Annotated in this window: 46 protein-coding genes (1 of these 46 cut by a window edge); 24 read left to right on the forward strand and 22 right to left on the reverse strand. The window is 52.5% G+C overall.

What is annotated here, in order from left to right:
• Together KJY73_RS12450 and KJY73_RS12455 are read right to left on the reverse strand one after the other, a co-directional pair.
• A protein-coding gene (locus KJY73_RS12450) for a hypothetical protein (RefSeq protein ID WP_214344054.1) crosses the window boundary here: on the reverse strand, nucleotides 1-1101 show its 5' portion. Its footprint begins 294 nt before the window's first position; only the first 1101 of its 1395 coding nucleotides appear in the window; its start codon is at nucleotides 1099-1101; its stop codon lies off the left edge, out of view.
• Between the two features lie 17 nt (nucleotides 1102-1118).
• Nucleotides 1119-2264, reverse strand: coding sequence for an iron-containing alcohol dehydrogenase (locus KJY73_RS12455; protein WP_214344055.1), 1146 nt, complete (start codon nucleotides 2262-2264; stop codon nucleotides 1119-1121).
• A 412-nt stretch (nucleotides 2265-2676) separates the two neighbouring features.
• On the opposite strand from KJY73_RS12455, the gene KJY73_RS12460 reads away from it, so the two are divergent.
• Nucleotides 2677-3372 carry an HAD family hydrolase gene (locus tag KJY73_RS12460; protein ID WP_214344056.1) on the forward strand — a complete coding sequence of 232 codons (696 nt, stop codon included), beginning with the start codon at nucleotides 2677-2679 and terminating at the stop codon, nucleotides 3370-3372.
• A 24-nt stretch (nucleotides 3373-3396) separates the two neighbouring features.
• Here the strand turns inward: KJY73_RS12460 and KJY73_RS12465 are convergent, their stop codons facing one another.
• Together KJY73_RS12465 and KJY73_RS12470 are read right to left on the reverse strand one after the other, a co-directional pair.
• Nucleotides 3397-4707, reverse strand: coding sequence for a DUF5690 family protein (locus KJY73_RS12465; RefSeq protein ID WP_214344057.1), 1311 nt, complete (start codon nucleotides 4705-4707; stop codon nucleotides 3397-3399).
• A gap of 204 nt (nucleotides 4708-4911) precedes the next feature.
• Nucleotides 4912-7437, reverse strand: a complete 2526-nt coding sequence (locus KJY73_RS12470; RefSeq protein ID WP_214344058.1) for a choice-of-anchor D domain-containing protein — start codon at nucleotides 7435-7437, stop codon at nucleotides 4912-4914.
• A gap of 186 nt (nucleotides 7438-7623) precedes the next feature.
• Here KJY73_RS12470 and pdxR point away from each other — a divergent pair, with 186 nt between their 5' ends.
• From pdxR to gabT, 7 genes are all read left to right on the forward strand, one after another.
• Nucleotides 7624-9435: a MocR-like pyridoxine biosynthesis transcription factor PdxR gene (gene pdxR / locus KJY73_RS12475; RefSeq protein WP_214344059.1), complete on the forward strand. Its 1812-nt coding sequence runs from the start codon at nucleotides 7624-7626 to the stop codon at nucleotides 9433-9435.
• Nucleotides 9436-9543: 108 nt separating this feature from the next.
• A complete protein-coding gene (locus KJY73_RS12480; RefSeq protein ID WP_214344060.1) occupies nucleotides 9544-10425 on the forward strand; it encodes a carbon-nitrogen hydrolase family protein in 882 nt (293 codons plus the stop codon).
• Between the two features lie 98 nt (nucleotides 10426-10523).
• On the forward strand, nucleotides 10524-13013 hold the full coding sequence (locus KJY73_RS12485; protein ID WP_214344061.1) for a TonB-dependent receptor: 2490 nt from the start codon (nucleotides 10524-10526) through the stop codon (nucleotides 13011-13013).
• Between the two features lie 74 nt (nucleotides 13014-13087).
• Nucleotides 13088-14452, forward strand: a complete 1365-nt coding sequence (locus KJY73_RS12490) for a tetratricopeptide repeat-containing sulfotransferase family protein (protein WP_214344062.1) — start codon at nucleotides 13088-13090, stop codon at nucleotides 14450-14452.
• Nucleotides 14453-14463: 11 nt separating this feature from the next.
• Nucleotides 14464-15636, forward strand: coding sequence for an MFS transporter (locus tag KJY73_RS12495; protein ID WP_214344063.1), 1173 nt, complete (start codon nucleotides 14464-14466; stop codon nucleotides 15634-15636).
• A 19-nt stretch (nucleotides 15637-15655) separates the two neighbouring features.
• The gene (locus KJY73_RS12500) at nucleotides 15656-17107 is read left to right on the forward strand and encodes an NAD-dependent succinate-semialdehyde dehydrogenase (RefSeq protein ID WP_214344064.1); all 1452 of its coding nucleotides are present in this window, start codon (nucleotides 15656-15658) and stop codon (nucleotides 17105-17107) included.
• Nucleotides 17097-18380: a 4-aminobutyrate--2-oxoglutarate transaminase gene (gabT, locus tag KJY73_RS12505; protein WP_408611378.1), complete on the forward strand. Its 1284-nt coding sequence runs from the start codon at nucleotides 17097-17099 to the stop codon at nucleotides 18378-18380. Before KJY73_RS12500 ends, gabT begins: the two co-directional genes overlap by 11 nt.
• Nucleotides 18381-19377: 997 nt before the next feature.
• On the opposite strand, the gene KJY73_RS12510 is transcribed toward gabT, so the two are convergent.
• The 4 genes from KJY73_RS12510 to KJY73_RS12525 all read right to left on the reverse strand — a co-directional run bounded on the left by KJY73_RS12510 (nucleotide 19378) and on the right by KJY73_RS12525 (nucleotide 23228).
• The gene (locus KJY73_RS12510) at nucleotides 19378-19701 is read right to left on the reverse strand and encodes a low molecular weight protein tyrosine phosphatase family protein (protein WP_214344065.1); all 324 of its coding nucleotides are present in this window, start codon (nucleotides 19699-19701) and stop codon (nucleotides 19378-19380) included.
• 602 nt (nucleotides 19702-20303) lie between these two features.
• A complete protein-coding gene (locus tag KJY73_RS12515; protein ID WP_214344066.1) occupies nucleotides 20304-20822 on the reverse strand; it encodes a hypothetical protein in 519 nt (172 codons plus the stop codon).
• A 255-nt stretch (nucleotides 20823-21077) separates the two neighbouring features.
• Nucleotides 21078-21542, reverse strand: a complete 465-nt coding sequence (locus tag KJY73_RS12520; RefSeq protein WP_214344067.1) for a DUF4262 domain-containing protein — start codon at nucleotides 21540-21542, stop codon at nucleotides 21078-21080.
• A gap of 78 nt (nucleotides 21543-21620) precedes the next feature.
• Nucleotides 21621-23228 (reverse strand): P-loop ATPase, Sll1717 family, encoded by a 1608-nt coding sequence (locus tag KJY73_RS12525; protein WP_214344068.1) that lies wholly within the window; start codon nucleotides 23226-23228, stop codon nucleotides 21621-21623.
• A gap of 985 nt (nucleotides 23229-24213) precedes the next feature.
• On the opposite strand from KJY73_RS12525, the gene KJY73_RS12530 reads away from it, so the two are divergent.
• Genes KJY73_RS12530 through KJY73_RS12540 form a run of 3 tightly spaced genes read left to right on the forward strand, consistent with a single transcriptional unit; the run spans nucleotide 24214 to nucleotide 27104 of the window.
• The gene (locus KJY73_RS12530) at nucleotides 24214-25368 is read left to right on the forward strand and encodes a P1 family peptidase (protein WP_214344069.1); all 1155 of its coding nucleotides are present in this window, start codon (nucleotides 24214-24216) and stop codon (nucleotides 25366-25368) included.
• Nucleotides 25369-25401: 33 nt separating this feature from the next.
• Nucleotides 25402-25839: a helix-turn-helix domain-containing protein gene (locus tag KJY73_RS12535; protein ID WP_232848589.1), complete on the forward strand. Its 438-nt coding sequence runs from the start codon at nucleotides 25402-25404 to the stop codon at nucleotides 25837-25839.
• Nucleotides 25836-27104, forward strand: a complete 1269-nt coding sequence (locus KJY73_RS12540; RefSeq protein ID WP_214344070.1) for a type II toxin-antitoxin system HipA family toxin — start codon at nucleotides 25836-25838, stop codon at nucleotides 27102-27104. The genes KJY73_RS12535 and KJY73_RS12540 overlap by 4 nt, the downstream gene beginning before the upstream one ends.
• Nucleotides 27105-27882: 778 nt before the next feature.
• Here KJY73_RS12540 and KJY73_RS12545 read toward each other — a convergent pair.
• The 5 genes from KJY73_RS12545 to KJY73_RS12565 all read right to left on the reverse strand — a co-directional run bounded on the left by KJY73_RS12545 (nucleotide 27883) and on the right by KJY73_RS12565 (nucleotide 36110).
• The gene (locus tag KJY73_RS12545) at nucleotides 27883-28914 is read right to left on the reverse strand and encodes a FecR family protein (protein WP_214344071.1); all 1032 of its coding nucleotides are present in this window, start codon (nucleotides 28912-28914) and stop codon (nucleotides 27883-27885) included.
• The gene (locus KJY73_RS12550; protein WP_214344072.1) at nucleotides 28901-29470 is read right to left on the reverse strand and encodes an RNA polymerase sigma factor; all 570 of its coding nucleotides are present in this window, start codon (nucleotides 29468-29470) and stop codon (nucleotides 28901-28903) included. Before KJY73_RS12550 ends, KJY73_RS12545 begins: the two co-directional genes overlap by 14 nt.
• The gene (locus tag KJY73_RS12555; protein ID WP_214344073.1) at nucleotides 29445-30752 is read right to left on the reverse strand and encodes an aminotransferase class V-fold PLP-dependent enzyme; all 1308 of its coding nucleotides are present in this window, start codon (nucleotides 30750-30752) and stop codon (nucleotides 29445-29447) included. Before KJY73_RS12555 ends, KJY73_RS12550 begins: the two co-directional genes overlap by 26 nt.
• Nucleotides 30753-30878: 126 nt before the next feature.
• Nucleotides 30879-33296 (reverse strand): TonB-dependent receptor plug domain-containing protein, encoded by a 2418-nt coding sequence (locus KJY73_RS12560; protein WP_214344074.1) that lies wholly within the window; start codon nucleotides 33294-33296, stop codon nucleotides 30879-30881.
• A gap of 165 nt (nucleotides 33297-33461) precedes the next feature.
• On the reverse strand, nucleotides 33462-36110 hold the full coding sequence (locus tag KJY73_RS12565) for a TonB-dependent receptor plug domain-containing protein (RefSeq protein WP_214344075.1): 2649 nt from the start codon (nucleotides 36108-36110) through the stop codon (nucleotides 33462-33464).
• Nucleotides 36111-36430: 320 nt separating this feature from the next.
• Between KJY73_RS12565 and KJY73_RS12570 the strand changes: the two genes are divergently transcribed.
• The 4 genes from KJY73_RS12570 (at nucleotide 36431) to KJY73_RS12585 (ending at nucleotide 38456) form a co-directional block, all read left to right on the forward strand.
• A complete protein-coding gene (locus KJY73_RS12570; protein WP_214344076.1) occupies nucleotides 36431-36991 on the forward strand; it encodes a BON domain-containing protein in 561 nt (186 codons plus the stop codon).
• 435 nt (nucleotides 36992-37426) lie between these two features.
• Entirely contained in the window at nucleotides 37427-37753 is a 327-nt protein-coding gene (locus tag KJY73_RS12575) for a DUF883 domain-containing protein (RefSeq protein WP_214344077.1), read from the forward strand.
• Between the two features lie 9 nt (nucleotides 37754-37762).
• The gene (locus KJY73_RS12580) at nucleotides 37763-38212 is read left to right on the forward strand and encodes a hypothetical protein (RefSeq protein ID WP_214344078.1); all 450 of its coding nucleotides are present in this window, start codon (nucleotides 37763-37765) and stop codon (nucleotides 38210-38212) included.
• Nucleotides 38181-38456 carry a hypothetical protein gene (locus KJY73_RS12585; RefSeq protein WP_214344079.1) on the forward strand — a complete coding sequence of 92 codons (276 nt, stop codon included), beginning with the start codon at nucleotides 38181-38183 and terminating at the stop codon, nucleotides 38454-38456. The genes KJY73_RS12580 and KJY73_RS12585 overlap by 32 nt, the downstream gene beginning before the upstream one ends.
• Before the next feature lie 25 nt (nucleotides 38457-38481).
• Here KJY73_RS12585 and KJY73_RS12590 read toward each other — a convergent pair whose 3' ends face one another.
• The 5 genes from KJY73_RS12590 to KJY73_RS12610 all read right to left on the reverse strand — a co-directional run bounded on the left by KJY73_RS12590 (nucleotide 38482) and on the right by KJY73_RS12610 (nucleotide 44010).
• Entirely contained in the window at nucleotides 38482-40428 is a 1947-nt protein-coding gene (locus KJY73_RS12590; protein WP_332874198.1) for a response regulator, read from the reverse strand.
• On the reverse strand, nucleotides 40415-40873 hold the full coding sequence (locus KJY73_RS12595; protein ID WP_214344080.1) for a response regulator: 459 nt from the start codon (nucleotides 40871-40873) through the stop codon (nucleotides 40415-40417). The genes KJY73_RS12590 and KJY73_RS12595 overlap by 14 nt, the downstream gene beginning before the upstream one ends.
• A gap of 2 nt (nucleotides 40874-40875) precedes the next feature.
• On the reverse strand, nucleotides 40876-42339 hold the full coding sequence (locus tag KJY73_RS12600; RefSeq protein WP_214344081.1) for a sensor histidine kinase: 1464 nt from the start codon (nucleotides 42337-42339) through the stop codon (nucleotides 40876-40878).
• An 8-nt stretch (nucleotides 42340-42347) separates the two neighbouring features.
• Nucleotides 42348-42593, reverse strand: a complete 246-nt coding sequence (locus tag KJY73_RS12605; RefSeq protein ID WP_214344082.1) for a histidine kinase — start codon at nucleotides 42591-42593, stop codon at nucleotides 42348-42350.
• 79 nt (nucleotides 42594-42672) lie between these two features.
• Nucleotides 42673-44010: a sigma-54-dependent transcriptional regulator gene (locus tag KJY73_RS12610; RefSeq protein ID WP_214344083.1), complete on the reverse strand. Its 1338-nt coding sequence runs from the start codon at nucleotides 44008-44010 to the stop codon at nucleotides 42673-42675.
• A 377-nt stretch (nucleotides 44011-44387) separates the two neighbouring features.
• Between KJY73_RS12610 and KJY73_RS12615 the strand changes: the two genes are divergently transcribed.
• The 3 genes from KJY73_RS12615 (at nucleotide 44388) to cueR (ending at nucleotide 47818) form a co-directional block, all read left to right on the forward strand.
• On the forward strand, nucleotides 44388-44822 hold the full coding sequence (locus KJY73_RS12615) for a ferritin-like domain-containing protein (RefSeq protein ID WP_232848590.1): 435 nt from the start codon (nucleotides 44388-44390) through the stop codon (nucleotides 44820-44822).
• Nucleotides 44823-45039: 217 nt separating this feature from the next.
• Nucleotides 45040-47412, forward strand: coding sequence for a heavy metal translocating P-type ATPase (locus KJY73_RS12620; RefSeq protein ID WP_214344085.1), 2373 nt, complete (start codon nucleotides 45040-45042; stop codon nucleotides 47410-47412).
• A complete protein-coding gene (gene cueR / locus KJY73_RS12625) occupies nucleotides 47405-47818 on the forward strand; it encodes a Cu(I)-responsive transcriptional regulator (RefSeq protein ID WP_214344086.1) in 414 nt (137 codons plus the stop codon). Before KJY73_RS12620 ends, cueR begins: the two co-directional genes overlap by 8 nt.
• Nucleotides 47819-47906: 88 nt before the next feature.
• Here cueR and KJY73_RS12630 read toward each other — a convergent pair whose 3' ends face one another.
• Entirely contained in the window at nucleotides 47907-48839 is a 933-nt protein-coding gene (locus tag KJY73_RS12630; RefSeq protein ID WP_214344087.1) for a peptidyl-alpha-hydroxyglycine alpha-amidating lyase family protein, read from the reverse strand.
• Between the two features lie 95 nt (nucleotides 48840-48934).
• Between KJY73_RS12630 and KJY73_RS12635 the strand changes: the two genes are divergently transcribed.
• Nucleotides 48935-49828 carry a LysR family transcriptional regulator gene (locus KJY73_RS12635; protein WP_214344088.1) on the forward strand — a complete coding sequence of 298 codons (894 nt, stop codon included), beginning with the start codon at nucleotides 48935-48937 and terminating at the stop codon, nucleotides 49826-49828.
• A 63-nt stretch (nucleotides 49829-49891) separates the two neighbouring features.
• Here KJY73_RS12635 and katG read toward each other — a convergent pair whose 3' ends face one another.
• The 3 genes from katG to KJY73_RS12650 form a co-directional block, all read right to left on the reverse strand.
• Nucleotides 49892-52117: a catalase/peroxidase HPI gene (gene katG, locus KJY73_RS12640; RefSeq protein ID WP_214344089.1), complete on the reverse strand. Its 2226-nt coding sequence runs from the start codon at nucleotides 52115-52117 to the stop codon at nucleotides 49892-49894.
• A 211-nt stretch (nucleotides 52118-52328) separates the two neighbouring features.
• A complete protein-coding gene (locus KJY73_RS12645; protein ID WP_332874200.1) occupies nucleotides 52329-52970 on the reverse strand; it encodes a peptidylprolyl isomerase in 642 nt (213 codons plus the stop codon).
• Nucleotides 52971-53011: 41 nt separating this feature from the next.
• Nucleotides 53012-53461 carry a MarR family winged helix-turn-helix transcriptional regulator gene (locus KJY73_RS12650; RefSeq protein WP_214344090.1) on the reverse strand — a complete coding sequence of 150 codons (450 nt, stop codon included), beginning with the start codon at nucleotides 53459-53461 and terminating at the stop codon, nucleotides 53012-53014.
• A 125-nt stretch (nucleotides 53462-53586) separates the two neighbouring features.
• Here KJY73_RS12650 and hppD point away from each other — a divergent pair, with 125 nt between their 5' ends.
• The 5 genes from hppD to KJY73_RS12675 all read left to right on the forward strand — a co-directional run bounded on the left by hppD (nucleotide 53587) and on the right by KJY73_RS12675 (nucleotide 57640).
• Nucleotides 53587-54663, forward strand: coding sequence for a 4-hydroxyphenylpyruvate dioxygenase (gene hppD, locus KJY73_RS12655; RefSeq protein ID WP_214344091.1), 1077 nt, complete (start codon nucleotides 53587-53589; stop codon nucleotides 54661-54663).
• Between the two features lie 18 nt (nucleotides 54664-54681).
• Entirely contained in the window at nucleotides 54682-55230 is a 549-nt protein-coding gene (locus tag KJY73_RS12660; RefSeq protein WP_214344092.1) for a VOC family protein, read from the forward strand.
• On the forward strand, nucleotides 55227-56234 hold the full coding sequence (locus tag KJY73_RS12665; RefSeq protein ID WP_214344093.1) for a fumarylacetoacetate hydrolase family protein: 1008 nt from the start codon (nucleotides 55227-55229) through the stop codon (nucleotides 56232-56234). The genes KJY73_RS12660 and KJY73_RS12665 overlap by 4 nt, the downstream gene beginning before the upstream one ends.
• A 273-nt stretch (nucleotides 56235-56507) precedes the next feature.
• Nucleotides 56508-57137, forward strand: a complete 630-nt coding sequence (locus KJY73_RS12670) for a TrmH family RNA methyltransferase (protein ID WP_214344094.1) — start codon at nucleotides 56508-56510, stop codon at nucleotides 57135-57137.
• Nucleotides 57138-57172: 35 nt separating this feature from the next.
• A complete protein-coding gene (locus tag KJY73_RS12675; RefSeq protein WP_214344095.1) occupies nucleotides 57173-57640 on the forward strand; it encodes a hypothetical protein in 468 nt (155 codons plus the stop codon).
• Nucleotides 57641-57671 lie beyond the last annotated feature (31 nt).

Raw genomic sequence — 57671 nt, forward strand, 5'->3', positions numbered from 1 at the left:
CAACAACAGGCCGGTATTGGTGCCCCAGCGGAAAGAGCCGGAGCCGCCAAAGATACTCTGCATGGCTTGCTTGCCCTGCTTATAGCGCTCAACTGTCACCACATGCATGGCGGCCCATAGTGGGCCACACATCACTACGTCCGGTCCGAATATGCTCATAAACAGGTTGCGACCACCGAAGATCAGATGTGAACGGTTAGGGTTGTAGTCAATTTTCTCGTCCTGACGAACCTCATCCGCTTCTTTCAAAATAGCTTTGGTTTGCAGTACATCGCCGAACACCACGATATAGGTGGCCAGCACGGTAGGCAGTGCGGTCAGGAACATGCTAAGCGGTGGTAAACCTACCCCGAATACCGTGTACTGGTTCCACATCAGGGCAAAATCCGGCTGGGTGAAACCCCACTCCACATTGGGCCAGGGCGCTTCATTGACCAGCGGTGCCACAATGACCGCCAGAATAATGATCGGGAAGACGCCGAGCTTACCTACGGTGGCCCAGATATGACCGCGCTGGCGCAAACGGGCAAAGTGACCGGAGAAAATCAGATAAAAGGCCACCCCCACCGCGATACTGATGGTGATAGGGTAGCTATCAAAGCGACCGCCTTCTTTGAACACCACCGCCACCGCAGCCAGCCCTGCACCAATAATGATGCCGGATTTGATGGCATGAGGGATGAGATGCACAACCCTGGCGGCCATACCGGTTTTACCCAGTAATATCACCAACAGTCCCAGCATCATCTGAAAGGCAATCAGCGCGTGCACTCTGTCGGTGCCGGGATCAAAGGCTTCCACATAAGCCATCAGCAGCGGAATGGCCGGGGTGATCCAACCTGGAATGACCGGGTCACCAAGCAGGTGGTGCAGCAGGTACAACAAGCCGTTTAGCATCACTATGGCCAGCGCGGCCTCGAATGGCATACCCAGAATTTCCGTCATCAGCGGAATGGCGGCCAAGTCCACCGCACACATCAGCAGGCCCTGCAAATAATCCGGCAACTCCAATCGGTAGTGGACAAAAGGCAGGCGGATCTTAAACGGGCCGAAGCCAAAATACGGGGCTTCCTGGCTGACTGAGGGTTGGTTGCTGCTCATGCTTTTACTCATTGTTATTAGTAGGCGGCGCGGTAAATGCGCTCAATATCTGACTCACTCAGGGCGCGCGGGTTATTGCTTAGTAAGCGTGTCACTTTGCTGGCTTCTCTGGCTAACAAGGGAATGTCATTTTCCTGAATCGAGAATTCACGCAAGCGCGCCGGTATTTCGACTTCGCGGCACAAGGTGGTAATGGCATCCACCACGCTTTGGCCGATTTCCTGCTGGCTGCGACCGTGGCTGGGTAAGCCAATTGCGGCAGCGATATCGGTAAAACGCTCCCGGCTGGCCATCAGATTCCATTGCAGCACATGGGGTAACATCACCGCGTTGCTCAGCCCGTGTGACAAGTGGTAGCGCCCGCCAAGTGGATAGGCCAGGGCATGCACCGCCCCTACACCGGCATTACCAAATGCTAAACCTGCCAGCAAACTGCCGGTGGCCATATGTTCCCTGGCCTGGATGTTGTCGCCCCTGGCATAGGCTTTGGGCAGAGCGGGGTAGATCAGTTGCATGGCTTTAATCGCCAGTGCATCAGTCACCGCATTGGCATGCACCGACAAGTAAGACTCAATGGCATGCACCAGCGCATCGATGCCACTAGCCGCCGTTACCGATTTAGGACAGCTTAGGGTCATCTCCGGGGAGACAATGGCCACATCCGGCAGCAAATAATCACTGACGATGCCCTTTTTTAACTGCTCTGCCGGGTCCGACAAAATGGCAATGTTGGTCACCTCTGAGCCGGTACCGGCGGTGGTGGGAATGGCGATAAGCGGAATATGCCGACCTTTCACCTGGTCGGTGCCGAACAGGGAAGCAATATCTCCTTGTTGACTGGCTGCTACTGCCAGCACTTTAGCGCTGTCGATAGCGCTGCCACCGCCCACGGCAATAATGCCGTCAAAGGCATTGGCGTTGAATTCGGCCAGACAGTTTTCGATTACTTCGATTTCCGGCTCCGGGGGAATGTCTTTGTAAACCGCCACGTCTTTGTCGAGCTGGCAGAGAATATGCTCAAGGGCCCCCGATTGATAAACACCGGGGTCGGTGACAACAAAAGGTTTGCGAATGTTAAGTCGCAACAGCTCGTCCTTGAGCGACGCCGTTGCACCCTGGCCGGTAATCAGCCTGCCTGCAGATTTAAAATGGGATACTTGCATTACTCTCAATCAGTCGATGATATTTTTACCGTTGTTTAGCTAAGGCAACAATTGGGCCAGCTTTGTTAAAAACTTGTAACTTCAAATATTTCAGCAGGTTACGTTTTAACAGTAGATTAGCATTTGTTATCTTGATTTTTATTGGAATCAGATTGATTCCATAAGGAATCGGTTGTGTTGCATTATTGAACAACTAACTGGTAGTGCCGGTCATGGGGTTTAGGCAGGCATAGAACGATTAACTAACATTTACCTGATGATTACCTGTGATTACTTCAACTTGTCATATTTGCTTGTTTCAATAGCTGAGAAGTTAATAGGATTGTCCAATCTTAGGGGCGGCCATGGAGGAGCATGGTGACCGCAGGCCGAACGATAATGGCCAATCTAATGCGGTTTACTTGGGGAGTTGATGGCGAAGACCGTAGCATTTGACCTTGATGGCACATTGATTGGCACTGACAGCGCCCAGGCATGGCTGCAGTTCCTGATGAGGGAATCTGTTCCTGAAGCAGACCAGAGCTTTCATACCTGCAGGCAAATCATGCTGGGGTATGAGGCCGGCGTGATGGACATGCAGGCGTATATGCAGGCCTGGATGGCTCCCATCAGAGGGAAAAGGCCGGAACAGTTGCGCCCGCTGCTCGAGGTTTTCGTCGAGCAATGGATTGCCCCCGCCATTTTTACCGACGGCTTGAGGCAGCTAGAGCTGCACCACAAGCAAGGCGATCAGGTGCTGCTGATCTCTGCCAGCCCCACCTTGATTGTTGACCCCATAGCCAGGCTCATGGGCGTTGAACACCTAATAGGTATCGATGTGGCCTTACAGGACGGGGTGCTGACAGATTGCAGCATTTCCCCTTTTAGTTTCCGCGAAGGCAAGGTGGAGAAAATTAAGAAATGGCTGGCGCACCGAAGCCTCAGCGGCCTGGATGTTGCCTACTCAGACTCCATTAACGATGTGCCGATGCTGAGCTTTGCCACCCAAGGGGTTTGCGTCAATCCAGATCCCGGCTTAGCCGCGCTGGCTGCCAATAGAGCCTGGCCTACTTTGGTATGGCAGGCCACTTCAGGGGCTGTTAGACAGCCAAATTCGTCGCCAGGCTGACCTGTCCTCGCGTTTTGCTGATGATTATCCGGCGTTTTGTGTTGCAGGCACCTGCAGGGTGCGAGCCCCTAAGCGACGGTAGAAAAAATACGCCGAGCCAAACATCAGCAAGGTACCCACAATACTGATCAGGTAGGCGCTTTGTTGCAGGAAGTGCAACCAGCTCAGCTCGGGGTCCAGGAAATGCTTAAAGAGTAAAATACCCACTGTGCCCGCATAACCCATGGCATCGGCCAGGTAAATTAAAAAGCCGGCATTGGCTTTGTCATTTACGGCCGACAACAAACGGTCGAACAACAAACAATTGAAAGGCACATAGGCCAGATAGATGCCTGTGGTCAGCATAATCATCCACACATCCCCGGCCAGCCAGCGCGCCTGGTAGAGCAAGGTCGACAGGCCAATAGTGATAGTGCCCAGCACAATAAGCCCGTGGTTGGTCATCAGCGCCGTCAGGTTGTCTTTGACCAGCATCACCAGACTTATCAAACCCAGAATGATAAAGGAGGTCAGCAGGGCGGCTTTGGAAAAGATTCCCGGGGTATCACCAAAGCCCAAGCTGGCCCAAATCTCCGCGGCAAAATTATCACTAAAGTCCCGAATGCCGGTGAGTAACACGTAAGCCAAGATCAACAGCACCAGGCCTGGCATGTACTTATGGAAAAATCGCCAGCGGTCAGCGGATGTCATAGGCGGACGCAGGTTTCTGGCTTGAATATCCTGCTGGTTGGGCGGAGGGATCTGGGCCAGCAGGAATACCGAGATAAACAGCGGCAGGGTAAACAGCATACCTGTTAATGCTGGCATCCAGTATTCACTGATATTGAACTGCAACATCAGCCACTGTCCCACGGTTTTCACCACCCCGGAAGACACAATAAAGCTGATGCTTAACCCGGCGCCCAGTACCTCAGACACTCGCCGTCCTTCCAAAAAGCTGAATACCAGGCCCCAAATCATGCCAAGGGGCAAGCCGTTTAAAAATAAGCTCAGTAGCTTCCATTGCCCTGGTAGCACCGCAAACAGGACGAGCGCCAGTTCAGAGGCCATCACCAGTGCCAGGATAGCAAAGGCCCGTTTGCCGGGAGTCATCTCCGACACCACCTTGATACCGATAAATTTGGACAAGGCGTAACCCAGCACCTGAGACAAAATCAGCGCGGTTTTAAAGTCCACCGCATACTGCCAGCCATCCAGTTCGGTAAAGCTACCTACCGCGAAGGTTTTCCTGAACGCATACATGCAAAAGTACGTCATAAACGCGGCACTGGCCGCATAAACAACAAACCATAGGGTAGAGCAGCGTTGCAGCGCGTTTTGGATTTTCGACGGCATAGTCGTAACCAAAAAAAGGATTACTCCGCACGATACCGGACGAATATGACAGTTTGTTGGTCGCCGCTGACAGCTGATATCTATGGGCAAGGGCAATAGATGCGCCATAAACACCGGCGCGCAGCTCACTGAGCTGGAAGGGGAAATATATAAGGCCGGGCGAGGTGCGCCCGGCGCTGATTTACCGCAAGTGATTATCTCCGGCTAAGGACAGAAGCTGCGGATATTATGGGATTCCAGGGCGGCGGCGGCCCAACCGAATTCATCGTTATCACTGAAGTAATAATAGATGCTGTCGTTGGGCAGCAGCACTATGCTGATCCCGCCATAGCCGGACATAAAGGGCACATAGAGATCGCTGCACCCTGTGTCGGCAGACATGTCTTTGGCCCAGAAGCCGTTTTTGTATTTAAATCCGCTTGTCGGGGTCAGCCCACGGTCATTGCTGTTGCGTTGCAAGGCGGCGTTCAGTTCGTTGCTGTCCAGCATTTGCTGACCGTTCAGCATGCCGTTGTCAATGGACAGAAAACGCGCCAGTTTCACCGTGTCGTCAGCATTGTAACTCAGTCCCCAGCCAGCAAAGGGCTGCGCCACGCTGTCGTAGGTACGGCGGGTCGCCAGGCTCGACTGACCGACATTCAGTGGCTTCCACAATTCGTCACGCAGTATGTCCGCAAAAATATCCGCACTGCTGCCTTGTTGCTGCTTCACCATCGCCTGCATGACAGTACCGGCAATGTAGGTGTCTGAGGTGTGATACACCCAAGTGCTGCCTGGGGTGGCCTTGCGACTGTACTCACCACAGGCGTAACTAATTTTGCTGGCATGGTCTTCGGTCAGGAACAAGTCATTGGTATGGGTTGCTCCCTCGTCACTCATATAACCACTCAGGTTGTAGTTGCCGGTGGCCATATCCACGGCATTTTCCAGGCTGACATCCTGCCAGTTGCCGTTGCTGTTACAGGCGCCGATGAAACCGGCGATGTTTTGGTTCATCACGTTGCCGTATTTCTGTTCCAGGCGCATCATCGCCACACCGGCAAAATTGCTTTTGGCGGTGGAGTAGGACGGAACACGCAGCACCTCGCAATATGGATAGGCGCCCTGACGTGTCTGGCAGCCACCCAGATAATGGGTGCCGTCGATATACAAGCCATATAAGGTCATGTGCTGGCTGCTGATACTGCTGCTGAAATTCGCTACCTGCGTGCCGGGGTAATCAACCGCCAGGTCGCTGATGGGTTTAACCGGAATACGCGCGTTCACTTCGGCCTGATGGGCCAGTTTAATATTTTGTGCGTTAGCCACCGGTGTTGGTGTGTAGGTCGCCCCCAGTAACCCCCACATATCGGCCTTAAAATACAAGCAGGTTTCTGAGGCAATCTGATAGGCCACCTGGGTGATGCTGCCGTCATCTTTAAAGGCAAAGGTCATTACGCCATTGTGCATGCAGTTGGCATTTTTTTGCTGCAAAGAGAAAGGCAGAGCGGCGCGGGTATAGCCGTTATCAGCGTTTTCATTCCAGACCCGGCCCGGTTCCAAAATGTATTCCCATTCAGGATGGCTATTGGCCAGCATGCCACGTTCCACGGGCACCAGATGACTGCCGGTTTGCACAAAATGGTAATCAAATTCGGGCAGATGTTTGCGCGTGGTGTCGCCGCTGCCGGTGTAGCGGAAGCTGTCTTTCACTTCGTTAAATCCGCCGCGGGTGGCCTCGTTGGTAAGTACCAACCTACCTTCAAAGGTGTTGGTCGGTGCCGCCGCATTGGCAGGCAGCGCATAGGCAGAGAAGTTCACCATACTGCCCGGATCTGCCGCACTGCTTAAGGTGGTAAAACTCAGGTCGTTGCGACTGACATTGCCGTTGCCGCTGAGCGGGTCAAAATCGTCCACGCCGCCTGGGTTTTGTGACCCTGTGCCACTGGCCGCCAGGCTAACCACGGGCTGGTCACCGTCATTGCTGTTGATGAGCAACTGATCGCTTACCGCGCCAACCTGCGTCGGCGCAAATTGCACCTGGATCTGACACTGCTGGTTGGCTACCAGCGTGTTTTGCTGGCAATTGTCGGCCAGCACGCTAAAGGGCGACGTTGGATAGCTGATGGTGCCGATTAAGAGATCTGCATTGCCGTTGTTGCTAACCGTCAGCGTGCTGCTGCTGGTACTGTTGAGGGCTACCGACCCAAAGCTCAAACTGCCGCTGACAGCAATATCCGGGGCCGGTGTCAGCCCGCCTGCTGTGCCAGTGACTTGCACTTCATCGCCCCAGCAGTAGTCTCCGAGGTCATCCGCCTGAGAACGAAAACGTATTTGTAAGTTAGGGTTATTCTCCAGCGCCGCGCTGCTGAGACTGGCGGTATGAAAGCTTGCATCGTCCATTCCGTCGGTCAGCTCAATCAGACTGCTCCAGTTTTGCCCGCCGTCACTGGACAGCTCAGCAATACAGCGGTCGTTGTCATTGGCTTCCAGCGCCGTAGCCGCCATGCGCAGTTGTACGGTCACAGCCGAGTAGCCCTGAGTGCTGACCGTATGCCAGGCACTGGCCGTTTGCTTCAGGCGCAGGGCGTAATTGCCAATGGCCTGGGTACCTGATGTCGCCACATTGCCGGCGATGCTCCAACCGCTGGCAGTGTTGCTTTCAAATCCATCGTAAAAAATCACCTCGGCCTGCGTGGATGACATACAGGATGTCATCAGCAAGGCACTCAGAACGTGCGTGGTTTTCATGGTTATCACCTGTTAGTTGGCCGCAATGGTTCGGGTAAGTGCTTTGGATCTTGATGCGTTGTGCCAACGTTAGGTGGTTTTTTAATCGCAGGGTTAGTGCCACATTTACCCTGTCGATGGGACCAGATTGCGTAACAGGGAAATTTGCTTTAGCGTAAAAAATGCGTGTTAACAAAAGGTGAAAATATGGCGGCCGCGATCATTTATTTAGAAAAACACAGTGCGCTCAGCCTGCAATGCCAGCTACGGCAGAAGTTAGTGGAAGCCATATTATCCGGGGTGTTGCCGGCCCGTAAACGCTTGCCTTCCTCGCGCAAACTGGCCGACCAATTGAAGATTTCCCGTAACACCGTGCTGCTGGCTTATCAGCAGTTGATGGACGAAGGCTATCTGGTGAGTCGCGAGCGCAGTGGCATTTTTGTTAACGAACGTATTTTTGATGGCAAGGTTGAGCTGGCTTCGGCCGAAGAGCTCAGCAGCAACAAGCGTAATCGTTGGCAGCATGCTTTTGTGCGAACCGGCCGTAACGACAGTGAATTTAGGGTACCGCTGGATTGGCATCGTTACCCCTATCCCTTTCTGGATAATCTGTTTGATACCAGCTTGTTTCCGGTACATGAATGGCGCGAGGCCAGTCGTCTGGCGCTGGGTGTGCGGGAGGTAAATGAATGGGCGTCTTTTGCCACCGATGCCGACGACCCGCAGTTGCTGGAAGAAATTCGCACTAAGCTGCTACCCAGTCGTGGCATTACCGCCAGTCAGAATCAAATATTGATTGTATCCAGCGAACAACAAGCCTTGTATCTGCTTTGTCATCTGCTGGTAGACAGCAGTAAAACCGTGGCCATTGAAGAGCCCGGCAACCCGGTGTTTCGTCAACTGGTACAAAACCAGCAGGGCCAGGTGCATTATCAGCCGGTGGATGACGCTGGTATGCAGGTGGATGCAGGGCTAGCGGGCTGCGAACTAGTGTATGTGACCCCCAGCCATCAATTACCCACCAACGCCACCATGCCGCTGGAGCGACGCCAGGCTTTGTTGCGCGAAGCGGCGGCACATAATGCCCTGATTATCGAGGATGATGCCTCGCTGGAGCATAACTTTCTTGGCCCACCGCTACCGGCATTACGTGCCATTGACCGTGATGACAGGGTGATCTATTTGTCCAGCCTGTCCAAGGTGCTGTCGCCGGGGTTACGTCTTAGTTATCTGGTGGGGCCGGTGGAGATCATCAATGAAGCGCGGGCCTTGCGGCGGATTTTGTCGGGCTATCCGCCGCGCAATAACCAGCGGGCCATGGCGTATTTTCTGTCCCTTGGGCATTACGATGCCTTTATCCGCAAACTGGATAACACCCTTAAATCCCGCTGGATGGCCCTGCGTGATGCGCTTAACTACAACCTGCATGCCCTGGCAGAAACTGTTCCTGCCCCTGGTGGCACAGCCTACTGGGTGACGGTGCATGACGATATCGATGTGCAGGAACTGGCCGGGCACGCCGCCCGCGAGGGCATTCTGATTGAGCCCATTCACCAGTATTACGGTACCGGGATTGCGCCAAAAAATACCTTCCGGCTGGGGATCACCAGCCTGCCCAAGGAGAAAATCAAGGAAGGTATCCGCATTCTTGCCAAGTTACTGCGCAGCCTGGCCTTGCCTTCAGCCAGCCCGGCGGCGGATATTCCGTTGGCCTATGTGTCAGGGGACAAACTCAGCAGTGCCCTGGCCAACGCCGCGCTGATTAGCTCTACCGTGTATGGCGACCCCTACACCATCGACTTTAATCCCAATGGAGACATGGTGGGGCGCTGCGGCTATCAGGATGAAGACTGTGACACCGGCCGCTGGTGGGTGGAGGGTGACCTTTTATGCCGCCAGTGGCAGGAGTGGGTGTACGGTCAGCGCCAGCAGTTCAGGGTGGTGCTGATCGGCAATCGTATCCAATGGTACAACCTGGATGGCGAGTTGATCGTCAATGGTGTACTGCATGCAAAATAAGCGAATATCGACATTTGGATCCATCAAGGAGGATAAACTGGATCTAGGTGTCTTGGTCACTTACCCCTAGGCTAGCAGAGAACAACAAACACCAAACAAGGATTGCCAATGAGTTATATGGGCATTGCCGGGTTACAGCTGGAACTCGCCGCACAAAACAATGTGGCCCTGATTTGCGCTGAAATCACCCGGGTTAAAAAGCGTTTCCCCTGGGTGGAAATGCTGGTGGTAGGGGAGTTGGCCAGTCATGGTTTTGATATAGGTAAGGCCGAGCCCGCCGGTGGTGATACCGAGCAGAGGTTCTCTGCACTGGCCCGCAAGCTGGGAGTGTGGCTGGTACCAGGCTCATACTACGAGCGCGATGGCGAACATATCTACAATACCGCGCCGGTGATCAATCCGCAGGGTGAGGTTGTCAGCCGCTACCGTAAAATTTACCCCTTTCTGCCCTATGAAAAGGGCGTTTGTCCCGGCGACCGCTTTGTGGTGTTTGATGTGCCACAGGTCGGCCGTTTTGGGGTATCTATCTGTTACGACGGCTGGTTCCCGGAAACCACCCGCAGCCTGATGGCGATGGGGGCGGAAGTGATTATTCACCCCACTTTGACCAACACCAATGACCGTGAACAGGAAATGGTCATGGCGCGCGCCAATGCCGTGATGAATCAGTGTTACTTCGTGGACATCAATGTGGGGCCGCCGCTAGGCAACGGCTGTTCGATTGTTTGCGACTTCGACGGCAACATAGTGCACCAGGCGTCCGGCCAGGCCGAAGTGATTACCTTTGAAGTGGATCTAACCGCCCTCAGGCGCGCCAGGGAACGCGGCTTAATGGGGCTGGGGCAACCCCTCAAAAGCCTGCGCGATAACCCTGTGGTTTTCCCGGCTTATCAGGCAGCGCTGGCCCCATCAGAGGCCCTTAATCAGCTTGGCGCCCTTAAGGTACCCGGCCCGGTGAACGGTGACGCGACTACGCCACAAGATGACTGAATTGGTACCAACATAAGGTGATAACTGGTACTAACGAGGCCCTTTTTTTTCACCTAGCTTAAAAAAGCAACAAGCCAAAACTATAAATTGGGTGACAAATGACACAACTGAACTTCAACAAAAATAAAATCGCCCTGGCCCTGAGTGCCATTGCCAGCCTGTCGGTTGGTTATGCCCAGGCGCAAGACGCGGAACAAGAAAAAGGCGTGATCGAACGGATAGCGGTGACGGCAACCCAACGACAAATGATGCAGGAAGAGCTGCCTTTCAATATTTCTGCGGTACAAGGTGCGGAAATCGAAGGACAGAACATTGTCGAATCCACCGAATTGCTGCGTACCGTGGCCGGTATTTCCCTGATTGATCGTGGCCATCGCAACTCCGGCACCGCTAACAGCATGGTGATCCGCGGGGTGAATGTTGAAGGCAGTGTATCCGGTGCCGATGTGGGGCAATCTACCGTACCCACAGTATCCACCTACGTGGACAGCACGCCTATTTACGCCAACTTCCTGCTCAAAGACATTCAGCGGGTGGAAGTGCTGCGTGGCCCGCAGGGCACCCTGTATGGCTCCGGCGCCTTGGGTGGTACGGTGCGCTATATCATGAACAAACCTGATGCCGCTATACAGGAAGGCAGTGTCGCCGTGGACTGGAGCAAAACCGATGGTTCAGAGGGCGACAACCTGTCTTTTGATGCGGTATTTAACCAGCCTTTGGGAGACGACGCGGCCTTTCGTATTTCCTTCGGGCAGATGGATAACGACGGGGTTATCGACCAGGTTAACCTTTATCAGTTAGACGATAAGGGCATACCGCTGGTGAAAGCCGATGATGGCAGTTGCCAGTCGGTTAGCAGTAACTTAAGTGCCAGCGAACTGGCCTTTAACGGCGCCTGCTATGAGTCGAAAGAGGATGTGGATACGGTCGAGATTTTCTATCTGCGCGCCGGGCTTATCTGGCATCTGAACGACGATATCGAACTGCTGCTGACCCACAATTATCAGGATGACGAAGTGGGCGGACGCCGCGCCGTCACTATTGGTGCCGACTACCTGGGCAACGCCTACGGTGACTATGAAAATGGCTCCACCCTGCTGGAACCAGCCGAGCGGGATGTATCGCTGACCAGTTTGGAAGTGTCTGCGGATTTAGGTTTTGCCACCCTCACCTCCAGCACGTCCCACTATCGCCATAAAGGCAGTGGCTGGCGTGACAACACCAGTATGTGGGTGACAGACCGTAGCAATGGGGTAGGTTTTACCAACTGGTTTAATGCCCTGTACACGGGTAACCCGCGTCCGGCCGCCCATGTGGAAGCCGGGTTTGAAGACAAGGCCCTGATCCAGGAACTACGACTGGTATCCAACGACAACGATGCGGTGGTGGATTGGGTCATCGGTGCTTTCTATATGGATCAGGAGCGCACCACCACCAACTTCAGCCATCTGCGCGGTCTGACCGAATACGGTTTTGCCTGTAATGAAGTAGGGGACAGCTGCCCGTCTAACGGTGCCTGGTGGACGGGTGTGACGCCGGTTAACGATATGGACTTCAGCTATATCCGTAATGAGCAGTTCAAAGACAAAGCACTGTACGGCGAACTGACCTATCACTTCTCAGATGATCTGCGCATTACTGGTGGTTTACGCTGGTTTAAAAATACCCTGAGTAACGAGACCGCCACCTATTTTGCCTATCTGCAACCGGCGGATATTCCCTTTGAGGCTTTTCCCAGCCAGGATGAGGACGACATTCAGACCAAGTTGAATCTGTCTTATGACCTGCGTGACGACACCATGCTGTACGCCACCTACTCAGAAGGTTTCCGTCGCGGCGGCTCCAACGCCATACCTACCAGTGGCCCCTTCCAGGAACTGAATCCTGAGAGCGCCGCCTTGTATGGCAAGGATACGGTGAAAAACTATGAGCTGGGGATTAAGGGTTACCACAAAACCTTCAGCTACTCGGCAGATATTTACAAAGTGGTGTGGGACGACCCGCAGCTGAACACGGCCACCGCCTGGTGGGGCTTCTTTATGGCCCAAAACGGTGACCGGGCCGAAACCCAGGGGATTGAGCTGGAGGCTAACTTTGCCCTCACCGATGCACTGAATATGCGCTTTGGTTATTCCTATACCGACGCGGAACTGAGTGACGATCTGATTCAGCCGCAAACCGGCGGCGTCAGCGCCCTGGCCGGTACCCGTTTGCCTGGCGTGTCTGAGCATGTGGCCTCCATCAACTTCGTGCATCGCATGGCGGTGAGCGCGGATGTGGAAATGGTCAGCCGTTTAAGCGGTTACTATCAGTCAGACTCGGTGAATACCGTGCTGGCAAACAGCCCCATACAGGATGAGTTTGACAGTTTCTCCCTGTGGAATGCCTCAGTGCAGTTCCTCAAAGGCGATTGGTCAGCCATGCTGTACATTAAAAACCTGACCAATGAGGAAGGGGTAACCGGCAGCTATCCTGCCAGTTACTGGGGAACCGACACCGGCGTGTTCGAGAACTATTATGGTAACAACCAGAAAAACTACATTTCCCGCCCCCGTACTGTGGGTGTGAATGTCAGTTACCGGTTCTGAGCGAACAAGCGGTTAATTGGCGATGCGGGCGACAAGCCCGTGTCGCTGGCCATTGTATAGAGCAGTCGTAGGCTATGGATTTACATCAACAACTTAACCGCATTAAAAAGCTACTCGGTAATAACCAGCTTACTCTGGCCACGGCTGAAGCCCTGCGGCTGGCCAGCATTTTGCCCGACCAGGCGCGCTGGCATTCCGAACTGGGCTTGGTATTCAACCAGCTTAAACACTATGACCAGGCCATGGGGCTGTTTGAACGGGCTGTCCAACTTGCCCCGGATGCGGCCGATCATCACTACAATCTGGCCACAGTGCAGCGTTTTGTCGGGCGCATTGACCAGGCCCAGCGCAGTCTGCAAAATGCCCTGGCACTGAATCCACAGGATCACGAAGCCTGGCATTTGCTGGCACAGCTGAATACCCAGACCCTGGCGGATAATCATATTCCGCAATTGCGCCATGCCCTGCAGCAGGCGCAGCATCCCACCGCTAAGGTAAGTTTGCAGTTTGCCCTGGCCAAGGAACTGGATGATTTGGGCGATTACGAGGCATCCTTTCAGGCCCTGCAAGACGGCGCACGGCTTCGCCGCCAGCATATGGACTATCAGGTTGAAGGGGATTTGCAGGTGATGCAGGCAATCGCCCAGGCCTACCCGGCCGAGCGCTTTGCCGAGCCAAAGGGTTGCATGCAGCCCGACCCTATTTTTGTTATCGGCATGCCGCGCACGGGTACCACGCTAGTGGAGCGGATGTTATCGGCCCATTGTCAGGTGCATTCCTGCGGGGAGATTAATAATTTTGCCTTGTCGATGCTGGCCGAAGTCAGCGCCCAGGGCTTGCCCTGTCAGGACCGGCTCAGCTTAATTGCCCAATCCGCCGGGCTGGATTTTGCCAGGGTCGGTCAGGCCTATCTGGACTCCCTCAAGCCGCTGCGGGGCACCGAGCCCCGGGTAATTGACAAGCTACCCTTTAATTACCTGTATGCCGGATTAATTCATCTGGCCTTGCCCAATGCCAAGATCATTGAGGTGCGGCGTAACCCCATGGATACCTGCTTTGCGGTGTATAAGCAGCTGTTTCAGAATGCCTATCCGTTTTCCTACCAGCAGGATGAACTGGCGGCGTACTTTATTGGCTACCGGCAGTTAATGGCCCATTGGCATCAGGTGATGCCGGGCGTGATTTACACCCTGGATTATGAAGCGCTGGTGCAAGCGCCCCGTGCTGAACTGCAAAAGCTGCTGGCCTATTGCGAACTGGACTGGCAGGACGAATGCCTGGCCTTTGAGCACAACAGTCAGGCCTCCACCACCGCCAGTGCCAATCAGGTGCGCCAACCCTTGTACACCTCGTCACTGGGCAAATGGCGGCATTATCAGCGCCACTTACAACCTATGCTCAGCCGCCTGCAAGCGGCGGGTATCGAACCTATTTTGTAAGGAATCTATACATGCATAGCAGTGAATCCCTGCCTGCCCGCGATTATCGGGTGGGCGAAAACAGTGAACTGGCCAGGGTGTTTCTGGCGTTTCTGGCCACCGCCGGATTGTTTTATGTGAATATTATGCCAGCCCTGGTGGACGGCCTTATTCAGGGCCTGGGCTTTTCCAACCGCGATGCCGGGCTGGTGAACTCTGCCAATGTGTATGGGGCTGCTATTGGGGCCTTTGTGATCGTGCTGGCGGTGAAACGCATTAACTGGCGACGCAGCGCTTATGCCCTGCTGGCTGTGCTGATCTGTATCGATCTGGTCAGTATGTTTTTAGCCAGCCCGCAAAGCCTGATGGCGGTGCGTTTTGTCCATGGCGTGGTGGGCGGCATGCTGGTGGGCATAGGTTTTGCGGTGATGGCCCGTACTGCGCAGCCGGATCGGGCATTCGGGTATCTGTTGTTGGTGCAGTTTGGCCTGGGCGGCCTGGGCGTAATGTACCTGCCGGGCTTAGTACCGCAGTTTGGCATTGCCGCTTTGTATCTGTCTCTGGTGGCGTTCAGTTTAGTGACCTTGCTGATGCTGCCCTTTCTGGCCGAATACCCCCTGGTCAAACCCAGCGTCCACAACGCTTCTGCGCCTATTCGCTGGCCTATGCTGGGCCTGGCGCTACTGGCCACTTTTTTGTTTCAGGCTGCCAACATGGGGCTGTATGCCTACATTATCGGCCTGGGTAAGCAGGCCGGGCTGGATATGGCCTTTATTTCACCCACGCTCGGGATTGCCGCTTGGATTGGTATTCTCGGCTCGGTAGGGGTGATCTTATTGTCCACCCGCATTGGCCGGGTTGTGCCTTTGGTGGTGTCGATTTTACTGACGGCGGTGGCGACTTATGTGCTGCATTATGCGCAAAGCCCCTGGATCTTCGCTGTGACCAACTGTTTGGTGGGGGCGTCCTGGGCCTTTGCCATTTCGTATCTGTTGGGCCTGAACGCCGCGTTTGATCGCACTGGACAAACTGCTGCCCTGGGCGGCTTTGCTTCCAAAATGGGGTTGGCATCCGGGCCGGCGGTGGCGGCCCTGGTGATTAACGAAAATAACTATGCACTGCTGGTAAATCTTGCCACAGTAGCATTGGTTGTCTGCGCCGCGGTGGCATTTTTGCCGGCCAGGGTCTTAGATCATAAACAATGATGTGGTGTGGGAGAGAAGCATGACGCATGATTTTCAGGGCCTGTTAAAACAAGGCTCGTACATAAACGGCCAGTGGCATCAAAGTGAGCGGCAGTTTGCCGTGACCGACAAGGCCAATGGCGAGGTGCTGGCCAGGGTGGCCGACGCGGGCGTCGGTGAAGCCGAAGCGGCTATTGACGCGGCTTATCAGGCCTTTGATGGCTGGCGGAATTTGACCGCCAATCAGCGCAGCCAGTATTTGCAGCGCTGGTATCAACTGATGATGGCACATCAGGATACCCTGGGCCTGCTGCTGACCCTGGAACAAGGTAAACCCCTGGCCGAAGCCAAAGGCGAAATTGCCTATGGGGCAGGTTTTATGCAGTGGTTTGCCGAAGAAGCCAAACGCGCCTATGGCGACATTATTCCTGCGGCTGCCAGTGGCCAGCAAATTCAGGTGGTTAAGTCACCTGTGGGTGTGGTGGCTGCCATTACCCCCTGGAATTTCCCCAATGCCATGATTGCCCGAAAAGCGGCCGCGGCGCTGTCGGCGGGCTGTACTTTTGTGGTACGCCCGGCCGCGCAAACCCCGCTTTCTGCCCTGGCTATGGCCGAGCTGGCCGAGCAGGCTGGTATTCCTGCCGGGGTGTTTAATGTGATCGCCGGTGAAGATGCTGCTGAAATCGGCAAGGTGTTAACCGGCAGTACTAAGGTCGCCAAGTTCAGTTTTACCGGCTCAACCCGTATCGGCAAAATCCTTACCGCGGCCTGTGCTGCCACCATTAAGCGGGTGTCGATGGAGCTGGGCGGCAACGCGCCGTTTCTGGTCTTTGATGACGCCGACCTGGATGCCGCAGTCAAAGGTGCCATGGCCTCCAAATTCCGTAACGCCGGGCAAACCTGCGTGTGCGCCAACCGCTTCTTATTGCAAGCCAGTATTGCCCAGGCCTTTACCGACAAGCTGCTCAATGAGGTGAAAGCCCTCAAGGTTGGCCACGGCACCGACAACGTGCAAATTGGCCCGCTGATCAGTGCCAAGGCGGCGGAAGATGTGCAGCAGAAGGTGATTCAATCGGTGGCCATGGGGGCCAAGGTGTTGCTGGGCGGTGACTATGACGGCGGGGCTTTCTATCCTCCTACTGTGGTCAGTGGAGTCACCCCGGATATGCCACTGTTTAACCAGGAAATATTCGGCCCTGTGGTAGCTATCTGCGAATTCAGTGACGAACAGCAGGCCATGGCCCTGGCCAATCAGACCGAATACGGCCTGGCCAGCTACTTTTATGCCCGGGATATTGGCCGGGTACAACGTGTTGCCGACGCCCTGCAATTTGGCATGGTGGGGATTAACGAGGGAATTATTTCCAACCCGGCCGCGCCCTTCGGCGGCGTGAAGCAATCCGGCTATGGCCGTGAAGGCTCCATGTACGGGCTGGATGATTATATGAACATACAATATCGCTGTCTGGGAGGTTTGAATCGTGTCGACTAATGCTAAGTTGCAGGAGCGTAAGCTCAGTGCGTTTGCCCGCGGTCAGGGCAATGTGTATCCGGTTTATGTAGAGCGCGCCCGCAACGCTGAGGTCTGGGATGTGGAAGGTAACCGCTATATTGACCTGGGTACCGGCATTGCGGTGTGCAATACCGGCCATGCGCATCCTAAAGTCGTGGCGGCGGTCAGCGAACAAATGGCGCGTTTCAGCCATACCTGTGTGATGGTCAACCCCTACGAGGTGGCGGTGGAACTGGCCGAACGCTTAAATGCTGCTGCACCGGGGGACAGTGCCAAAAAAGCCCTGTTTGTCACCACAGGTGCCGAAGCGGTGGAAAACTGCATTAAGATCGCCAGGGCCCATACCGGCCGTCGCGGCGTGATTGCCTTTAACGGTGGTTTTCATGGCCGTACTAACCTGGCCATGGGCCTGACTGGTAAGGTTGCCCCGTACAAACAGCACTTCGGCCCTTTCCCGGCCGACCTCTACCATGTGCCTTTTCCTAATGCCTATCATGGCATCAGCATAGAGCAATCCCTAAGTGCCATTGAAACCCTGTTTAAGGTAGATATAGCCCCAGGGGATGTCGCGGCCATTATTATTGAGCCGGTGCAGGGCGAGGGCGGTTTTTATCTGGCGCCGCCGGCCTTTTTACAGGCGCTTCGCGCCTTGTGCGACCGCCATGGCATAGTGCTGATCTGTGATGAAATTCAAACCGGCTTTGCCCGTACCGGACGCATGTTCTACAGCGAATACGCTGGGGTGGAACCGGATCTGATCACTATGGCCAAGGGTATTGCCGGTGGTGTACCTATTGCTGCGGTAGTAGGGAAAGCTGAGGTGATGGACGCCGCACCGCCGGGCGGTTTGGGCGGCACTTACGGTGGCTCACCCCTTGGCTGCGCCGCTGCTCTGGCGGTACTGGATATTATTGCCGAGGAAAAACTGGTGGAACGCGCCGCCGCGATTGGCGAGCAGTTCCAGCGCCGCTTAGTGGCCCTGCAACAACGCTATCCACACCTGATAGGTGAGGTACGTAACGCCGGGGCCATGATCGCTATCGAACTGGTGCAAAACGGCCTGGCCAGTCAGCCCAATACCGCGCTAACCCAGGCCATTATTGCCAATGCCAGTAAACACGGCCTGATTCTGCTGGCCTGCGGCTTTTATGGCAATGTGATCCGCTTCCTGCCGCCTCTGACCATAGAGGATGCGGTGTTGGAGGAAGGGCTTAGCAAGTTTGAGGGATTGTTTGCTGAGTTGGCAGGGTAACTAAGTAGATGGTGGCAGCGCCTGGGGCGCTGCCTGTTTTATTGTTATCTACGGAACTCTTAGCCAACGCAGGGGCTTCCATAACGTCCCTGTCTTTTATGACACATCATCCCTGATGCGCCAGTCACTTTTCTTTGCTCGTGCAAAGAAAAGTGACCAAAAGAAACACGCCCGCTGGATTCCCAACAACGTCAGCTCAGGCCACTACTAAAAGGCGGTCGTGAAAACGACGTTCCAGACGCGTCTTCCACTCAATTTGCTCCCAGCAAATTCCCCACCTTTTAGCAGCACCCTGAACCGACCGGGAATTTTTAAGCGGGACGAAAGCGGCTTGGGCCGCTTAGGGGTAAATAGGATGATTGGGCTATGGCTGCATGCTTATTAGCATTAGACAAGAAGAAATAAGGTTTTTGCAGTTGCAACTAAGGCGAACAAAAAAGCTAAAATTCTTGGTAACGCCGAATTAAGAGATTTTAGCCAAACGACAGTTGGGGACTTTGCTTGTGGCAGTAGTTCCATGAGATAGAGAACGAAAAAAATACAAATAGCTACAACGATAATGCTATTAATGGGTTCACTAATCAAAAAATACTCCCTCGCTTCCAATGAATGACATGGACTCTCCCTCTCGTGGATTGTGCCTAGCTGGCAACCATTGAGAGAAACTGTCCTGGGGCATGGTTTTCAGTATCCGTGCCGTGAGACGTTAATGTCTTGATTTTGAACACTCACTAGAGTACGCCCAAGAGATACAGAGCACCGATAATCCAAATTGTAAGTCCCAGTAGGGAGCACCACATCCCTGAGTTTCCTTTTTCTCCCCAGTAACTCTCTCTTTTGGGTTTTGGGTAGCGACCCAATGTGATGATTTTACAAAAGGGCCAGCCTGTCCAATAACAAATATACCCGAAGAAAATATCTGCCAATATGTAGCCGATACCTCTCAGAAATCCCTTACCTATTTCTCCTAGAATGTCTTCCATAGTTTCAGTCTTATTCATTGTACAAGCGAAGGTATTTTGGCTTGAAGTATCGCCACCAATCTATCGTCCATATATTCGTAATTATCAGGAATATCCAGTGACACGATTTTCTTGTTCTTTATTACTTGTCCAAACTTACTGCTCAGTTTCTTCTTGTGCATCTTTTCCATAACAAAGATATAGTCAGCCCATTCAAGATCTTCAGTGCTAACCATAACTTCTGCGTCATTGTTAATGCCCGCGGAAGAAACTTCCCAGCCCTCAACGCCTTTAAATATCGCTTCTGCGGTAGGGCTTCTAAGCCGGTTTCTGCTGCAGAGGAAGAGTATTTTTTTCATTGGCTGACCAGAGTGTTGGGGCAATAACTTTATGTCAGAATTATTGGTTGTATCGGATTTAAGTATCCTTGCCTTGAAGTGTTGTGGCAAGGGTTGTGGCTTCCTTGTCTTTTATGACACTCCATCCATGGAGCGCCAGTCCCATTTACAACCAGCGTCCTGCCTGTTGCCCTACGGGCCAGCTAAAGCTGTTCAATCTGGTTCCAGACCAGATTGTCTTTACTGCGAAGAAACGAGACCAAAGACAAAATCTTCGGGAGAGATTTTGGACAGCGTTACGCTGGTCCGAAGGAAAAGCTACAAGGATGTGGCTTTCAAAACGCGCCCCTTACGCCATACAACGCCCAAACTGGACTGGGTAAACGCCTGTCGCCTCTACTCACTCCCTGTTCGTATCGGCTCGATTCTCATCCTTGACCAAATTTCCGGGAGACATTTGGGACATCCATAGGATGGCCCGCAGGGCAAAGTACAGGATGTACTTTGCATAATTGTCAGGCGTTTACCTGACGTCCAGTTTTGGCATGGCGTTTAAAGGGGAGATCAAAGCGGCTTGTGCCGCTTAGGGGGATAAGGTTTTAGCAGGCCTATATTATTGAATTTCAGGCTTGCTTATCAGCCGATGCAAAATTGTCTGCTTGTGTTATGGACTCGTGGCAGACCCAACGACCTTTATTGCTTAACCCACCCCAGAGCGAGGCCAGGCAAATAAAAAGTACCAGCGCCCAGGTTGGCAAATGCCCAGCAGACCAATTAAAACCAACCAAACCGCCACCGAAAAAAATCACCAGAAATAGCGCGACAGAATTCTTCTTCTTTTTCTCGTAATTAAGTTTGTAAGACGTGATTAGTTCTCCATTCACACTAAAGTGGCAATCTATATCGCCTTTCACAATGCTATTGGCCACTAGTTGTATCTGATAACTCTTCCCTGCATGTTCAAAGTTATGGATGGAGTTTCTTCTATAGCTTTTCTGGTCTGAAACCACTTCACCATCCAAGGTAACTATTTCTCTTCCTGTGAATGAACTACCCTTGAAGATAATCATTTTTCCTTCATCAAAGAACGTAAAATTCATTCCATTTGTAACGGAACATTCAACATTTTCGTGGAGCTTCACATATCCTCCGGAAGCAGATAGCTAGTGTTTGTCGTTTCTCTTTATCGTGCGTCAGCTTCGCCGAACGAAAGCTACTAAAGAGTGCATCCCTGTCAGAATGGTTTTCAGTATCCTTACTTGAAAGTGTTGTAGCAAGGTTTATGATCTCCTGATTTTTTGTACTTTAAGCAGACGCCTATTTAAGGATCTGACCCTGTTTATTTTGAACAGCGGAAAACGCGAGCGCAGCGAGTGGTTTTCCGATGATTTAACTTGTTATATTTCATCTAGCGCTCCGGACTCATTTAAAATGGGTTGAGCCCATCGATAAAATTCAGATCTATCGTTGAACCATGGCCAAAAACCGTCTGTCGTTGGCCATATAAGCTGCAACATTTCGAAATCGTCTCCGTCGTGAAGCCAAAGCCCCCAGCCTACATATTCTTCATAATGCGACTTATCCATTTTAATGAAGCAAACATCAAAACCTTCAAGGAAATCGGAGTAATATTTGCCGGGTTCGAAGGATTCTCCTGCGAGCAAACGATTTTTGTAATTGTTGATAATTGAATGAGCCAAGTCGAGCTTTAGACCGACAATGATAAGGTCAGGTTTGCATTGTTTTTTGTTAATACCAATTGAGTAACTGAAGCAAGGCTCTCCATCTCCTTCCATGACCTTTAAAACGTGACACCCAAATTTCTCGATGTCACTTAGCGCCTTCTCATCCCTTTCGTCCACTAAAGTCTCCGTGAAATATAACGCCGCACTCTGGGGCAAACCGCAGCGTAGCGTAGGTTTGTCCCTAGCAGTGCTTTGTTAGGCTTTTCCGCGAGAAAGCTTCTTGCCAGTATTTAACGCTTTTGACATGCCATAAAAAATCTCATAAGTTTCCCCCAACTTTACTTTTGGTGAGATATTTGAGTAGGTTCTATCTCTAAAGCACCAATGAATATGTGGCTTTCCTTCTTCGGTTCTTTCTATAAAACATATCACATTTAGATCATAGAGAAACTGAAGAAAGTCAGGAGCAGTAGACATAAACCTTGGTATTTTATCATTAATTTGGCTTAAGTATTTTTGATGATCAGCAAAAGCTTTAATGTACTCATCGTAAGTAAATTTATTTTTCCCATCTAAAAACTCAAAAAACTTAAGGAAGTTTTCGTATTCGTCATCACCATAGTAAAAAGCCAACTGATCTTTTACTTCTCCGAGCAAATAGTCAGCGTAATTACGCCTGAACGAACTTTGCTCGAAGTCATCTTGCGAAAATGACCTATTCTTATCCTTTGATGTTTTTACAAAAGTTTCTTGCAGCATTGAAAGCATTGTAACTATATCTCTGGGTCGATAAAGCGCGAACCTTAAAAAGCTAACAAAGGAAGATGGTTTTTCAAATTGTGTCATCAAATTTGGCGTGTCAAACGGGAAATAGTAATCCCACGAGTCGCCAATATTTAATTTATTCGCCTCCTCTTGCTGATGTTTCAATATTTGATCTGACACTGTGAACAAATCACTAGAGCGATGTTCTTTATAAGCAGTGCTCCAGTCTAGTAAAACGGCGTTATCCCGTATTTTTGTGTTCTGATTCTGGAGACCTAATAACGCAAAGATATCAGGACGCACTAAGAGGACCGCCCTCAGTCTCCCCTTTGAGTCTCTAATGCTTGGGAAAAAATCATTATTAATCTCCCATACCGCATTAGCTAACCCCTTAATGCAGTCAAGATACTCATCAAATGGAATTGTTGACGGTCTGATATCTATTCCATCAATAAAAAGAATATGACTTTTATCGAGCTTAAGTGAACTAATGGCCTGCTCAAAATTCTTCTGTATATATAGTAAATTGGTCTGAAATCGGGATTCACTAAAGGCTATAGTTTCTGTTTGTTCGCCCTTGGCCTTTGCATGTTTTGAAAGTAACTCAGCAACGAGCTTCGACTCTCGAACAAATTGCAAAGCATGAATAATTTCCGGGGAGAATGCGTGGAGATAATATTCTTGAATCGCATCATGAAGAGCTTGAAACTTGCTAAACCGCTTGAATAATCCGTCTTTACCTTCATGCTGATATATTTGCTCAGATAAAAGTAAATATATAATTACCTTCCAGATGGAACTATAATCCGAAAGGTCTAAATGTTTTTCATTTTTAAGCGTTATAAACTTTTGATATTCCGTTTCTCTTATATATCGCAACGATGAAAGGTTATCTCCGTACGAATTATTCGACATATAGACGGCATATGCTGTTTTTCCAGTCCCTTTTTCTCCAACCAAGAATGTAGTGGAAGGCGAACACAGCCTTTCCAAAGATGCTGTCCTAAGGAACAGGTGATTTAGAAGCTCTTTATTCTCTCTTCGCTTGTAGTTTTCTGCATCACTAAATCCTAGTTTTAAATCTTCAATCTTTAGCATCATATTTCCTTGGTCTATGATTCTCTCAATGGCAGCCTAACAATGTTATTAGACGGAAGAGTTCCGTGTTTAAACACGGATAAGTTCCGTACTTTTGCATGGTCATTTTTTAGCATGCTCTGTGGCCCTTGCCTAGCATGAGTTTGGAGGTTGCACCAAATTGGTGCCGGGAAAAAGGCGGGCGTGTTCCGTACCATTGCTGTTATACGGCATCGTCTATGAAATCCTTGCATCTGTGATTTAAAAAAAGCAGTTTGCCCTTTGATGGATTCACTTCATACCAAGTCAACCTATGCTCCCTTAAGCGGCCCGAGCCGCTTTGACCCCCGCTAAAAAATTCCCAGTCGGTTCAGGGCTTTGGGCACTCTTTGAAAGCCACATCCCTGTGGCTTTTCCTTCGGACCAGCATGCCGCTGTCCAAAATCTCTCCCGAAGATTTTGTCTTTGGTCTCGTTTCTCCGCAGTAAAGACAATCTGGATTGGAACCAGATTGAACAGCTTTAGCTGGCCTGAAATAAAAAGGCCTGAGTTGTTGAAACATCCATTCCCTTTAGGCGGCAAAGCCGCCTTGAATTCCCCTTTAAACGCCATGTCCAAGCTGGTCGCCAGGTAAACGCCTGACGATTATCATGGATGAGAATCGAGCCGATACGAACAGGGAGTGAGTGGAGGCGACCGGCGTTTACCCAGTCCAGTTTGGGCGTTGTATGGCGTCTGGGGCGCGTTTTCTTTGCGTCTCGTTTCTTTGCCGCGCAGCAAAGAAATGGGACTGGCGCTCCAGGGATGGAGTGTCATAAAAAACACGGAAGTTCTAAAGAAGCGGTAAATTAGCATTAGTCTTGTAGTCATGTTATGCCAGCGAATAAAGGCTCGGTGTACCCTCTCACTGTGTATTTAACAGCACCATACATACCCCTCACACCCTTTAGACTTGCAACAAATGATTCCCTCCATTAGCGTGAATCCACAACTACAGGAGGCGTTTATGTGGAACAAAGCGGGTTTGGCTTTATTGGTGGGCGGTTTATTGGTGGCGGCGCAGGCGCTGGCCGATGATGCAAAACCCCGTAGCCGGGACTTAGGTATCGCGCCAGGCATTCTAAAAACCGGCCAGCATAATGCCATTACCGATGTAAAAGGGGTGCTGGTTGGGCAGGTGACTTTGGTGGACGGGCAGGATGTGCGTACCGGCGTCACGGCGATTTTGCCCCATGGCGGTAACCTGTATCAGGACAAAGTACCCGCCGGGCTGTATGTTGCCAATGGCTATGGCAAGCTGACCGGCATTTCACAAATACAAGAACTGGGGGAGATTGAAACCCCGATTCTGCTCACCAATACCCTGTCGGTGCCGCAAGCCGCCGAGGCCATTATTGGCTGGACCTTAAAGCAACCTGGCAATGAACAGGTGGTGTCGGTGAATGCGGTGGTGGGGGAAACCAATGACAGCCGCTTAAATGATATTCGCAAGCGCGCCCTTAAGGCCGAACATGGTCTGAAAGCTATCACGAATGCCACTGACGGGCCGGTGGCCGAAGGGGCGGTGGGGGCCGGCACCGGCACGGTGGCCTTTGGCTGGAAAGGCGGTATTGGCACCAGTTCCCGTGTGCTGCCAGCCAAACTGGGCGGCTATACGGTAGGAGTGTTGGTGCAGTCTAACTACGGCGGGGTATTGCAGATTGCCGGTCAGCCGGTGGGTGAGGCGCTTGGCCAGTATTATCTGAAAGATGCCCTGGACTCTGAGGTGGCCGACGGTTCCATTATGTTGATTGTGGCGACCGATGCGCCTTTGTCGGATCGCAATCTAACCCGTTTAGCCAAGCGGGCGGTGGCAGGCTTAGCCCGCACCGGCGCGTCTTTTACCAATGGCTCGGGGGATTATGTGCTGAGCTTCTCCACCGCCGCGTCGGTACGTCGCACCGCTGAGCGTCGCGGTGAGGTATCCAGCACCGAGTCTGTGCCAAACGGCAGTATGTCACCCCTGTTCCAGGCGGTTATCGAGGCCAGCGAAGAAGCGATTTATAACTCTATGCTAAAAGCCACCGATACCTGCGGAACCCGCAGTGACACAGGTAAGGCCAACTGCGTAAAAGCCCTGCCGCTAGAGCAACTAAAAGCCCTGCTAACGACATCCAATTAAAGCAACATTTGTATTGCTTTCCCTGCTGTTGATATGGCGAACCATGCAAAAGCAACCAATAAGTTGCTTTTGGTTTTATGGGCAACTAGTATGTTGCTATTGTTGGGTAAAGCAATATATGTGTTTACAGTGAAGGATTCGATACTCGACCAAATAAAACAGCGGCGCCTGACCCTTGGCCTCAAACAGAGCGACATGATGTTGCGGGTAGGTGTATCTCGTCAGCAATATCAGCGCCTGGAGTCCAAAGGAAACCCCCGACTCGACACTTTGGAGTTGCTTGCAAAGGGCTTGAATAGCGAACTTATGCTTATTCCAAAGGAAAAGCTTGGCGTGGTTATGGCAATACTTGAACAGGAGAGTTCTGAGTCAGACAGGATGCATGTGTCTCAGGTGAAAACTTCAAACGAAGATGCGAAGAAAAGTCTTTCAGATGATCCATGGCAGGATTTACTGGGGGATGAATCATGAGCGAAGCTCAAGTCGATGAAATAAACGTACTCAAGTTGAGCTTGCACGGAAGACTGGTTGGCTATTTGGCTGGCTTTCAAGGCGGTAGAAATGTGCTGAGCTTTGCCGATGAATTCAGACGTGATGCAGGTCGTCCTACATTTAGTTTGATTACCCACCCAACATTTCCTCGTTCTGAAAAAATAATGTCGGAACCCTGGGCAAGAAACCAAAGATTGCATCCTACGTTGTCTAATTTACTTCCGGAGGGCTCCTTGCGGGAGTTGATTGCGCAAGGGCTCAAGGCCCACATCGACAACGAGTTCCATATCCTCTCCTATTTAGGTGCTGACCTCCCTGGCGCTTTGGTCGCTGAGCCGATGGAGCCTGACGATGTTCCTGACAGTGTTCTCACTACTCACGGAAAAGCTCGTGCAATAAGGTTTGACGACGTATCGCCGGAAAATAAATTTTCGTTGGCTGGCGTTCAGATGAAATTTTCTATGAAGGAAAAGGATGGGCGCTACAATCTTTCCAAAGGCGATGTCTTGGGAGATTGGATAGTAAAGACCCCTTCCACTAAGCATAGAGATGTACCTCTGAACGAATATACTGCAATGAGGCTTGCGGAATTAGTCGGCGTCAACATTCCGGAAATTAAGCTGGTCGAACTGAGTAAGCTCGATAATCTTCCTCAGATAAACCTGCCTGACGAAAAGTTTGCCTACGCAATCAAACGCTTTGATCGCGATGATGATGTGCGTATCCATATGGAAGACTTTGCCCAGGTACTGGTTAAATATGCCCATGAAAAATACAACTCTGCAAACTACGAACAAATCGGCAGGATCATCTACGGTTATTCTGATGACGGATTGGCCGATGCACAACAATTTGCCAGGCGATTGCTAGCTAACATACTTCTCGCCAATGGTGATGCACATTTAAAAAACTGGAGTTTGATTTATTCAGATAAAATCACACCAAGGATTTCGCCAGCATACGATATCGTTACGACGAGCGTATATATCGATGGTGAGAGAAATTACGCGCTCAATTTGGGAAAGACTAAAGATTGGTATGACGTCTCAATGGCAAATTTTCAGTTATGGGCTGAGCGTGCCGAGATTCCATGGAGAGTAATTAAACCTCACTTAGATGACGTTATGGATAAGGCCAGAACGCTCTGGCGAGAAGCCATTGAAGACCTTCCAATGAATAAGGCGCACAAAAAGAAATTGAAGGCCCATTGGGGTAATTTGCATGATGATTTTCGAATTAAATAGATTTTGAAAATGTCACGATTGCTAAACGCAAATTCATCTCTAAAGCGCCACAACTGCTTTGTCCCCGTTTAAAACTCCCGACCGTTTGAAGACTCCGGGTGTGTTTGAAAGCCTTTTGAAGGTGCCTATTTCTTTACCACGAAGATCAGAAGAACACGAAAAGTGGCTGGTCTCTTTGGATCCTTCGTGCGCTTCGTGTCCTTAGTGGTGACGCTATTCTTTTGCCTGTAGTAGCAATAAATCTGCGTCGAAACCAGCTTGAGCTGCTTTAACTGGCCCGCAAGACAACTGGCAGGATGCCTGGTGTAAATGGGACGGCGTGTCATATAAGACAAGGAAGTCACGTATCCAAGCCTTTTGCAGGTGCCTATTTCTCTACCACGAAGATCAGAAGAACACGAAGAGTGGCTGGTCTCTTTGGATCCTTCGTGCGCTTCGTGTCCTTCGTGGTGACGCTATTCTTTTGCCTGTAGTAGCGAATAAATCTACGCCGAGGCAGGCTTTAGCTAGCCGGCAAGACAACTGGCAGGATGCCTGGTGTAAATGGGGTGGCGTGTCATATCGACAGGGAAGTTATTTCAGAACTCGATTAATGCCAAACGCCCCCAGTTTTTTAAGCGTCATTATCTCTCTACCACGAAGATCAGAAGAACACGAAGAGTGGCTGGTCTCTTTTGAGCCTTCGTGCGCTTCGTGTTCTTTGTGGTGAAGCTATTGTTTGTCTGTAGTAGCAATAAATCTACGTCGAGACCGGCTTTAGCTGGCCCGAGAGGCTTACTCAGTCACCAGCCCCCCGTGGCAAACCTAATAAAATCCCCTCAGGAGTTTTAACGCTACGGGTTTGGGTCAGACCTTCCACGCTTTGCACAAAATCCTCCACATCCTGCAGGTTAAACACCCCGGAGATGGCAAACCCGGCCAGGTCTTTATCCTCTAACGTCAGCGGCTGCGGGCTATAGCGGTTGATCTGGCGGATGGCCTGTTCCAGCCGGGTCGCATCAAACTGGATGCGATGGCTGCTCCAGTCCGGCTGACCGGCTTGTAAGCTGGGGGGCAGGCGATAGCGGCTAAGTTTATTGTCCTGGTATTTCAGGCCCCAACCGGCATGCACCGGCGCGGTGCCGCTGAGCGCGCCGCCGCGTACTCCAACCACCCCCTGATAGACTTCCAGTGTCCAGGCGCTGGCCAGCTTTTCCACCGAATAGGCGGTACCCAGGGCCACAAATTCGGTACTGTGGTTGACTCTGACTACAAACTCCCGGGGCTGATGGGCCACCTGGCTGAATACCCGGCCCTGGATCAGCTCCACATCACGACGCTTGTCCTGCATCTCTACCCGAACCCGGCTGCTGCTGTCCAGATAGAGTGCACTGCTATCGCTAAGCTGCAGCTGTTGAATCTCCCCTTGTTGGGTTTGGTAGGCCAGTATGTTGTTTGATGCTGGCGTGGTTGGCAGTAGCGACAGGCTGAATACCATCAGGCACACAGTAGCGGCCAGGGCGGTCAGTACTTTGCTAAGGCTTTTGGCCGGGCGACGCTGCGCTATTGAAATTACCTGGGGCGACGGGACACTTGGCTGGTCCAGGCTGTTTGCCTCTTGGCTTAACACACTGCCCAGCTGCCAGGTATTGGCCGCATGGTTAAAGGCGCGCACATGCTCGGGATGGGCACGTAACCAGGCTTCAAATTTGGCGGAGGTGAGCATGGCGGGGCTGGCTTCAATATCCAGCAGCCAGTCGCAGGCCTCGGCCAGGATCTGTGGGTCGATAACCCTGTTTTGATGGCTATTGCCTTGGTTACTGCTGTTCACGTTGCATACGCCTCTGGGTCAGATGCATCAGAGCGTCACGCAAATGCCGTCTGACCACCATCACGCCGATGTTCAGTTGGGTGGCAATGTCCTCATAGGACAGGCTCTGGATTCGGTTAAGTAAAAATATCCGCCGGGTCAGGGCCGGCAATTGGGCCAAGTCAGCCTCGGCCTGGGCCACGGCCTGCTGCTGGCTAAGCTGGGCCTCCGGCTCTGGCAGCAGGCTGTGGTACTCATGGTTTGATTCGTCATATTCCACCCACTGGGGGGCGTGCTGGTTGCGCCGGTGGCGGTCGCGCAGCAGGTTAACCACCACTGTGCGTAAAAAGGCCATTTCATTATGTAGTTGCGGCAGGTTGTCGTAGTGGGACAGGCGGATAAACAGCTCCTGCACCAGCTCTTCGGCATCGTGCTGGGAAGCGCCTTTGCTACAGGCGTAGCGCAGCAGCGCCGGGGCATGGCTCTGATAGAGTCTCGCAAGACAGTGCTGGGTGCCGCTCACCTCACTGGGCCGGGGCAAGGCCCTGGGGTTAAGCAGCAAATCGGCTGACGGCATGGGCAATGGCCTTGGCGGTAAGTTTCAGATCCTCGGCGCTGTTATACAGGCTTGGGGTAATGCGCACACAGCTGCCGTGATGAATACCGTCGCGGTGCACGCAAAACACCTGATGTTCGGCCAGCAAATATTCGGCAATGGCACGGTTTTGTGCATTGCTGCTGTGGCCTTTAATACGAAAGGAGGTAATACCGGCATGCAGACGCGGGTCTTGCGGGGTGAGAATGTCAATGCCGTCTAGCTGGCGTACCTCATCAACCCACAGATTGCGTAAGTATTGCAACCGCGCAGCTTTGACCTTAGCGCCTATCTGGTCATGAAAGGCAAAGGCATCGGGTACGCTAAGAAAAGCGGCAAAGTTACTGGTGCCGGAGTGAAATTTACCCCAGATACTCTGCTCCTGACCCGGCGAGGCCGACATATTGGCGGCAATCTGCCCGAGCTTGCCCTGGCGGATATACATCACGCCAACCCCTAACGGCGCCCCCATCCATTTGTGCAGGTTAAAGCCGATAAAATCGGCGCCAAGGTCTGCTACGCCAAAGTCCATCTGCCCCCAGGAATGGGCGGCATCCACAATCACGGCGATACCACGCTCCCGTGCGGCGGCGGTGATTTCTTTTACCGGCATCACCAGCCCGGTGCGGTGGCTGAGATGGGTGAGCAGCAGTAGTTTGCAGTTTGGGTGGCGGGCAAAAGCCGCCTGATAAAAAGCTATCAGCCCTTGATGGTCAACCGGTTCGGGTATAGCCAGCTCGATTACCTCGGCGCCGCACTGGGCGGCCTTAGTGCGCATGGCATCCTGCATGGCGCCATAATCTAGGTCGGCGTACATCAGGGCATCGCCTTTTGTTAAGCCGTTGAAGCCGCCAATCAGATTTTGCAGGGCTTCGGTGGCACCGCGGGTTAAGCCGATTTCCTCGGGTTTGGCCCCCAGGCGGTCGGCCACGCTGGCGACTATGTCTTTTAACAGCGGCCAATATTGGCGGCGGGAGAAATAGGAGTTGTCGCGATTAACCCGCTCGGTATGTTTGAAATAAGCCTGCATTACCGGTTTCGCCATAATACCCCAGTTGCCGTTTTCCACATTGATAATGCCGGGGCGCACTTCATACTGGCTGGCAACCTGTGCCCAATAGGTTTCGTCCTGGGCTTGTACCTGGGGCGATAGTGCAGAGCTTGGCAGTGGCGCTGACCAGCTGGCCGGGGAGGCCAAAAGTGAACCGGCGGCGGCCGATGCCAGGCTGGTGGTAAGAAACTGACGCCGGGTAAAGCTGCTCATGATGATACCTCTTGCTTACAACATAATGCCCGGTCAGGGCCGGGCTAATCAGCCTGTCCAGCGCTTTGGCCGGACAGGCGGGTACTCTAGCCAGATAAGGTCACAGTTTTGTGACCATGCCTGGGTTTAGAACTTCACATCCACGCGCAGTGAATAGTTGCCGCCGTCTGAGTCGTACGGCGCATTACGCGAGTAAATCAAGCCACGGTTGGCTTGGAAGGTGGCCTCTTCTGGGTAGTTGTCGAACAGGTTTTCCACGTTCAGGCTCAGGGCAATGGCGGGCGTGATGTCGTAGTTAAAACCGATATCAAAGAAAGTCTCGGCACCAAACTGTTGGAAAATATCGCCGTCGGCATTGCCAGAGCTGTCTTTCCAACTACCGTAGTAACGCAGCTTGGCATTTAAGGTCATGTCTCCCCAGCTATAACTGGCGCTAAGGTTACCGGCCTGTTTGGGCAGCCTTTCTTCCAACAGAATGCGCTGGGTTTCATTGCGGCTGATATCGCCGCCGGTTACTTCGGTTTTGTTGTAGTTGTAGGCCGCCACCAAATTCAGGTTGCCTTCGCCCAGTTCGAACTTACGGCTCAGTACCAAGTCCACACCTGTGGTTTTGGTGTCGTAGTCATTCTGGAAGAAGTTCACACTGGTGATGCTCTCGGCCCCTGTCACTCCCAAAGCGATAAGCTTGGCGCGCTCGTCTGCCGTCAGGCTGAAGGTGGTGGACGTGCCGAAACGGTCCGAGATGCTGATACGGTAGAAGTCGATACTGGCGTTCAGGCCGCTGGCATCCTGATAGGTAAAGCCCAGTGACAGGTTATTGGACTCTTCCGGCGTCAGTGAAGCAATATTGGCGTCGCTGCGCGCATTAATAATCTGCGCAATCTCGCCCTGCGGGCTGTAACGTCCGCGGGTAAACACCTCCAGGGTATTGGTATCTAAGCCTTGAGATACCCGCTCACTGTAAAGTTGGCCTGGGGTTGGGGCACGAAAGCCGGTGGAGTAAGTGGCACGCAAGGCGGCATGGTCTGATAAGGCATAGCGGGTGGATATCTTACCGTTTTGGGTATCGCCGAATTCGGAGAAATCTTCGTAACGGGCGGCCAGACCGATAGTCCAGGCGCTGCTCAGCATGGTTTCCATATCCACATACAAGGCCACGCTGTCTTGATCAAACTCACCAGACTGGGCCGGGCTGAAACCGAAAAAGCCGTTAGAGCCTGACGGTAAGCCTTCCTTGGCGGCGGGGCCAACCAGATAAGAGGCTTCGTCACCCGGCGATACCTTATAGGTTTCTTCGCGGTACTCGGCACCAAAGGCAATGTTCAGATCGTCGGCAAACCAGTGGTTTTGCAACAGATAGCTGGCATCCAGGTTGGCGGTAAATTCGTCCTGCTCCAGGCTACCGGCATAAAAATCCGTGGGGCTGTCAGAACCGAGCGAGGCGTTGATGGTGTTGTTCAACTGATAGTCGATTTTATTGTTGCCCTGGCTGACGGAGGCGTCCCAGCTAAGTTGGCCAACAATGCCCTTCACACCCACATACAGGGACAAATCACGGTCATCCTGACCAAAATGCGGGGCGAAACCGGCTGGATAAAGATCTTTTAGGTCAAAATTCGGGTAGGTTTCGCTTTTATTGAATACCGCTGAGTCTGGATTACGCCAGTTAAAATCACTCATACCGCTGCCTTCGTTGTAAGTACCAAACAGGTAGGCATCGGTGTTGTCGGTCAGACTGTATTGGGAATTCAGGGCAAAACGCACGGCGTCGCGGTCTGGCTGGCCCCAATCCTGTACCGGGTTACGTAAGGTCACTTCCGGGTGAGCAGCCTGATAGGCTTCGGCATCCGGGCGCTGACGGGAGCGGGCGGTGCGTTCGGCATCATAGTATTCAAAGGTGGTGGCCAGGTAGCCGCGGTTATTCAGATCCCATCCGCCCTGTACCCCGGCGCGGTAGGCCGTACCGTCCCCTTCAAAATATTGGGAAAACTGGCTGAAGGCCTGATAACCGGCCTTGTCATCCAGAATAATGTTAATTACCCCGGCAATGGCGTCTGAGCCATATTGCGCGGAGGCGCCGTCACGCAGCACTTCAATGCGCTTAATGGCGTAGGAAGGAATAGACGCCAGGTCAGCCGACTGGGCGCCGTTGCTGCCCAGCAGCGCGGCGCGGTGCAGACGTTTGCCGTTGACTAGTACCAGCGTATGGTCGGCAGATAAGCCACGTAAAGACGCCGGGCGCACAAACACCTGACCGTCGGCCATAGGTAAACGCTGCACCTTAAAAGACGGCACTATTTGCGCCACGCTGTCGAGTAAGTCTTCTGAGGTGGTGCTGTCGATGGCGGAGGCGTCAATCAAATCAATCGGGGCCATGGAGTCGAATACGGTACGGTTGGCCTGACGGGTGCCGGTCACAATAATGCTTTCCAGATTACCGGGGGCTGCGCCTGCTACCTCTTGCGCGTGGGCAGACAGGGCCAGGGTGGAGCTGGACGCCAGGATAAGGCAGCCATAGGTGGCGGTTTTATTCAGGTGTTTCATGGTGTTTCCCAGTGTGTGTGGCACAGTTTATTGCGTTGCCGCCCATTGCCTTGTGCAAGGGCTTCCTGGGTAAAGACGCAGCGGTGTCTGGCATCTGTTGGCGGATAAGCAATGTTCATAAAAGTTTCATATAAAAATCGCCTTCGTATTTCGCTAACGTATTGATTAAAAAGCAAAGTTGGTACGCAGATACCACTGGCCCCCATCGGTGTCGTAGGGGGAATTACGTGAATAACGCAGCCCGCGGTTGGATTGCAGGCTGGCTTCATCGGGGTAAGCGTCAAACAGGTTTTCAATGCCGAATTTCACGCTAAGTGCTGCGTCGACTAAATAGGTCAGTGACAGGTCAAACAGCTGCAAGGGCGAAAACTGCTGGAACTGCTCAGAATCGCTGATGGCCTGGTCTTGCCAACTGCCAATATAGCGCCAGCCCGCCCGCCACTCCCAGGGGCCGCTCAGATAGCTGGCCGACAAGCTGGCCCGGTGCTGGGGTACGCCTTGTTCCTGCTGGGTACGGCGAATCTGGTTATCCATCAACTCACCGCCTGTCACTTGTGTGCGGTTGTAGTTATAGGCCGCCGAAACCAGCAACTGGCCGCTGCCAAGCAGGCTGCTGCGGGTTAGCACCAGATCCAGGCCGCTGGTACGGGTATCAAAGATGTTTTGAAAGAAGCGTACATTGGCCACCTGATAGTTGTGATGGGGGCTTAGCGCTGCCAGGCGCTGTTGCTCGTTGCGGGTCAGACTGTAAGTGGGAGACAGGCCAAATCTGTTGCTCAGGTCAATGCGGTACAAATCCAGGGTCAGATCAAACTGGCCGGGTAAACTGAAGCCCATACCGGCACTGATATTGACCGACTTCTCGGCCTGCAAGGGGCGAATATTCACCTCGGGGCGCTCGGACAACACCTCGGCCACCGCACCATTTGGCGAAAAGCGGCCACTGGTGGTGATGGCATCAAAGCTGCTGTTTAAGGATTGCGAGGTACGTTCACTAAAAACCTGCCCGGCGGTGGGGGCGCGAAAGCCGTTAGACAAGGTGGTGCGCAGCATGATGCCAGGAGCAAGTTCGTACCACAGGGCCAGTTTGCCGCGCAGCATGGACGAAAACAGCGAATAGCTTTCATAGCGGGCGGCAAGGTTAAGGCGCAGCGACTCGCTTAAGGTGATATCCATATCGGCATAGGCCGACAACCCTTGCTGGGTGAAACTACCGGCCTGTAGCGGTGAATAACCGGGAAAGCCATTGGCACCCGAGGGCAGACCTTCAATAGCCGCAGGGCCCACCGCAAAAGAGGCTGGATCGCCGGCCTGTACCCGATAACGCTCGCTGCGAAATTGCAGGCCAGTGGCCAGGTTGATGGGTAGCTGCTTTGCCGACCAGCGGGTTTGCTGGTTCAGACTGGCGTCCAGAGTCACTTCCTGCTGGGTTAACTCGCCGGGGTGAAAAGCCGTGGGGCTGTGTGGGCCTAACGAGGCATTGATGCTGTTATTTAAAAAGTAGCGGATGCGGTTTTGGCCAAAACCCAGGCTTAGCTCTGCCTGTGGGGTCGCGCCGGATAAAGAATTGATACCGGCATGCAAGGCAATATCCGACTCACGCTGGCCAAATCTGGGGGTAAAGCCCACAGGGTAGATATCCAGCAGGCTGAAGTCCGGATACAGGCTGCTGGGCTGATACACCAGGTTGGTATCCGGGTTACGCCAGTTAAAATCCGACACACCATAAGTTTGCGCCAGGGTGCCAAAGGCAAAGGCACTGAACTGTTCGCTGATCTGCTGCTGGGTATTGAACGCCAGTTGCAGCCCCTCTTGCTCAGGCAGCCCCCAGCGCTGTACCGGGTTGGGTACCTGCAGTTCAGGGTGCTGCTGGGCAAATAGCACGGCATCCTGCGGCTGCGTGCCTCTGGAGGTGGGCGTATTGCGATAGCCAGACAGACTCAGCATGGAAAAATCCTCGTCGTCCTGCCAGCCTAAACGCATACCACCACGCCAGGTGACGCCGTCGCCCTGAAAATACTGGCCGTATTGCATAAAGCCGGCGCTTTGCTCGCCGTCTTCCAGGATCACATTGATTACCCCGGCCAGGGCGTCAGAGCCATACTGGGCCGAGGCGCCGTCACGCATCACTTCGATACGTTTTATTGCATGGCTGGGGATCTTCGAAAGATCAATAGGATGGCCGTCTTCGGTTTCCACAAAGGCCGAGCGGTGACGGCGTTTGCCGTTGACCAGGATCAGGGTGTGGTCTGAATTGAGGCCACGTAAGCCAAAAGAGCGGTTAAAGATCCGGCCGTCATTGAGTGGCAGACGAAAGGCGGTAAAGCTGGGCAGATAGAATGCCAAGGTATTGAGCAAGTCTTCGGCGCCGGTGCCATCCGGGGTGGTTAGAATATCGATAGCCGACATGGAGTCGTAACGGGTACGGGCGGCCACCCGGGTGCCGGTGACTATCACTTCATCCATGGCCTGACTACTTTGCTCCGGGCTGATATCAGTTTGGGGTTGATTGCCAGGCTTTGCGGCGCTAATGATCAGGCTCTGTGCATTTAGCCATGCTACCTGCACCGGCTGTTCGGCCAGCAGCAGCGTCAGTATCTGTTGGAAGTTGTATTGCCCGCTAATTGCGGGGCTTTGCAGCTGTGAAAGCAGCCCGGCCGGGTAGAGGATATTGGCATGGAAGAGTTCGGATATTTGCGTGAGAGCTTGCTCAAGAGAACCGGCGGCGATATCTAACTTTATGGCTGAGGACTCGGCCGCATCAGCCGGGGCCGCAAACAGGCTTCGGGTAACCAAACACAGTATGCACAGCATAAGCTGCCATCGCCGACTCAACACAATAATCAAAGGCCCAGCGGTTGCGGCCAGTCAGCACTGACCTTAAAAAGGCAAGGCGCTATGGTGCGACAACAGCATGACAGATTGTTTACAGCGCCATAGAAGGTATGGGTTGTAGTAGGGGAATATTTGACTGGGCGAAGATCGCCTTACTCGGAAGAAACGACACAGTAGTTTGTAAAAAATTCATCACCTAAAAATTCGAAATATAGATATTGCAATAAAATCAATTGGTTACGTTTGGCACGGGATTGGCATTAGTGATATCGAGGTTAATTAGGAAAAGGAAACCCAAAATGAAACGTAATATTTTATCTTTAGTAGTTGGTTCTGCCCTGGTGATGAGTACTGGTGCGTATGCTGCAGACAATAGCTGGGAGCGTGAATCTCATGATGCCTGGATTGATGGTAAAGCCGAAGCGACTTTGCTGTTCAACGGCAACCTGAACTCTTTCGACATCAATACCGATGTTGAAAACGGCAAGGTTACCCTGACCGGTAAAGTAGAAAGCGATGTCGACAAGAAGTTGGCGGAAGAGCTGGTGCGCGGCATTGATGGTGTGAAGGACGTAAGCAATAAGCTGACGGTGCACAAAGAGGCTGGTGCTAAAGAGCACAGCGATGCCGAAACCTCTGGCTTTGTCGATGCTAAGATCGCCACGGTAGTAAAGTCACGCTTCCTGTTCGATACCGACATTTCTGGCACCAGTATCGATGTAGATGTGGAGAATGGTGTGGTCACACTTACAGGAGATGTGGAAACTGACGCTGAAAAGCAATTGGCTGTCAGCATCGCCAAAAACACCGATGATGTGCGTGAAGTGAATGACCAACTGATTGTGACAGGCCAATCTTAAGCCTCAGATCTTTTGTTCTCGCTGCCGGCCCCGGTCAACCCGTTTGACCGGGGCTGCCTTATTTACCCATTGCTTTGACATGCCCGACGGCAAGGACCGTAAGTGGCGATCTTCAATTCTTTTTTACTCCCCTGTTTTTTTTCTCTGCATAGGGTGTTTTTCACTCAAAACCCAGATTCGCCTCGCGCCTGACCTCCAAGCCTGTCTATGTTTGACGACAGTCTGTAGCTTTTTCAATGTGGCCTGCAAATATCTCATGGTGGACAGCGGTAAAGGCCCCGGAATGTCATGCGGAATTTTTATAACCTTATGAAAAATATATAAAAAATATATTCATGGGAAGTGGTGTGCGATTTGCAACAGCAACTATGACAGCCGCACAAGGAATGGTCCTTGGCTGTGAAGGAAATTCTGACTTAGATCTTTGGAGGAGCTATGAAAGCACAAAACCAAAATATCGACCCTAAAAGTAAGGCGGCAAAAGGTAACGGCCAAGCCGAGCCGCTGCTCAGTGAGCAGCTGGCAGACAGTCTGCATCATTCTATTGATGCTATGTCGCAAAAAGCCTCGGCTACCGAGCAGGGCCTGCGCAACAGCATGGCGGCCTCGTCCCGCTATCTGAAAACTAACAAGCAGAAGCTGGAGAGAAACTGGGCGAAATCCGGGGCCAGAAAATATGCCTCTGAGCACCCAGTGATGACTGCTGGTGTCGCCTTCGGTCTGGGCGTAGTGATTACTGCGCTGTTGCGTAAAGGTCGTTAAGGAGCGCTTATGTCAAGGGTAAAAGCGTTAGCTGACAAAACTCATGGGCATAGCGACGAGGCCGCAGCATTTGCGGCCTTGTTTAGCAGCTTTCTGGCGTTAATGACGTTGCTTATGCGCCAGTGGCTGGCGGCTGTGCAACTGTTCAAGGTCAGAGTGGAAGTGGCAACCCGCAGTCTTTTTTATGCGGCGGTGCTGTATATGCTGTTTTGCAGCTTGTTGGTGGCGATGTGGATAACTTCCTGTGGCATGCTGGCGACCTGGGCCATTAGCCAGGGCGTGCATTGGGCGTTGGCGATGTCCACTGTGCTGATCATCAATGCCGGGGTGGCCTGGTATCTGCTGAGATCGGCCAGAAGTTTGCTCAAAACGGCTTTGGATCCGCACGCTATATCCGAACCTTCCACTCATCTGAAGGAGCATGCTAATGACCCTGTTGGCCGAATGGTTGGTCGCTAAGTCTACACGCCGCTATCAAATAGCTAGCAGGCGCTACCAGCGTTTGTCGGGGCGACGCCAGCAGCAAACCACAATGTGCCGCTGGCAACTTCGTTGTGTAAGTCGCCATCCACTTGGGTTAATGCTTGGCGCTGGTTGTACGGTATTGGCCTGGCGCAACCGCAGAGTTAGGGCCCTGATGAAGTTGTATATCAACCGCAAGCTCTTGTCCTGGCTTGGTGGTGCGGGTACAGAAAGTACATAAGCTTGCTGTGCCCGCTGAAATGGTATCAGAATTTGTTCAGTAAGCTGGCCAGATCGTCGCGGCTAACAGGTTTAAGCAAATACGCCTGGGCGCCATATTCAGTCAGCTGCTCGGTGGTCAGTTCACTGCCACTGACGATGCAGATGGGCAGGGCGGGGCAGACCGAATGTACCAGCTTGATTAACTTCGCCCCCGGCATATCTGGCAAACCCATGTCCATTAACAAGCCGTCGTATTCTGAATCAGCCTCAAGCTTTTGCAGACAGTCCAGGGCGCTGCCCACACAATCCACACTTAAACCTAAGTCGGTCAGGAGCATGTCCATTAACAGGCGGGTGTCCGGGTCGTCTTCTACCAACAAGACCTTTTTCTGTACCGGCGCAAAGGCCTCGGCGGGCCTTAGATATTGGGCCAAGGCTCGGTAAAGGCTTGGCTTATTAATAGGTTTGGGCAAAATATCATTAAAGCCAAGCTCGGTTAGCTGACGATGCAGGCCTTTTTGCGTGGCGGCGGTAACGGCCACCACTGGTACGGCCCAACCTTGACGGCGCAGTTGTTTGAGAGCGCTGCGGCCATCCAGCACTGGCATATGTAAATCCATTAATACCAGATCGATATCCTGCGGGTTTTGCTCGAACAGGGTTACAACCTCCTGACCGTTACTCGCATAGGCCACTTCGGCACCAGTAGATTGGATCAGATGACCGGTCAGGCGCCGGATTTCATCAATGTCGTCAACTACTAGTACCTTGCCATGTAAGCACGGCTTGAGGGTTTGCCGGTTGCGCAGTGGCGAGCGTTCAAAGCGCAGCTCGGCTCGTTCGCTGTCTTTGATATCGCCGGGGTTGATCGACAAGGTAAATTTACTGCCGACATTCAGCTCAGACGCAACCTGGATCTCCCCGCCCATATGCGCCACCAGTTCGGCGCTGATTGCCAGCCCCAGCCCGGCGCCACCTTCGGTACGGGTAACTACATCCTGAAGCTGCTCAAAGGGCTGAAAGATCCGCTCAATTTGATCATCGGCGATACCTACGCCGGTGTCGGTGACACTGAAATGCAGCAGTTCCTGATGGTTGTTTTGTTCGGTCCATACCTCAACCTGCACGCTGCCTTGCTCGGTGAACTTGATGGCATTGTAAGTGATATTGATCAGCACCTGACGCAGCCGGGTGGCATCGGTATGAATAATCAGGGGTAAGGCCTGCAGGCCAACCACACTGAAAGATAAGCCTTTGTCCAGCGCCATGATTTTGAGCAGGCTGAAGACGTCGGCGATAAAGCTGTCCAGATGCACGGGGGCAATTTTCAGCTCCAGGCGGTTGGCGCTGAGTTTGGACAAATCCAGTACGTCATTGAGCAGGCTAAGTAAGTGCTTACCGTTACTCAGAATAATACCAAGTTCGGTCTCAGCCTGTTCGGCATAGTCGCTTTCCAGCAACAGCTCGGTGTAACCCAGAATGGAGGTCAGGGGCGTCCGGATTTCATGGCTGAGATGCGCCAAAAAACGGTCCTTGGCGCGGCTGCCGTCCTCGGCCTTAAGCCTCTCCACCCGCTCCTGTTCAATTTCCTTACGGGCCAGGGCATAACGTATGGCCCGCTGAAAGCGCGGCGATCCCAGCTCATGCTTGACCAGAAAATCCGTGGCACCGGCCTGCAAGGCGGCCAGATCCAAGGCGTCGTCGGCCTGGCCGGTAAGCATGATGATGGGCGTGGACAGCCCTTGTTGCTGAGCCTGTGTTAATACGCTCAGGCCGTTTTCTGCGCCAAGCTGAAAATCCAGCAGGCAAATATCAAAGGACTCCTCGCTCAAGCGAGTTAGCGCCTGCTGCGGCGAGTCGGCCCAGACGATCTCAAAACAGTAGCTGGGCAGTTCCTGCAGATAGCCGCTGGTGAGGATGTAATCGTCCTCGTCATCTTCGACCAACAGCAGCCGTGCGGCCTTAGGCAAAGCCTGTTCAGGTGCGGTCACGGGAAGGTAACTCGACGAATTCCACCCAATACCTGCCCAGGGCTTTCATCAGCTCTACCAAACCTTCGAAATTGACCGGTTTGGTGATATAAGACGCGGCACCCAAATCATAGCCGCGTAACATGTCTTCTTCTTCTTTGGAGGTGGTCAGAATTACCACCGGAATACTGCGTAAGCTGGGGTCTGCCTTGATTTCCCTTAATGCCTCGCGGCCATCCATAATCGGCATATTTAAGTCCAGCAGGATCAGGCTTGGGGTGGGGTAAGCGCTTTTGTCGCTGTATTTACCCTGACCACGCAGGTACTGGAGTAAGGCCTGGCCGTCCTCAACACAATGCAGGGTATTGAGTACCCGGCTTTCCAACAAGGCGTCGCGGGCGAGCAAACGATCATCTTCGTCATCGTCTGCCATCAGAATAGTAATAGGTCTGGATACTTTGTTCATAGCTACTTCTGTCCTTCTATGGTGACCATTGAGCTGTCCTGAGGCAGCAAAATGGTGAATGTACTTCCCTTACCGGGTTGGCTGGTGGCGCTGATTTTGCCGCCGTGCCGTTCTACAATGCGACGGCATACGGCCAGTCCGATACCTGTTCCTTCGTAGCTGTTGCGGCCATGCAAACGTTGGAAGGGCATAAAAATCTTGTCGGCATACTGCTGCTCAAAACCAATGCCGGTGTCGCGAATGTCAATGCGGTACCAGGCCAGGCTCGATTCATCCCCAGGCAGGGCGGGGCCGCTGGTTTGCTGGCAGCGTACTTCTACTTTTAGAGGCTGGTCAGCGGCTTTAAATTTAAGGGCGTTGGACAGCAGGTTCTGCAACAGCTGATGCATCTGGGTGGTGTCGGCCTTGATCATGGGCAGGCTATCCTGTTCAACCTCGGCCTGGCTTTCTTCAATGCTGATTTCCAGGTCGTCCAGTACCAGCGCGAGAGTTTTATTCAAATCACAGCTTGAGAATTCCTTGCCCCGCGTTGTAACCCGGGAAAACGCAAGCAAGTCACTGATCAGGTTAGACATACGCTGTGCGGCCTTATTTATTCTGGCCAGGTAGTCGAGGCTGGTTTCATCCAGCTGTTGCTGCTGTGCATTAAGCAGCCTGTCGCCAAAGGCCTGGATTTTTCTCAGCGGCTCCTGCAAGTCGTGGGACGCCACAAAGGCAAACTCTTCCAGTTCGCGGTTGCTGCGGCTGAGTTCATCGGCATAAATCTTCAGGGCAAAGGTGCGCTCTTCAACTTTTTGCGCCAAGGTATCGTTTTGCGCTTCCAATTCAGTTCTGTGACGCAGCTCATTCTTCAAGTTCATGCGGGTCAGATAAAAAACCGCAATCAACAGCGCAAAGGTCAGGGCTGACGACAGGTAGAAGGTGTTGTCTGCCCGGTGCTGAGCGATAGAAAAATCCAGGTAGAGGGATTCTCTGAACTCACTTTCCGCCTGCATGGCTTGCCGGTATGCCTCAGCGATTCGGGTCGATAACACGTCGTTACCCACTTTGACTTCGTGCACCGCCAACAAGTCTTTTTCGCCTTTGGCCATCTCCACGGTTCGGCTCAGCTCAGCAAATTGCTGATGGACTAAATCAATCAGGGCCTCGATGCGATATTGTTGGCCTTTGATTTCAGAGCTGATGGCACGTGCATTGTTAATGCTGGTGTGGACCTTTTGCAGTTGTTCCTGATAGGGGGCCAAGAAGCGTTCATTGTCAGTCAGCAAATAGCCGCGCTGCCCGGACTCGGCCAAGGTGACACTGATGTAGAGTTCATCCAGCAGCATCATTACCTCACCGGTATTGGTCAGGCTTTTTTGAATACCTGCTATTTCATTGCTGCTGCGCAGGGCCAGCAAGGTGTTTACTGAGGTGATCGCCAGTATCAGGCCACCAATCAGCCACCAGATGGTTTTGTTTTGCATATCCTCGTTCAACTCTGTTGCGGGCGGCGCCCGGCGCTGGCAGCATCGGCTTCGGCCTGTTCTGATACGGCCTCCAGTATCTGGCTGCATTCTTTACAGTAGCGAACTATTTTATCTGCTGCATCAATAAGTTGGCTTTCGTCGGCGCCTTTGTTGGCGAGCAACTTCAGCAGCTCGGCCTGCATAGAAATGTTGTTGAGGGGCCGTCTGGCGTCGTGAACCAGCTGGTGGATAGGACCTTGATGAGAATGCACCTGCTTACTCCTTTTGGCAGACAATGCCCGGACTTATATGTAGCGCCGGGCAAATGGATCAACTGTTGATGTAAAAAAGTTACTGGCTAAAATCCCCGTAGGCATGCAAACGGTTGTACAAGGTTTTGGTACTGATACCCAGCATCTTGGCGGCATGGGTTTTGTTGTCGTTGACTTTTTCCAGCGTCGCGTAAATCAGTTCTTTTTCAACTTCTTCAATGGTGCGGCCCGGCATCAGGGTCTGGGCCTTGGATTGCTTGGCCGAGAAAGGTGAGGCAAAAGAGTCTGGTAGTTGTATTTCCCCACTGTCCCTGTCGGCCATAATATAGGCGCGGTGAATACTGTGACGTAATTCCCTGACATTACCCGGCCATTCGTATTGCATCAGACGGCGCAGGTGTTCGTCGGTTAATAGATAGTCGGTTTGATGTTCGTTATTTAACTGCTGCAGAAAACTGCGCGCCAGCAATGGCAGATCATCCATTCTCTCGCGCAAAGGGGGGATTTGAATGGGGAACACGGCCAGACGGAAATAGATGTCTTCTCGGATAACCCCTTGCTGACCAATTTCTTGCATAGGCCGGTTAGTGGCAGAAATGACCCGGCAATTTACCGGAATTTCCTTGTTGCCACCGACGCGCACGACATTGCGCATTTCCAGCACCCGGAGCAGGGTGGGCTGCATATCCATAGGCATTTCGGTGACTTCATCCAAAAACAGCGTGCCATCCTGTGCTTGCTCAAATACTCCGGTTCTTTGCCCGGTTGCGCCAGTAAAGGCGCCTTTTTCGTGGCCGAACAGTTCGCTGCCAATCAAATCTTTGGGCAGTGCGCCACAGTTAGTGCATACCAGCGGCCCATTCAGGCCCGACGCATGGTGAATAGCCTTGGCAACCATTTCTTTACCCACGCCACTTTCACCAAACAGCATAACGTTGGCAGTGGTGTGCGCGACCCGCTCGATCATTTCATACAGCTTTTGCATGGCCACTGATTCACCGATCAGGTGATTAAAATGCATGGCCTGGTCATTTCGGCGTGCTTGGCTATTGCGATTCGACGACGCTTTGGTCGGATTCAGGATGCGGTTGAGATCATCGCCATCAATGGGCTTGGTCAGGTGGGCAATGTGTTCGTCGCACAATTCTGTGAGCGCTCCCCGTACTGCCGGGTGACCTGAAATCATGGTGATTTTGACGGGAATATCATGGCTGCGAATATAATCAACCAGATGTAGGCCGCTGCCGTCGGGCAGCATAAAATCCAGCAGCAGATGGTCAAAACGCATGTCGCCAAGCGCCAATCTGGCGTCCTCTAGCGTGGATGCGGTGTAGACCTCATGGCCGAGCATTTCAATTAAGTGGCAGGCAATGCTGCAAAAGTCCGAATCGTCATCGACGAGTAATATAGTTGCCAAGATACATCCTTATTATGCCGGTCTGAATCCAGCGGAATTCTACCGCGTCAGTGTTCCATACCCTGAAACACTGCAAACATCATACCTATCTTGCCATGGCAGCGAAAGGCGGATTGCTGTTTCCGTTTTGTTGCATTGGCTTATTGTTGAGGGACAGCAAGCCTGAAAGATTTTCAGCCGACATGGAAAATCTTTCATAGAGGGCGGTCGTTTCAGGGGCAGGGGCATTTACATGAATTTGTTTTTTGTTATTGATTTATATGGATTTTTCTCTTTGTTTTGGTGGTTGGTCCGGGTTCTGCATCAGTCAGCCTGACAGGGTCGACAAGCGGCCTTCTGATTTAGCAACAATGGAGAAACATGTGATGAGACAGACTATGTCGAAAGTAAGTAAGGTATCAGACGTCATTAAAGTACTTAACGGCGGCATTGAATTTTACGAAGAAGCCAGGGAGAAGGTATCCAGTGTACATATCAAGCATATGTTCAACCGGATGATCACTGCTAAACAGAACGCAGTATCAGCGCTGCAGCCCTTTGCCGTAGCAGAAAACGGCGAGATCGAAGACGATACCTCGTTGGCCGTGGACCTGCGCAGTTTTTACACTAAGTTGCTGGGCAGCATCAGCACCGACAAAGAGCACACTTATGTGGACCAGCTTGAGGAAGTGGAAGACAAACTACTGGATGCCTTGGATGATGCCTTGAAATGTGAGCAGCCACCTCAGTGCGCCATTGTGCTGAGAAAGGTGAAAGCTGATATGCAGGTGTGCCACGATGAAATGAAGGCATTGCAACGCGCCACCGCTTAATGCCGCTGGCTAATGCCGTCCAAGGGGCGGCATTTTTTTTCAAACAACGAGTTGGCCTTCCGATATTGTCTTATTGCTTCAATTAATACCCTCCCCTGCAGGAATTAGCCTTAATGCGCTTGCCTAGGTTGCTGCCAATTTCTCAAAATACAACCTTGACCTTCCCATAAGGTTAAACTTTAGCCTTAAGCTATCTAAGCTGATGTTGGAGATAAACATGGCAAATAGCGTGCAGTTACCTATTAGCGGCATGGGCTGTGCGTCCTGTGTGGGACGTATTGAAAAAGCCTTGCTGCAAGTGCAGGGCGTAACCACAGCTCAGGTTAACCTGGCTGCCGAAACCGCCACAGTGCAAGGCGATGTTGATGCGGCTACCTTGATCGCGGCCATAGGTGCGGCCGGATACAAAGTGCCTACCCAAACAAGCCAGTTTGGGGTGGGGGGCATGAGCTGCGCGTCCTGTGCAGGTACGGTGGAAAAGGCGTTAAAAGCGGTATCCGGCGTAGTCGATGCCAGGGTCAACCTGGCCAGTGAACAGGTCAGCATTGAATACCTGGTAGGCTTGGATGTCTCGCTATTGTTTGCGGCGGTTGAGCAGACGGGCTATCAGTTGCTGGATACCGATAGCGCAGACAAGGCCAAAGCACCCAGCGAACCGGGTTTTTTCCAGCGCGATAGTTGGCCGGTAATAGGCGCAAGCTTGTTAACTCTGCCGCTGGTGCTGCCCATGGTCGGCATGCTGTTTGGCAGCGATTGGATGCTGCCGCCCTTGTGGCAATGGCTGCTAGCCACGCCAGTACAGTTTTACTTTGGGGCGCGTTTTTATTCTGCGGGCTGGCGGGCCATAAAAGCCGGCAGCGGCAATATGGACCTGCTGGTGGCCATTGGTACCTCGGCGGCCTATGGCTTGTCGTTGTATTTGTGGACGGTGTTTGATGGGCAGGGCATGCCGCATCTGTATTTTGAAAGCAGCGCCGCGGTATTAACCTTGGTACTGCTGGGTAAATATCTGGAACGCCGAGCCAAAAGACGCACCACAGATGCGCTAAAAGCTTTGGAAAATCTGCAACCCATCGAGGCGCGTTTATGGCGCGATGGTAGTTGGCAGCAGGTGGCGGCCGCCAGTTTAAAAAGCGGTGACAAGGTCAAGGTGCTGCCCGGTGAGCGTATTCCGGTGGATGGTGAGATTCAATCCGGCGACAGCCAGGTGGATGAGTCCATGATCAGTGGTGAGAGCGTGCCGCTGCATAAAAAGGTGGGCGATAACGCCATTGGCGGTTCGGTGAATCTGGATGGGGTGCTGGAGCTGGTGGCCACCAAAGTCGGCGCTGAGTCCACCCTGGCCAAAATTATCCGTCTGGTCGAACAGGCTCAGGGTGCCAAGGCGCCGGTACAAGCCCTGGTGGATCGCATCAGTGCGGTGTTTGTGCCCGTGGTGCTGTTGATTGCGCTGTTGGCCTTGTTAGGCTGGGGTCTGGGCGCTGGCGACTGGACGACTGGCATCTTAAACGCGGTGGCAGTGTTGGTGATTGCCTGCCCTTGTGCCCTGGGTTTAGCGACTCCAGCAGCCATTATGGCTGGCACTGGCACGGCGGCCAAACAGGGGATTCTGGTTAAGGATGCACGGGCCTTGGAACAGGCCCAGCGCATAGACTTAGTGGTGTTTGATAAAACCGGCACCTTAACTGAAGGCAAGCCGCAACTCAGTCAGTTAACGGCGTTAACCGATAGTCAGCAGGATTTATTGCAACTGGCGTATTCGCTGCAACAAAACAGTGAGCATCCACTGGCCAAAGCCGTGGTGCAAAAAGCCCAGCAACAGGATGTCAGCACCCTGGCGGTAGACAACTTTAAAGTGGTGGCAGGTAAAGGCGTGACCGGCGATATGCAGGGGCAGACCTGGCTGCTGGGTAGTAGCCACTGGATGCGTGAGCACAAACTGGAGCTGCCTATGGACAAGGTCATGGTGGCCGGGGCGTCTATTTCCTGGCTGGCGGTACTTAACGATGGCGGCGCTGAGCTCGTGGGGCTGCTGTGTTTTTCTGACACAATCAAAGCCAGCAGCAAAAGTGCGGTGCAGCGTTTGCAGCGTCAGGGTATGAAAGTGGCGATGCTGACCGGCGACAGTAAAGCCAGCGCGCAGCAGGTTGCCACTGAATTAGGGCTGGATAATGTTGAAGCGGAAGTGCTGCCGGCGGACAAAGCGGCCTGGGTAAAACGTTATCAACAGCAGGGTTTTAAAGTGGCCATGGTGGGGGATGGTATCAACGATGCACCGGCTCTGGCTCAGGCCGATCTGGGCATGGCCATGGCGACCGGCACCGAGGTGGCAGTGAGTGCCTCGGCCATGACCTTAATGCGCGGTGAGCCGAACCTGGTGGCGACCGCCCTGGTTCTGGCGCGTAAGACCTATCAAAAAATTCGTCAGAACCTGTTTTGGGCCTTTATTTTCAATGTGATTGGCATTCCGGCGGCGGCACTAGGGTACCTTAACCCTATTATTGCCGGTGCCGCGATGGCCAGCAGTAGTTTGTTGGTGGTCAGCAACGCCTTGTTGTTGCAGCGTTGGAGGGAAAACAAACATGACTAAGTTACTGACCATAGGTGAAGCGGCAAAGGCCAGTGGCCTGTCGGCTAAAATGATCCGCCATTATGAGCAGTCCGGCCTGCTGGACAAAACCCCTCGTACCGAGGCGGGGTACCGATTGTACAATACACAGCAACTGCGTCAGTTAAACTTTATCCGCCGTGGTCGGCAGTTGGGGTTCTCGCTCGAAGAAATCCACTCCCTGCTGAATTTATGGCGCGACCCAGGCAGGGAAAGCCGGGAAGTGAAGCACATTGCTGAAAAGCACCTGCAGGATGTGGCGCAGAAGATTGCCGAATTACAGCAGATCCATGGGGTGCTGGAAAAGCTGGCTAATCAGTGCTGCGGTAACAGTAACCCGGACTGCGCCATTCTGGACTCCCTGGCCGGGCCAGAATCCATGGTTTGAGCATTTGCTTAGGATTCTGGTCGGGTAGCAGAGGCTTTAGGAATCGAGTGTCTGCTACCCATTTGACTTGTGTAACATCGATGGCCGGTTACTTAAAAGTTTGGATTCGCCAGTTAAGTAACTCACCCACATACACCACACCCTGTTTATCCACCGCCAGACCGTGGGGAAAACCAAACTCCGATGTCCCCTTGCCCCAACGGCCAAAGCGCTCCAAGACCTGACCGTTCGGCCCAATTTTATTGATCTCGCCGCTTCTGGCGTCGGTTAAAATTAGGGTGTTGGCATCAAAACGTTCAAGTTCGTAGGGGTAGCCAATATCCTGCCACTGTTTAATAAACTGACCGTCGGTGGTGAAAATCTGGATGCGGCCATTCTGCCTGTCGGTGACATACAGTTGATCTTGTTCATCAAACAGCAGCGAATGCGGGAAGTTAAACTGCCCCGTAGCCTCACCTTTGCTGCCCCAACTGGAAAGCAGATTACCCTCTGGGGAGAACTTGACGATACGAAAGTTACCGCCGTCGGCTACATAGATATTGCCCTGGCTGTCCAGTGCCACATCACTTGGCGCATTGAGCAGATTCAATTGGTAACCGTTATCAAACCAGCCGCTGCCGGGGCTGTCCCTGCGGCCCAGGATCAGCAGGATCTGGCCTTGCTGATCCATCTTTAGTACCTGATGGGTTTCCTGATCTGTGGTCCAGATGGCCCCCTGAGAGTCGACAAACAGACCATGGGGAACACGAAACAGCCCCTGGCCGATTTCACGCTTGAACTGGCCTTGTTTGCTGAAAATCAGCAAAGGATGCAGGCCGCGATTAAACACCACCAAATCACCGGATGGCAGGAATTCCAGGCCGGCCACCTCGCCCATATACCAGTTATCCGGTAGTTGTAATGACACAAAGCCGGTACGACTGGCATCCACTATGCCAGCGTGCAGCGGTGTGGCTATTAACGCCATTAATATGATCAGCAATGCCGCCAGGGTTTGCATATTTGTCTTGGTAAAACACATCTTAGGATCTCCGGTTAGTGAAACTTCATTGTGCTGTGGTTTGAGTTTCCGTTTAAGATGCCAATCGGAAAGTGAATGTTTCCTGGTGGGAATGAATGGATAAAGATATTACCTATTTACTTAAGGTGTTCTGCACTGTGGTGGAAGCCGGTAGCCTGGCATCGGCGGCCGAGCGTTTGGATGTACAAGCGCCAGCCATCAGCAAGGCGCTGGCGCGTTTGGAAAGCCTGTTGGGTAACCGTCTGCTGCATCGCTCTACCCGGGCGTTACAGCTGACCGACGCCGGTACGCTGCTGTACCAGGAAGGCATGACGCATTTGCTGTCACTGGGAGAATTACTGGACAGAGTGCGCGGTCAGAATCAGCAACTTAGTGGCGCATTGAATATCACCGCTACGCCGGCAGTGGGGGAGCAACTGATTACGCCATTGCTGGTGGACTTTTCCATCCGGTATCCGCAGTTACAGATAAACCTGCTCTGCACTAACGAGCTGGTCAGGCTGCCTTCCCAGAGTGTGGATATGGCTATTCGCAGTAGCCGGCAACTGGAAGACTCCAGCCTGACCAGTCAGCCGTTGCTGAATGTCAGGCGCCTGGTGGTGGCATCCCCGGTTTATCTGCAGCAGGCTGGAATGCCCAACACCCCAGCGCAGCTGGCCGAGCATGCCTGTCTGCATTTTTACCATCAAGGCATTTTAGATGCCTGGGACTATGAGAATGGTGATGAGGCTGGCACGGTGACAACCCAAAGCCGTATCAGAGTGAACAGCTATGCCAGCCTGAAAACCTTGTGTTTGGCTGGTAGAGGGGTGGCGCGCTTGTTTGAATATCAAGTGGCGGATGAGCTGGCGAATGGCAAGTTGGTTAAGGTGGCGGCGCAGACAAATTGGGGGCATCAGAGCCTGCATGCGGTGTATCACGGTAAATTGGCGCAATCTGTTAAGTTGCAGGCCTTTGTGACAGCATTTCGGCAGCGCTATGGTGAATAGGGAATAAACCACAGCGGCGATAAAAAGGCGGCGCACAGGCCGCCTTGAGGTTAAAGGCTCAAATTAGAGGCTATCAAAGCGGTCCAGTGTCATGACTTTTGCCCAGGCAGCGACAAAATCCTGCACAAACTGCTGTTTGGCATCGTCGCTGGCGTAGACTTCGGCCACCGCTCTTAGCTCGGAGTGGGAGCCGAAAATCAGGTCAACCGGGGTGGCGGTCCAACGGGCCTTGCCGGTTTTACGATCCGAACCTTGGTACACACCCGCCATTTTGTCTGACTTGGCCCACTGCGTGGACATATCCAACAGGTTGACAAAAAAGTCGTTAGTCAAAACCCCGGGCTTATCAGTAAATACGCCGTGCTTACTCTTACCGCTATTGGCCCCCAGCACCCGCATGCCACCTACTAGCACGGTCATTTCCGGTACGCTCAGATTCAGCATGCTGGCCTTGTCTACTAAGCTTTCGGTTGGTGGCAGACGATTGTCCGCGCTGTAGTAGTTTCTAAACGCATCGGCCTTGGGTTCCAGTACGGCAAAAGAGGCCGCGTCGGTCTGGGCTTGGCTGGCATCTACCCGGCCGGGTTTGAAGGGCACGCTAATTTCAACGCCGCCTTGCTTGGCAGCCTGTTCGATGGCGGCGGCTCCGCCCAGTACGATCAAGTCGGCCATGGACACTTGTTTGCCGCCTTTATGCTTGCGATTGAAGTCCTTTTGCACGCCTTCGAGCTTTTTCAGTACCTTGGCCAGTTCTTTGGGGTCGTTTACCGCCCAGTCTTTTTGCGGTGCCAACTGTAAGCGACCGCCGTTGGCTCCACCGCGCAGGTCGGTACCGCGGAATGACGAGGCAGCCGCCCAGGCGGTTTTGACCAGATCGGCAACACTGAGCTTGGTTTTCAGAATATCTGTCTTGAGTTTGGCGACATCACTGTCGTCAATCATTCCATAGTCAGCGCTGGGTAGTGGGTCTTGCCAGATTAGCATTTCTGCTGGCACTTCATTGCCCAGATAGCGGGCCTTTGGCCCCATATCCCTGTGGGTGAGCTTGAACCAGGCCTTGGCAAAGGCTAGCTGATATTCGGCCGGGTTTTTATGAAAACGCTCGGCAATTTTGCGATAGGCCGGGTCAAATTTCAGGGCAAGATCCGTGGTAAACATAATCGGTGCGTGGCGTTTGGATTTGTCATGGGCGTCCGGTACTAGCCCCTGACCCTGACCATCTTTAGGGATCCACTGGATGGCACCGGCCGGGCTCTTGCTTTTTACCCATTCAAAGGCAAACAGGTTATCCAGATACTGGCTGGTCCAGGCGATGGGGTTGGCCGACCAGGCGCCTTCCAGACCGCTGGTGATGGTGTCTTCGGCATTGCCTTTACCGCATTTGTTTTTCCAGCCGAAGCCTTGCTCTTCTAAGCCCGCACCGGCGGGTTCTGCGTCAAGGCACTCTTCTGGTTTATGCGCTCCGTGGGCTTTACCAAAGGTGTGGCCGCCGGCAATCAGGGCCACGGTTTCTTCGTCATTCATGGCCATGCGACCGAAGGTTTCGCGGATGTCTTTGGCTGCCAGCAGCGGGTCCGGATTACCGTTGGGGCCTTCAGGATTGACATAAATCAGGCCCATTTGCACCGCTGCCAGGGGCTTTTCTAACTGACGGTCGCCTTGGTAGCGCTTGTCATCCAGCCACTTTTGCTCCGGTCCCCAGTAAACGATATCGGCTTCCCAGTCGTCTTCACGGCCACCGGCAAAGCCAAAGGTTTTAAAGCCCATAGACTCCAAAGCCACGTTGCCGGTCAGCACCATCAAGTCGGCCCAGGAAATACTGCGGCCATATTTTTGTTTGATGGGCCACAGCAGGCGTCTGGCTTTGTCCAGACTGACATTGTCCGGCCAGGAATTTAACGGCTCAAAGCGTTGCTGGCCGCCACCGGCCCCGCCGCGACCATCGGCCACTCGGTAGGTGCCAGCACTGTGCCAGGCCATGCGGATAAAAAACGGCCCGTAGTGACCATAATCCGCTGGCCACCAATCCTGGGATTGGGTCATCAGGGCCTGAATGTCGGCTTTTACCGCCTGCAGGTTCAGTTTGTTGAAAGCCTCGACATAGTTGAAGTTATCGCCCAGCGGATTGGATTCACCGGCGTGTTGCCTGAGCGGTGCCAGATCGAGTTTTTCCGGCCACCAGAATTGATTGGACTTGGCCATGCCATCAGCCGCTACCTGGGCCGATGAGATAGTGAGTGAAACAGCTAAGGCTACCGCGGATACCAGAGGGAGGGATTGCTTCAGCATAGGGTGTTCCTTTTGTTATCAGGATGTTAATTCCCGCTTAACTATAGATAGGAATACGCGACTAACCATATCTAGTGGATGAGTAAAATTGATTGTGGCAATAGGCTGGCTGAATTAGTGCTGGAGAACACGCTAGGGTGTGGACGTTAGGTGGCTAAGGACTGCGAAGGGGAGTCCGGATAAGCGCTGCGGCATATCCGGACCTTCTGACTTATTGCGCCTGAGAAGAGAGCAGAGTCGCCCGGGTAACGGCAACGGGTTCGGCCAGGATCTGCCCGTCTACATAATCATCCTGGCCTGTGCTAACGCCTTGTAGAGCATTGATTTTACGCACCACCTCCATACCGCTCACCACCCGCCCAAAGGCGGCAAAGCCTTGACCATCTGGGTTTCGTTTGGCGCCAAAATCCAGGGCCGGCTGGTCACCCACGCAGATAAAAAAATCACTGCCACCGCCGGTGCCAGGCTGTGCCCGGGCAATGGATAAGGTGCCATCCAGATGCTTCAGACCAGTTTGCTCGGTGGTTTCATGGGCAATCGGGGCTCTGCGCTGCGCGCCGTCTTTTAACCCGGCCTGGATCACCGAGATAACCGGTGTGCCGTGGTCATTATCAGGCCTGACCACGCGATGAAAGCCAAGCTGATTGTCGAATAACCCTTGTTGTACGTAGGCCAGAAAATCCCCCGCCGACAGGGGCGCTTTATCCAGATAAAGCTCCACCTGAATATTGCCCATCGGGGTTTCCAGCAGCACGTGCGGATTGGCTGGTTGTGCATTGGCTGATAGGGCACTGGCGATTAACAACGTGAGCCAGGTAAAGCGGGTTAGAAGCAAAGACCAGAATTTGTTCACGGGGCATCCTTATACTGTTTCGGGCTTATGTAATTAGGGACTTACTTTAGGATCACGTTGTCCAGATGATTGAACAGCTTATCCATGTTTTCAATTTCATCATGGCTGAGTTCGGCAATCAGACGTCTTTCATACTCAAGGGCGATAGGCACCACTTCCTCGTACAGCGTTTGACCGGATTCAGACAGGGATAAGGAGAAGCGGCGGTTGTCACTGCTGTCCTGATTTTTTTCCAGTCGCTGTTTTTCCAGCAGTTTTTTTACGGCGCGGGAAACGGCCACTTTGTCCATGGCGGTACGCTGAACTATTTCGGCGGCAGACAGTGCTGTGCCTTCGCCAAGTACAGCCAGAATGCGCCATTCAGGAATGCTCAGGTCAAAGCGCTGGCTGTACTGGGCAGCCAATGCCTGAGAGATTTTGTTCGACAAAGTAGTCAGCCGATACGGCAGGAAGCGCTGCAACAGCAGTGGAGAGTTTGGTTTACAGGGCAAGTTCGGGCTCCGCCATTGTCAGTGGTTTCATTTGAAACTAATATGCTTTCAACTGAAACAATACTATTGGGTAACAACCTAAGAGGTTGCCCAAAAAGCAGCAAAGTGTAAATAAGGGGATTGAGATGGCGGATTTGTTTGAAAACCCAATGGGCCTGGACGGCTTTGAATTTGTCGAGTTCACCGCGCCAGAAAAAGGTGTGCTGGAACCGGTATTCGAAGCCATGGGCTTCACTAAGGTGGCAAGACACAAATCCAAAGACGTGGAACTGTGGCGCCAGGGTGATATTAACTTTATCACTAACTACGAGCCTAAGAGCCACGCCCACTACTATGCCATCGAGCATGGCCCGTCTGCCTGCGGTATGGCGTTTCGCGTCAAAGATGCGCAAATGGCCTATGCCGCCGCACTGAAAAAAGGTGCGCAGCCGGTTGAAATCCAAACCGGAGCCATGGAACTGCGTTTGCCTGCCATCAAAGGCATAGGCGGTGCCACCTTATATCTGATTGACCGTTATCAGGAAGGCCAGACCATTTACGATATCGACTTTAACTGGATTGAGGGTGTGGACCGTCATCCTGAAGGTTGTGGCTTCCATACGCTGGATCACCTCACTCACAACGTGTATCGCGGCCGTATGCAGTACTGGGCAGATTACTATACCAATCTGTTCAACTTCCGTGAGATTCGCTACTTCGACATTAAGGGTGAATACACCGGTTTGTTGTCTAAGGCCATGACCGCACCTGACGGCAAAATCCGCATTCCTCTGAATGAAGAAGCCAGTGCTGGTGGCCAGATCGAAGAATTCCTGATGAAGTACAACGGTGAAGGCATTCAGCACATTGCTTTTGCTTGTGATGATTTGCTGGCTTGTTGGGATAAGCTCAAAAAGCAAGGCGTGAAGTTTATGACGGCGCCGCCTGCTACTTATTATCAAATGTTGGAAGAGCGTCTGCCTGGGCACGGTGAGCCGGTAGATCAACTGCAAGCTCGTGGTATTTTGCTGGATGGCACCACCGAAGGCGGTCAGCCGCGCTTGTTGCTGCAAATCTTCTCAGAAACCGTGCTTGGTCCGGTCTTCTTCGAGTTTATTCAGCGTAAGGAAGACGAAGGATTCGGCGAAGGCAACTTTAAGGCGCTGTTCGAGTCTATTGAGCGCGACCAGGTTGCCCGTGGTGTGGTTGGTCAGGGTAAATAACCGGCATAAGGATTGATCATGAACATTCAACGTATTCATCATGTGGCATACCGCTGCAAAGACGCCAAGCAAACCGTGGAGTTTTACCGCGATCTGCTGGATATGGAATTTTTGCTGGCCATCGCCGAAAACGAAGTACCTTCGACTAAAGCGCCGGACCCATACATGCATGTGTTTTTGGATGCCGGGCAGGGCAATGTACTGGCGTTTTTTGAACTGCCTAACTCGCCGGACATGGACCGCGACCAGAATACCCCGGCCTGGGTGCAGCATATTGCCTTTGAAGTGGCATCCATGGATGAACTGCTGGCCGCTAAGGAGCGTCTGGAGAATGCCGGTTTGAAGGTGCTTGGTCCCACCGAGCATACCATCTTCAAGTCCATTTACTTCTTTGACCCCAACGGTCACCGCATTGAGCTGGCGGCCAATACCGCTAAGCCCGGTATGCTGGAAGAGCTAAAGCGTGTGGCCCCGGCCATGCTGGAGGAATGGGCACAAACTAAAAAGGCCCCCAAGCATGCGGCCTGGCTGCACGGCGAAGGTGAATTTCCCGGAGATAACGCATGAAGCTGGCCAGTCTGAACGCCGGTCGTGACGGAAAATTAGTATTGGTCAGTCGTGATCTGACCCGTATGGTGTCGGTCAGTGATATTGCCCCTACCTTGCAATTTGCCCTGGATAATTGGCGCGATCTGCATGGGGCCTTACAAGCACGCTATGAGGCCCTGGAAAGCGGCAGCATCAGTGCCGAACCTTTTAATCAGGCCGACTGCGCCTCGCCCCTGCCGCGCGCTTATCACTGGGCTGACGGCAGCGCTTATGTGAACCATGTAGAGCTGGTACGTAAGGCCCGTAACGCAGAGATGCCCGAGACCTTCTGGACCGACCCGCTGATGTACCAGGGCGGTTCGGATACCTTCCTGGCCCCGCGCGCACCGGTAGTGATGCCGCAAAGCGAAGGCTTTGGTATCGACTTTGAAGCTGAAATCGCGGTGATTGTTGATGATGTGCCCATGGGCGTATCGCCTGAGCAGGCGCTGTCTTATATTCGCCTGGTAATGCTGGTCAACGATGTGTCACTGCGTGGCCTGATCCCGGCCGAGCTGGCCAAAGGTTTTGGTTTTTATCAGTCCAAACCTTCCAGTGCCTTCAGCCCGGTTTGCGTAACGTTGGATGAACTGGGCGAAGCCTGGCAGGCCGGTAAACTGCATCTGCCGCTGCTGTCGCATCTAAACGGCGAGCTGTTTGGTAAGCCCAATGCCGGTGTGGATATGACCTTCCACTTCGGTCAGTTGATTGCTCATGCAGCCAAAACCCGCCCACTGGTGGCTGGCACTATCATCGGCTCAGGCACGGTATCCAATAAGCTTAACGATGGCCCAGGCAAACCAGTCAAGGAAGGTGGTGTAGGCTATAGCTGTATTGCCGAAATCCGTATGATTGAAACTATTCAGCAAGGCAAGCCCAGTACGCCCTTTATGGACTTTGGTGACAGTATTCAGATTGAAATGCTGGATAACAACGGCCAGTCTATTTTTGGTCGTATTGAGCAGGTTGTGCAAAAAGCCTGATTGCCACGGTTATCTTAAGAAAAGCGCCAATTATTGGCGCTTTTTTATTTTTAGGTATTACTGATGCGAGGCACTGCGGCGAGGATTATGATGACAGAGCAGCATATTTTCTGCCTAAGCAGTTTGGTTATTTAATCATAAATAATCCGTTGCTCTTCTGTTTGATTGGCTAAATGTCGGGTAGCGCCTTTTACTTGTTGAGGATAAAAAGTACGAGCAAGCTTCTTGTTAAATGATGGCGTTTATTCATCGAAATCTATGGCGGGACGAACAATGGCAGAGAACCTAGTGGAAAATAACAAAAGCCTGGCTAGGCAGCGAGCAGATGAAATCAAGCCCTACCGTTGTAAGAACCTCATAGCCGTTCTGGAAAATCCTATGGATATTAAAAATATAGGTACGGTGATTAGAAACGTAAACGCCTTAGGTGTTGAGAAAACCTATATCGTAGACAGTCGGAAGTCCCTTCCAGATTACTGGGATGAAATGAGAGAACGAAAGTCACTAAGCAAAACATCGGTTTCAGCTATAAAGTGGAGCTTCGTAAAGCGGTTTGATAGCACGCAAGCCTGTTTATCACACTTGGAAAAGAACAGATTTACGTCTGTAGTTACCTCCCCTCATGTTAAAGGTAAAAGAAACGAGGTTCTTCATAAGGCTGACTATACAATGCCAAGACTTGCGGTTTGGTTTGGCAACGAGTCAAGAGGTATTAGTGATGAGGCGGTGGCTGCTAGCGAATTTTGTGTATCAATTCCAATGTTTGGAATGATCGAGAGTTTAAATCTAGGTACGACAACCGGAATAGTTCTCTACGAGATTACAAAGCAAAGGCGTGAGTATCAGGAAAAGTATAAGCGGGCTAACCGCGGAACTGGCAAGTTACGTAACCTCAAGCAGTAAAGTCAGTTAGTTTTCAGGAGTTATGTGAAGTAACCATGTGGGAAGTTGTATTTAACGTTGCTGATATCAGATTGCTTTTGAGCAGTTTGGCTTTTTCGATTCCCTGGCTTGTACTTGTTGTCTTCTTGGCCCGTATAGCCTCGAAGATAAATAAGGTTGCTGCCTTAATCGGTAAGGTTTTTGTTGCTATTGGTGTTGGCGTTAACCTGCTGAGTATTTATTTTTTTATCTCCGATAAGCACGAATTAGAAAGTAAGGCGTTTCATGAAGTAGTTGGTAAGCCAGGAAGCATCAACCTGGATCCCAGAAACGCCAGCTTTACGGTTGGAGAGCTAAGCTTCAAAGGCGGCAATTATAAGCAATGGATAGTGCCAGATAATCAAGTGATCGCCAAAGTTGGCAGTAGTAGCCAGGTAAGAGTGCGTTATGTGCCTAAAGCAGAACATGGTGTCTGGCCACCAGGCAATAAAATACTGCAGATTGATGTATGCTGTGCGCCTTAGGCTGCGCCAGTTAAAGCCTTGATTGCTGCTA

Source organism: Bowmanella yangjiangensis, from assembly GCF_018531185.1.
Classification (GTDB): Bacteria; Pseudomonadota; Gammaproteobacteria; order Enterobacterales; family Alteromonadaceae; genus Bowmanella; species Bowmanella yangjiangensis.

Bases quoted from the DNA above. Each gene is read 5' to 3' on its own strand.
- KJY73_RS12455 (WP_214344055.1), bottom strand. From the start codon at position 2,264: ATGCAAGTATCCCATTTTAAATCTGCAGGCAGGCTGATTACCGGCCAG.
- KJY73_RS12460 (WP_214344056.1), top strand. From the start codon at position 2,677: ATGGCGAAGACCGTAGCATTTGACCTTGATGGCACATTGATTGGCACT.
- KJY73_RS12465 (WP_214344057.1), bottom strand. From the start codon at position 4,707: ATGCCGTCGAAAATCCAAAACGCGCTGCAACGCTGCTCTACCCTATGG.
- KJY73_RS12470 (WP_214344058.1), bottom strand. From the start codon at position 7,437: ATGAAAACCACGCACGTTCTGAGTGCCTTGCTGATGACATCCTGTATG.
- pdxR (WP_214344059.1), top strand. From the start codon at position 7,624: ATGGCGGCCGCGATCATTTATTTAGAAAAACACAGTGCGCTCAGCCTG.
- KJY73_RS12480 (WP_214344060.1), top strand. From the start codon at position 9,544: ATGAGTTATATGGGCATTGCCGGGTTACAGCTGGAACTCGCCGCACAA.
- KJY73_RS12485 (WP_214344061.1), top strand. From the start codon at position 10,524: ATGACACAACTGAACTTCAACAAAAATAAAATCGCCCTGGCCCTGAGT.
- KJY73_RS12490 (WP_214344062.1), top strand. From the start codon at position 13,088: ATGGATTTACATCAACAACTTAACCGCATTAAAAAGCTACTCGGTAAT.
- KJY73_RS12495 (WP_214344063.1), top strand. From the start codon at position 14,464: ATGCATAGCAGTGAATCCCTGCCTGCCCGCGATTATCGGGTGGGCGAA.
- KJY73_RS12500 (WP_214344064.1), top strand. From the start codon at position 15,656: ATGACGCATGATTTTCAGGGCCTGTTAAAACAAGGCTCGTACATAAAC.
- KJY73_RS12510 (WP_214344065.1), bottom strand. From the start codon at position 19,701: ATGAAAAAAATACTCTTCCTCTGCAGCAGAAACCGGCTTAGAAGCCCT.
- KJY73_RS12525 (WP_214344068.1), bottom strand. From the start codon at position 23,228: ATGCTAAAGATTGAAGATTTAAAACTAGGATTTAGTGATGCAGAAAAC.
- KJY73_RS12530 (WP_214344069.1), top strand. From the start codon at position 24,214: ATGTGGAACAAAGCGGGTTTGGCTTTATTGGTGGGCGGTTTATTGGTG.
- KJY73_RS12535 (WP_232848589.1), top strand. From the start codon at position 25,402: ATGGCGAACCATGCAAAAGCAACCAATAAGTTGCTTTTGGTTTTATGG.
- KJY73_RS12540 (WP_214344070.1), top strand. From the start codon at position 25,836: ATGAGCGAAGCTCAAGTCGATGAAATAAACGTACTCAAGTTGAGCTTG.
- KJY73_RS12550 (WP_214344072.1), bottom strand. From the start codon at position 29,470: ATGCCGTCAGCCGATTTGCTGCTTAACCCCAGGGCCTTGCCCCGGCCC.
- KJY73_RS12555 (WP_214344073.1), bottom strand. From the start codon at position 30,752: ATGAGCAGCTTTACCCGGCGTCAGTTTCTTACCACCAGCCTGGCATCG.
- KJY73_RS12560 (WP_214344074.1), bottom strand. From the start codon at position 33,296: ATGAAACACCTGAATAAAACCGCCACCTATGGCTGCCTTATCCTGGCG.
- KJY73_RS12565 (WP_214344075.1), bottom strand. From the start codon at position 36,110: ATGCTGTGCATACTGTGTTTGGTTACCCGAAGCCTGTTTGCGGCCCCG.
- KJY73_RS12570 (WP_214344076.1), top strand. From the start codon at position 36,431: ATGAAACGTAATATTTTATCTTTAGTAGTTGGTTCTGCCCTGGTGATG.
- KJY73_RS12575 (WP_214344077.1), top strand. From the start codon at position 37,427: ATGAAAGCACAAAACCAAAATATCGACCCTAAAAGTAAGGCGGCAAAA.
- KJY73_RS12580 (WP_214344078.1), top strand. From the start codon at position 37,763: ATGTCAAGGGTAAAAGCGTTAGCTGACAAAACTCATGGGCATAGCGAC.
- KJY73_RS12585 (WP_214344079.1), top strand. From the start codon at position 38,181: ATGACCCTGTTGGCCGAATGGTTGGTCGCTAAGTCTACACGCCGCTAT.
- KJY73_RS12595 (WP_214344080.1), bottom strand. From the start codon at position 40,873: ATGAACAAAGTATCCAGACCTATTACTATTCTGATGGCAGACGATGAC.
- KJY73_RS12600 (WP_214344081.1), bottom strand. From the start codon at position 42,339: ATGCAAAACAAAACCATCTGGTGGCTGATTGGTGGCCTGATACTGGCG.
- KJY73_RS12615 (WP_232848590.1), top strand. From the start codon at position 44,388: ATGTCGAAAGTAAGTAAGGTATCAGACGTCATTAAAGTACTTAACGGC.
- KJY73_RS12620 (WP_214344085.1), top strand. From the start codon at position 45,040: ATGGCAAATAGCGTGCAGTTACCTATTAGCGGCATGGGCTGTGCGTCC.
- cueR (WP_214344086.1), top strand. From the start codon at position 47,405: ATGACTAAGTTACTGACCATAGGTGAAGCGGCAAAGGCCAGTGGCCTG.
- KJY73_RS12630 (WP_214344087.1), bottom strand. From the start codon at position 48,839: ATGTGTTTTACCAAGACAAATATGCAAACCCTGGCGGCATTGCTGATC.
- KJY73_RS12635 (WP_214344088.1), top strand. From the start codon at position 48,935: ATGGATAAAGATATTACCTATTTACTTAAGGTGTTCTGCACTGTGGTG.
- katG (WP_214344089.1), bottom strand. From the start codon at position 52,117: ATGCTGAAGCAATCCCTCCCTCTGGTATCCGCGGTAGCCTTAGCTGTT.
- hppD (WP_214344091.1), top strand. From the start codon at position 53,587: ATGGCGGATTTGTTTGAAAACCCAATGGGCCTGGACGGCTTTGAATTT.
- KJY73_RS12660 (WP_214344092.1), top strand. From the start codon at position 54,682: ATGAACATTCAACGTATTCATCATGTGGCATACCGCTGCAAAGACGCC.
- KJY73_RS12665 (WP_214344093.1), top strand. From the start codon at position 55,227: ATGAAGCTGGCCAGTCTGAACGCCGGTCGTGACGGAAAATTAGTATTG.
- KJY73_RS12670 (WP_214344094.1), top strand. From the start codon at position 56,508: ATGGCAGAGAACCTAGTGGAAAATAACAAAAGCCTGGCTAGGCAGCGA.
- KJY73_RS12675 (WP_214344095.1), top strand. From the start codon at position 57,173: ATGTGGGAAGTTGTATTTAACGTTGCTGATATCAGATTGCTTTTGAGC.